This is a genomic window from Roseivirga sp. E12 (assembly GCF_017592825.1).
Lineage (GTDB): Bacteria > Bacteroidota > Bacteroidia > Cytophagales > Cyclobacteriaceae > Roseivirga.
In genome coordinates this window covers 1-57671 of the sequence record NZ_JAGFMD010000012.1, presented here as the reverse complement: position 1 = coordinate 57671, position 57671 = coordinate 1, and the positions used below count along the sequence as shown (strand labels likewise).

46 protein-coding genes and 2 tRNA genes (1 of these 48 running past the window's edge) are annotated in these 57671 nt (G+C 40.5%); 35 read left to right on the top strand and 13 right to left on the bottom strand.

The genetic code is table 11. From position 1 onward, the window contains the following. The 3 genes from J4E76_RS19845 to J4E76_RS19835 all read left to right on the top strand — a co-directional run. Nucleotides 1-59, top strand: partial view of a hypothetical protein gene (locus J4E76_RS19845; protein WP_208506544.1) — the final stretch only. It extends 430 nt beyond the left edge of the window; only the last 59 of its 489 coding nucleotides appear in the window; the start codon falls outside the window, past its left edge; the stop codon is at nt 57-59. 175 nt (nt 60-234) lie between these two features. Continuing rightward, on the top strand, nt 235-543 hold the full coding sequence (locus J4E76_RS19840; RefSeq protein ID WP_208506543.1) for a DUF6660 family protein: 309 nt from the start codon (nt 235-237) through the stop codon (nt 541-543). Between the two features lie 46 nt (nt 544-589). Next, a complete protein-coding gene (locus J4E76_RS19835) occupies nt 590-2770 on the top strand; it encodes a TonB-dependent receptor domain-containing protein (protein ID WP_208506542.1) in 2181 nt (726 codons plus the stop codon). On the opposite strand, the gene J4E76_RS19830 is transcribed toward J4E76_RS19835, so the two are convergent. Beyond that, on the bottom strand, nt 2767-3228 hold the full coding sequence (locus J4E76_RS19830; protein ID WP_208506541.1) for a GNAT family N-acetyltransferase: 462 nt from the start codon (nt 3226-3228) through the stop codon (nt 2767-2769). The two genes, J4E76_RS19835 and J4E76_RS19830, sit on opposite strands and share 4 nt — an antisense overlap. 137 nt (nt 3229-3365) lie before the next feature. On the opposite strand from J4E76_RS19830, the gene J4E76_RS19825 reads away from it, so the two are divergent. The 4 genes from J4E76_RS19825 (at nt 3366) to J4E76_RS19810 (ending at nt 9784) form a co-directional block, all read left to right on the top strand. Beyond that, complete coding sequence (locus J4E76_RS19825) at nt 3366-3929, top strand: hypothetical protein (protein ID WP_208506540.1); 564 nt, start codon at nt 3366-3368, stop codon at nt 3927-3929. A 250-nt stretch (nt 3930-4179) separates the two neighbouring features. Beyond that, nucleotides 4180-4506, top strand: a complete 327-nt coding sequence (locus tag J4E76_RS19820; protein WP_208506539.1) for a PadR family transcriptional regulator — start codon at nt 4180-4182, stop codon at nt 4504-4506. Continuing rightward, nucleotides 4506-7139, top strand: a complete 2634-nt coding sequence (locus J4E76_RS19815) for an ABC transporter permease (protein ID WP_208506538.1) — start codon at nt 4506-4508, stop codon at nt 7137-7139. Before J4E76_RS19820 ends, J4E76_RS19815 begins: the two co-directional genes overlap by 1 nt. After that, on the top strand, nt 7136-9784 hold the full coding sequence (locus J4E76_RS19810) for an ABC transporter permease (RefSeq protein WP_208506537.1): 2649 nt from the start codon (nt 7136-7138) through the stop codon (nt 9782-9784). Before J4E76_RS19815 ends, J4E76_RS19810 begins: the two co-directional genes overlap by 4 nt. A gap of 34 nt (nt 9785-9818) precedes the next feature. Here J4E76_RS19810 and J4E76_RS19805 read toward each other — a convergent pair whose 3' ends face one another. From J4E76_RS19805 to J4E76_RS19795, 3 genes are all read right to left on the bottom strand, one after another. Beyond that, entirely contained in the window at nt 9819-11177 is a 1359-nt protein-coding gene (locus J4E76_RS19805) for an amidohydrolase family protein (protein ID WP_208506536.1), read from the bottom strand. A gap of 197 nt (nt 11178-11374) precedes the next feature. After that, a complete protein-coding gene (ggt, locus tag J4E76_RS19800) occupies nt 11375-13060 on the bottom strand; it encodes a gamma-glutamyltransferase (protein WP_208506535.1) in 1686 nt (561 codons plus the stop codon). Nucleotides 13061-13071: 11 nt separating this feature from the next. Continuing rightward, entirely contained in the window at nt 13072-13755 is a 684-nt protein-coding gene (locus tag J4E76_RS19795; protein WP_208506534.1) for a LiaI-LiaF-like domain-containing protein, read from the bottom strand. A 126-nt stretch (nt 13756-13881) separates the two neighbouring features. Between J4E76_RS19795 and J4E76_RS19790 the strand changes: the two genes are divergently transcribed. The 6 genes from J4E76_RS19790 (at nt 13882) to J4E76_RS19765 (ending at nt 20617) form a co-directional block, all read left to right on the top strand. Next, nucleotides 13882-13965, top strand: a tRNA-Leu gene (locus tag J4E76_RS19790). A 310-nt stretch (nt 13966-14275) separates the two neighbouring features. Beyond that, entirely contained in the window at nt 14276-17218 is a 2943-nt protein-coding gene (locus J4E76_RS19785) for a hypothetical protein (protein ID WP_208506533.1), read from the top strand. Between the two features lie 7 nt (nt 17219-17225). Next, nucleotides 17226-18062 (top strand): molecular chaperone, encoded by an 837-nt coding sequence (locus J4E76_RS19780; protein WP_208506532.1) that lies wholly within the window; start codon nt 17226-17228, stop codon nt 18060-18062. 154 nt (nt 18063-18216) lie between these two features. After that, on the top strand, nt 18217-18822 hold the full coding sequence (locus tag J4E76_RS19775; protein ID WP_208506531.1) for a hypothetical protein: 606 nt from the start codon (nt 18217-18219) through the stop codon (nt 18820-18822). 127 nt (nt 18823-18949) lie between these two features. Continuing rightward, nucleotides 18950-19507 (top strand): hypothetical protein, encoded by a 558-nt coding sequence (locus J4E76_RS19770; protein WP_208506530.1) that lies wholly within the window; start codon nt 18950-18952, stop codon nt 19505-19507. 57 nt (nt 19508-19564) lie between these two features. Further along, nucleotides 19565-20617 (top strand): M42 family metallopeptidase, encoded by a 1053-nt coding sequence (locus J4E76_RS19765; protein ID WP_208506529.1) that lies wholly within the window; start codon nt 19565-19567, stop codon nt 20615-20617. On the opposite strand, the gene crcB is transcribed toward J4E76_RS19765, so the two are convergent. The 4 genes from crcB to J4E76_RS19745 all read right to left on the bottom strand — a co-directional run bounded on the left by crcB (nt 20614) and on the right by J4E76_RS19745 (nt 24581). After that, the gene (gene crcB, locus J4E76_RS19760; protein ID WP_208506528.1) at nt 20614-20988 is read right to left on the bottom strand and encodes a fluoride efflux transporter CrcB; all 375 of its coding nucleotides are present in this window, start codon (nt 20986-20988) and stop codon (nt 20614-20616) included. The genes J4E76_RS19765 and crcB overlap by 4 nt on opposite strands. Beyond that, entirely contained in the window at nt 20988-21431 is a 444-nt protein-coding gene (locus J4E76_RS19755; RefSeq protein ID WP_208506527.1) for a hypothetical protein, read from the bottom strand. Before J4E76_RS19755 ends, crcB begins: the two co-directional genes overlap by 1 nt. Further along, a complete protein-coding gene (locus J4E76_RS20970) occupies nt 21428-21952 on the bottom strand; it encodes an ACP phosphodiesterase (RefSeq protein WP_370592827.1) in 525 nt (174 codons plus the stop codon). Before J4E76_RS20970 ends, J4E76_RS19755 begins: the two co-directional genes overlap by 4 nt. Before the next feature lie 124 nt (nt 21953-22076). Continuing rightward, a complete protein-coding gene (locus tag J4E76_RS19745; protein WP_208506526.1) occupies nt 22077-24581 on the bottom strand; it encodes a DUF5916 domain-containing protein in 2505 nt (834 codons plus the stop codon). A 281-nt stretch (nt 24582-24862) separates the two neighbouring features. On the opposite strand from J4E76_RS19745, the gene J4E76_RS19740 reads away from it, so the two are divergent. After that, nucleotides 24863-25549 (top strand): bifunctional 2-polyprenyl-6-hydroxyphenol methylase/3-demethylubiquinol 3-O-methyltransferase UbiG, encoded by a 687-nt coding sequence (locus J4E76_RS19740; protein WP_208506525.1) that lies wholly within the window; start codon nt 24863-24865, stop codon nt 25547-25549. A 44-nt stretch (nt 25550-25593) separates the two neighbouring features. Beyond that, a complete protein-coding gene (locus J4E76_RS19735) occupies nt 25594-26877 on the top strand; it encodes an amidohydrolase family protein (RefSeq protein WP_208506524.1) in 1284 nt (427 codons plus the stop codon). 16 nt (nt 26878-26893) lie between these two features. Here the strand turns inward: J4E76_RS19735 and J4E76_RS19730 are convergent, their stop codons facing one another. Further along, nucleotides 26894-27412: a DUF4924 family protein gene (locus J4E76_RS19730; protein ID WP_208506523.1), complete on the bottom strand. Its 519-nt coding sequence runs from the start codon at nt 27410-27412 to the stop codon at nt 26894-26896. Between the two features lie 75 nt (nt 27413-27487). On the opposite strand from J4E76_RS19730, the gene lepA reads away from it, so the two are divergent. The 15 genes from lepA (at nt 27488) to J4E76_RS19655 (ending at nt 47722) form a co-directional block, all read left to right on the top strand. After that, nucleotides 27488-29275 carry a translation elongation factor 4 gene (lepA, locus tag J4E76_RS19725; protein ID WP_208506522.1) on the top strand — a complete coding sequence of 596 codons (1788 nt, stop codon included), beginning with the start codon at nt 27488-27490 and terminating at the stop codon, nt 29273-29275. A gap of 1 nt (nt 29276) precedes the next feature. Continuing rightward, nucleotides 29277-30158, top strand: a complete 882-nt coding sequence (locus tag J4E76_RS19720) for a bifunctional 5,10-methylenetetrahydrofolate dehydrogenase/5,10-methenyltetrahydrofolate cyclohydrolase (RefSeq protein WP_208506521.1) — start codon at nt 29277-29279, stop codon at nt 30156-30158. A gap of 39 nt (nt 30159-30197) precedes the next feature. Beyond that, nucleotides 30198-30809 carry a 7-carboxy-7-deazaguanine synthase QueE gene (locus J4E76_RS19715; protein ID WP_236017561.1) on the top strand — a complete coding sequence of 204 codons (612 nt, stop codon included), beginning with the start codon at nt 30198-30200 and terminating at the stop codon, nt 30807-30809. Between the two features lie 2 nt (nt 30810-30811). Then, nucleotides 30812-32686, top strand: coding sequence for an OmpA family protein (locus J4E76_RS19710; protein WP_208506520.1), 1875 nt, complete (start codon nt 30812-30814; stop codon nt 32684-32686). 312 nt (nt 32687-32998) lie between these two features. Beyond that, nucleotides 32999-36070 carry a SusC/RagA family TonB-linked outer membrane protein gene (locus tag J4E76_RS19705; RefSeq protein WP_208506519.1) on the top strand — a complete coding sequence of 1024 codons (3072 nt, stop codon included), beginning with the start codon at nt 32999-33001 and terminating at the stop codon, nt 36068-36070. A gap of 31 nt (nt 36071-36101) precedes the next feature. Then, a complete protein-coding gene (locus J4E76_RS19700; protein WP_208506518.1) occupies nt 36102-37589 on the top strand; it encodes a RagB/SusD family nutrient uptake outer membrane protein in 1488 nt (495 codons plus the stop codon). Nucleotides 37590-37679: 90 nt separating this feature from the next. Then, nucleotides 37680-40973, top strand: a complete 3294-nt coding sequence (locus J4E76_RS19695) for a VCBS repeat-containing protein (protein ID WP_208506517.1) — start codon at nt 37680-37682, stop codon at nt 40971-40973. A gap of 77 nt (nt 40974-41050) precedes the next feature. After that, nucleotides 41051-42016: an ADP-glyceromanno-heptose 6-epimerase gene (rfaD, locus tag J4E76_RS19690; RefSeq protein ID WP_208506516.1), complete on the top strand. Its 966-nt coding sequence runs from the start codon at nt 41051-41053 to the stop codon at nt 42014-42016. Nucleotides 42017-42019: 3 nt separating this feature from the next. Next, the gene (locus J4E76_RS19685) at nt 42020-42457 is read left to right on the top strand and encodes a hypothetical protein (RefSeq protein ID WP_208506515.1); all 438 of its coding nucleotides are present in this window, start codon (nt 42020-42022) and stop codon (nt 42455-42457) included. Next, entirely contained in the window at nt 42450-42980 is a 531-nt protein-coding gene (locus J4E76_RS19680; RefSeq protein ID WP_208506514.1) for a hypothetical protein, read from the top strand. The genes J4E76_RS19685 and J4E76_RS19680 overlap by 8 nt, the downstream gene beginning before the upstream one ends. After that, nucleotides 42980-44845: a hypothetical protein gene (locus J4E76_RS19675; RefSeq protein WP_208506513.1), complete on the top strand. Its 1866-nt coding sequence runs from the start codon at nt 42980-42982 to the stop codon at nt 44843-44845. Before J4E76_RS19680 ends, J4E76_RS19675 begins: the two co-directional genes overlap by 1 nt. 4 nt (nt 44846-44849) lie before the next feature. Beyond that, entirely contained in the window at nt 44850-44999 is a 150-nt protein-coding gene (locus tag J4E76_RS19670) for a DUF5989 family protein (protein WP_170827510.1), read from the top strand. A 7-nt stretch (nt 45000-45006) separates the two neighbouring features. After that, nucleotides 45007-46830 (top strand): carbamoyltransferase N-terminal domain-containing protein, encoded by a 1824-nt coding sequence (locus tag J4E76_RS19665; RefSeq protein ID WP_208506512.1) that lies wholly within the window; start codon nt 45007-45009, stop codon nt 46828-46830. Next, entirely contained in the window at nt 46827-47219 is a 393-nt protein-coding gene (locus J4E76_RS19660) for an SxtJ family membrane protein (RefSeq protein ID WP_208506511.1), read from the top strand. The genes J4E76_RS19665 and J4E76_RS19660 overlap by 4 nt, the downstream gene beginning before the upstream one ends. Before the next feature lie 83 nt (nt 47220-47302). Continuing rightward, nucleotides 47303-47722 (top strand): 6-carboxytetrahydropterin synthase, encoded by a 420-nt coding sequence (locus tag J4E76_RS19655; RefSeq protein WP_208506510.1) that lies wholly within the window; start codon nt 47303-47305, stop codon nt 47720-47722. Between the two features lie 18 nt (nt 47723-47740). Here J4E76_RS19655 and clpX read toward each other — a convergent pair whose 3' ends face one another. The 4 genes from clpX to J4E76_RS19635 form a co-directional block, all read right to left on the bottom strand. Next, nucleotides 47741-48967: an ATP-dependent Clp protease ATP-binding subunit ClpX gene (gene clpX, locus J4E76_RS19650; RefSeq protein WP_208506589.1), complete on the bottom strand. Its 1227-nt coding sequence runs from the start codon at nt 48965-48967 to the stop codon at nt 47741-47743. Nucleotides 48968-48974: 7 nt separating this feature from the next. Continuing rightward, nucleotides 48975-49643, bottom strand: coding sequence for a ClpP family protease (locus J4E76_RS19645; RefSeq protein ID WP_208506509.1), 669 nt, complete (start codon nt 49641-49643; stop codon nt 48975-48977). A 93-nt stretch (nt 49644-49736) separates the two neighbouring features. Further along, nucleotides 49737-51068 carry a trigger factor gene (gene tig, locus J4E76_RS19640; RefSeq protein ID WP_208506508.1) on the bottom strand — a complete coding sequence of 444 codons (1332 nt, stop codon included), beginning with the start codon at nt 51066-51068 and terminating at the stop codon, nt 49737-49739. Between the two features lie 65 nt (nt 51069-51133). Then, a tRNA-Leu gene (locus J4E76_RS19635) sits at nt 51134-51215 on the bottom strand. A gap of 111 nt (nt 51216-51326) precedes the next feature. Between J4E76_RS19635 and J4E76_RS19630 the strand changes: the two genes are divergently transcribed. The 5 genes from J4E76_RS19630 (at nt 51327) to J4E76_RS19610 (ending at nt 57326) form a co-directional block, all read left to right on the top strand. Further along, complete coding sequence (locus J4E76_RS19630) at nt 51327-53555, top strand: bifunctional (p)ppGpp synthetase/guanosine-3',5'-bis(diphosphate) 3'-pyrophosphohydrolase (RefSeq protein ID WP_208506507.1); 2229 nt, start codon at nt 51327-51329, stop codon at nt 53553-53555. 47 nt (nt 53556-53602) lie between these two features. Further along, complete coding sequence (locus J4E76_RS19625) at nt 53603-54073, top strand: Fur family transcriptional regulator (RefSeq protein WP_208506506.1); 471 nt, start codon at nt 53603-53605, stop codon at nt 54071-54073. A 1-nt stretch (nt 54074) separates the two neighbouring features. Then, nucleotides 54075-54416 (top strand): STAS domain-containing protein, encoded by a 342-nt coding sequence (locus J4E76_RS19620; RefSeq protein ID WP_208506505.1) that lies wholly within the window; start codon nt 54075-54077, stop codon nt 54414-54416. 34 nt (nt 54417-54450) lie between these two features. Further along, nucleotides 54451-55719, top strand: a complete 1269-nt coding sequence (locus J4E76_RS19615; protein WP_208506504.1) for an adenylosuccinate synthase — start codon at nt 54451-54453, stop codon at nt 55717-55719. Between the two features lie 206 nt (nt 55720-55925). After that, nucleotides 55926-57326: a RagB/SusD family nutrient uptake outer membrane protein gene (locus J4E76_RS19610; protein ID WP_208506503.1), complete on the top strand. Its 1401-nt coding sequence runs from the start codon at nt 55926-55928 to the stop codon at nt 57324-57326. The last annotated feature ends 345 nt before the right edge of the window (nt 57327-57671 follow it).

Sequence of the window (57671 nt, the reverse complement as noted above, 5' to 3'; positions counted from 1 at the left end):
ATGTGAAAAGAAATGGAACATACAGTCAATTTGGTGAGGCTGTTTACTCCAAAAAATGATGCCATTCCATAAGAAATTCTTAGATTAGAAAATCTCGTCAGTTTACTGATGAGTCGTGTGTGTTTGTGTGACCACCTGGGGTAACCTGGGTGGTTTCCATTTTTTATGAGCAATGTGGAATGATTCCCGGTACTTGATGCCCTGTTGCAAGTGTTTTGAACTTATCTTTGCTTCATGCAACGCATAGCTGCTATTCTTTCAATTTTCATACTGCTGATGAGCATGGCACCATGTGCCGATGCCTGGAAGGATTCAGGCTGCGAATCTGAAGGGATTTGTGAATCTTCAAATGAGGCAAACGAAGCAGACGATTCGGATGATTGTTTGCCTTTCTGCTCATGTATGTGTTGCACCGCAATAACCACGATTGCATTGCAATCATTCGAGTTTCAAAAAATAGTTATCACAACGGATGATTTGAAATTGGAAGAAATCGCATATAATCCACCAGCCATTGACATTTGGCAACCGCCCAAGATCTAATTCGCACTCCTTCAGAATTAGTATCCATTTTTAAAACAAAGCTTAAATGCATATCCGAATATTAGTCTCAGCACTTTTGTGCTTGAGCATGACTCATGGTGTATTGGGTCAACAAATAGTAAAATTCAAAATTTTAGACAAAGAAACGAATGAGCCCTTGGCTGGTGCCACGGCTAGTACGAGTCCAACCGATGGTGACATTGCCGATGAGAACGGTATAGCCACATTGCGTGTGGCGAGTGGTTTAGCGGAAGTGAAAGTGACCTTTTCCTTTGTTGGTTATGGTGCTCAATCTAGAGTCATCAAACTACCACTTACCAATCCAGAACCTGTTTTGATCCTTATGGAGATGGAAGAGGAAGAGATGGAAGAGGTGATTGTAACAACTACTCGTAACTCTCGGAGTATTGAAGATATTCCTACCAGAATTGAATTCCTAGGCACCGAAGAACTGGAAGAAAAGGCAGTAATGCGATCCGATAATATCGCCATGCTATTGCGTGAAAGCACGGGGATTCAAATGCAGGTAACATCGCCAAGTTCGGCCAATCAGAGTATTAGAATTCAAGGGCTTGACGGTCGATATACCCAATTGCTAAAAGATGGTTTTCCTTTGTTTGGAGGGTTTTCTGGTGGTCTAAGCATTATGCAGATTCCACCTTTGGATCTAAAACAGGTAGAGGTGATTAAAGGGAGTAACTCAACACTTTATGGAGGAGGCGCCATTGCAGGGCTAGTAAACCTTGTGAGTATTCAACCCGAGGAAAAGTCACGTCTGAAGATCATGCTGGATCAGACTTCTGCTGGTGGAACTACCCTGAATACTTTTTCGGCTCGCAGAGGAGATAAGTTTGGCTATAGCTTCTTTGCATCAGGGAACAGGCAGAACGCTTATGATCCCAACTCAGATAACTTTTCTGAAATACCTGATGTTCGGAGCCTTACGCTAAACCCTACATTCTTTTATTATCCATCAAGCAATAGCAAATTGAGGTTGTCACTGAATGGCACCTTTGAGGATCGCCTAGGTGGAAACCTCAATGCCATTGATGCCGAAAGCCCAAGCAATACCGAGTACCTTCAGGAGAATTCGACTAGACGCTTATCTTACCAAGCCACTTATAGCAGTCGATGGGGTGACAATAAGGAGTTGGTTATCAAAAACAGTCTCTTACATTTTGATAGGAGTATCAACCAATTCAATTATGCCTTCGATGGAGAGCAGTGGTCTACTTTTAGTGAGGCTACCTATTCATTTGGCGATGAAATGAGTAGCTGGGTTTTGGGACTCAATGTTTACTCAGATAAATTCAAGGAAGGTGAGTTGGTCAGTACAGATAGAAGCTATAGCCAGGTTACGGGAGGACTGTTTGCACAACAAGTATCCAAATTATCCGATCGTTTCTCTATTGAAACGGGCTTCCGATTAGACAGAAATAATGATTATGGATGGTTTGCCCTACCAAGAGTAGCACTCTTCTATAAACCGAATACCAGTTTTACCTATCGGCTAAGTGGAGGCTTGGGTTATAAAACACCGACCATCTTTACCGAAGACACCGAACGTTTATCATTCAGAGGGCTTAATGTCTTCAACCTAGAGAATTTGGATGCAGAACGATCTTATGGTGGTAATTTTGATATCAATTATCGGACAGAAATTGGCAATGACTGGACTTTCAGTTTGAATCAGCTTTTCTTTTATACGCGATTGAACGATCCACTGGTACTGGCTGAAAATCCTGCTGACAATTTCTTTTTTGAAAATGCGAGTGGGCCAGTGAGCTCTAGGGGAATTGAATCAAATATGAAGCTGACCTACAAAGACTTCAAGTTCTTTTTCAACTACGCGCTGATTGACACGCGCCTTGAATATGAAAACCTGAATGATCAAAAGCCGCTAACGGCTAAACATAACATTGGTACCGTTTTGGTTTACGAGGAAGAAGGGAAGTGGAGACTTGGCTTAGAGGCTTACTATACCAGTCAGCAATTGAGGAACGATCTTTCCGAAACGGACGATTTCTGGATTGTCGGCTTCATGGCCCTTAGGAAATTCAAGAAAGTGAGTGTTTACTTGAACTTTGAAAATTTTACAGACACACGTCAATCTAGGTTTGAGAATATCAACCTAGGCTCAAGTATGACTCCAGAGACATTGGATGTTTGGGCTCCTTTGGAAGGAATAGTTGTCAATGGTGGTTTGATTCTAGAACTCGGGCATTAAGTATTTAAATGAAGGACCATCTTAATGTCGCATTGGGATGTTCCTTCATTACATGACTGATCCTCGACAAACCCAAGCTTTTGGTAGAGGGAAATAGCTGGCTTCAGTTTACTACTCGACTCTAGGTATAGGTTCTCAAGGCCGAGGTTTTTGGCTTGTTCTATTATACGGAGTGACAGCTTTCGGCCTAGCCCATGGCCTCGATGAGATTTCAAAATACCTAGTTTACATAGCTCCCACCTGTTGTCAGACTTCTTGATTAAGGCACATGTACCAATGGCTCTGTTGTCCTCAATTGCCATATAGATATAACCACCTTTTTTGATGATAGAGCCCTCAGGATCATTCAAAATAGAGATGTCAGGCTCTTTCAGGTGCATATATTCATTGATCCACTCTTCACCAATTTTTTTGAAGTCATTGGCATACTTAAGTTTGAAATCAACAATCTCAATCATAGTTAAATATGGTAGAAATGGAAGACTCATCCAATACATAGTTCTTTCTCCCTCTCCTCAATCAGAGGACTCTGTGATAGCCCCCTCAATCAGAGTCTCTCGTAGAGGACTCTGATGATTAATGATTAAATTCAATTATGAGCACACACAGGTTACATGAGGCCAAGCATACTGTGTTTTTCATTACGTTCACATGCTTTAAATGGCTTCCTCTGATTGATTTAGCAAAGGCTTATAGTGCTTTCGGGAAGTGGTTTGATTACCTGTACTCCCAGAAGGCGAGCGTTTTGGGCTACGTTATTATGCCAAACCATTTTCATGGATTGATTTTCGTTGACGAAGAGTGCAAGAAAAACTTAAATCAATTAGTGGCGAATGGAAAGAGATTTCTTGCTTATGATATTGTAAAGCGGTTGCACGAACATGATAACCACCGTTTGTTAAAAGAGTTAACTCAAGGGGTAGGAAGTAAAGAAAGGGCAAAGGGTAAGAAGCATCAGGTGTTCATTCCCTCATTTGAAGCAAAGGAGTGCTTTAGCAGAGAGATGCTGGAGACAAAACTCGATTATATGCACCACAACCCTGTGAGTGGAAAATGGAATTTGGTTGATGATTGGGTCGAATACCCTTATTCTAGTGCAGCTTTTTATGAGTTGAACAGAGTCAATGCCCAGCTCACTCATTATATGGATGTGATTTAAGTTGCAGATCAGAGTCCTCTGCGAGAGACTCTGATTAAGAAAGTTACCACACACTATCAGAGTCCTTTGCAAGAGACTCTGATTAGGAATACTCGAGGACCCTGGAGACTAATCCCTCAATCCAACACTCAGAGTCTCTCTAAGAGGACTCTGATAAATGAAACAGAAGACTAAACCAATCCATAAGTTCTACAAATGTTGTAATAATCATTTTGATTTTCTTTATTTGTTCTACAATAGTTGTAGAAATATGAATCAAAATTTGGGGAACCTAGAAGAAACCGTTCTTCTTATTGTAGCAGTAATGCCAGATGAGGCCTATGGATACACCGTTTCTGAGGCCTATAAACAGTATATGAATAATCGTATCTCGATATCGGCTGTGCATACCGTTTTGAAAAGGTTAGAGAAGAAAGGTCTCATTGAATCAAAAATGGGAGGGGCTACTGCCGAACGTGGCGGTCGGAGAAAAAGAATTTTTGAAGTGACTAAAGTCGGTCTTTCAACATTAGAGTACATCCAGTCAAACAGAATGAAGCTTTGGGATATGATGCCCAAACTTAACTTTTCTGCTTAATGTCTAGTGGAGAGAGGGAAAAATTGCCTCCAAAATGGGCCAATCAATTCTTAGAGTGGTATTGTGACGATGGCTTGATAGATGAGATTCAAGGTGACCTTTTTGAGGCTTATTACTATAGAAAACAAGAAGTAGGGTGGCGGAAAGCCAAATGGTGGTTCGTTTGGGACGTTTTAAAATTTTGCCGACCCTCCTCATTTAAAAAGAAGTCAAATAACCCAAATAGCGTTTCTATGCTTAAGAACAACATCAAAATTGCACTAAGGATTATCTCACGAAAGAAATGGGCGTCCTTCATCAATATTATTAGTCTAACATTAGGTATTACTGCCGTAACGTTGATTTCCTTTTTCGTGGCAGATGAATTCTCATTTGATGACTTTCACGAGAAGAACGACTCCATATACCGGCTTGTGACCGACAGATACTTGCCAGATGGCAGTTATGATTATACTGACGCTAGTCAACCGCTTCCGCTAGCTGAACAATTGGTCGCAGACTTTTCGGAAATAGATGCTGTTTCTAGGGTATCAAAAGGCAAAAGGTATTTGAGAAGTGATGGAAATACCCAAGAGGAAAATGTGCTCTTGGTGGATTCTTCATTTTTTAAGACGTTCAGTTTCCCACTTCTACTTGGGAATGAAAATACAGCAATGGAGTTTTCGGAGAGTGTCGTGGTTAGCGAAGATCTTGCGATGAGATATTTTCAATCCATTGACGTCTTAGGTAAGATCATAGAAATCCGGCATGATGAGATTTTTAAAAAATATCAAATCACTGGCGTGGTTGCTAATGTTCCATCTAACTCGAGTTTTCAGTTTGACGTGGTCATGAACTACGACCAAACGAGTTATTATAGTTGGGCGAGTAATAGTTGGGGTGTTAGGATAGATGAGATATATGTAGAACTATCAGACAATGTGAATGTTGCCACGCTTAATGACAAGGTTAAGGATTACTGGAAAAAATATCTGACCAGAGAAGCAGAAGAAAGCAAAACCTATAAAGGCGACTATCAGAATTATTGGTTGCAGCCATTGAGTGATGTGCATATGGCTTCGGATGTTGGTAGCACATTCTCTACTAGCGACCCTATGAATTCATATATCTTATCCGGTATAGCCGCGATAATCTTACTTATCGGTTGTGCCAATTTTACGATCCTCTCTATTGGACGAGCTACCATGAGGGGAAAAGAAGTAGCGGTAAGAAAAGTAGTAGGCGCTAAGAAACCACAATTGATCATTCAGTTTTGGGTTGAGGCAATTACTATGAGTTTTCTAGCGATGGCTTTAAGTGTTGGCCTGGTGTTTCTTTTGCTTCCTGCATTCAACACCTTGGCAGAAAAGAGCTTTGTCGCAAATGATCTCTTAAACACTAGACTGCTTATTACTTTACCCCTCATTGCCCTAATTACTGGCTTGGGGGCTGGAACCTATCCTGCATTGATATTATCTGGGGTAAAGGTCCTGGACTTCTTCAAAAAGAAAATGAAGCTAGGAGGTGCAAATCTATTTACTAAAAGCCTCATTACTACTCAATTCAGTCTTTCGGTTATGCTTCTCCTTGGAGCAATAATCGTATTTCAACAGATCGATTTTTTCAAGGGCCAAGACCTAGGGTATGATAATACAAATGTGATTGTCCTTGAGAATACCATGAAGGCTGAGCCTGAAAGGATGAAGGTATTTGAGAATGTATTGGCTGGAAACCCTAAGATAGACAGTTGGACAGGCATGAGCTCATCTTTTGGAAGGGGCGGTTTTTCATCTGTTTATGAGAAACCTGACGGGACTGAATTTAATTATTCAGTATTCTTTGTAGAACCCTCATTCTTTGATGTTTTAGGCATTGATATACTAGCGGGTCGAAACTTCAACGAATTATCAAGTGCCGATAGTAATAGCATCATCGTCAATGAAACCTTTCTAGAGAAGGTTGCTGGAGATTTTCAACTTGAAGACAATCTAACGGACTTTAAAAACATGGGCTTGACCAATCCGAAAATCATAGGGGTGGCAAATGATTTTCATTTTCAGTCTTTAGCCAACCAGCTTAAACCAGTGGTTTTGCTATTATCTAGTTCGAAAAAGTCTTTTTACAACTTTCTGATAAAAACCAATGGAGCTCCAGACTCAGAATTACTTCAGTTTTTAGAAGAGTCTTGGTACGAGGTAGCGCCAGATTCTCCTTATAGTTATGCTTTTATGAATGAGGATATTGAAGGGCAGTATCAAGCAGAAATGCGTTGGTTTACCATTGTGAAATATGCCACAATTTGGGCCTTAGGACTGGCCATACTGGGACTTTTAGGAATAGTGGGTATGTCAATTACAGGTAGATTGAAAGAATTAAGTATCAGAAAGGTACTTGGTGCAGACACCTTACAGCTATATTATATCCTGTCTAGACAATTCTTTGTGCTGTTGGTAATTGCGGCAATGATTGGAATTCCAACCACCGTTTATTTTGCCAATGGATGGTTAGAGAATTTTGCTTATCACATAGAATTGAACCCCTTAGTATTTAGTGGAGTCCTCACCTTAATCTTATTATTGATTATGGTGATTATCTATTTAGGGGCTTCTCGTGTTCTAAAAAGTAATCCTATTGATAGCTTGAGAATGGAATGAAAAGAAACGAACCACCATATTGGGTTAACCGCTTTTTACAATGGTACTGTGCGAACAGTCTCCTGGATGAAATTCAAGGAGACTTGCTGGAAGCATTTTACTATAGACAGTCAGAAGTAGGTGTCACCAAAGCCAAATGGTGGTTTGCTTGGGATGTGGTTCGGTTTTTCAGGCCCTCATCATTTGGCAAAAGGTCATATAACTCAAATCAAATCGCTATGCTTAAAAATTACATGCTCGTTAGCCTTAGAAATTTTAGAAAACAAAAAGGCTATAGTTTCATCAATTTATCAGGACTCATTGTGGGCATTACAGCCTGTCTGCTTATCAGTGTTCACGTGCTGGAGGAAGTAACTTATGATAATTTTCACCCTAAAGCAGCAGATACATATCGAGTGGTCATGGATATGTATGGACAAGGGGAATTAAAAACGAAAAGCGCACCTGTCTATGCCGCTGTATCTCCGAACTTACTTACTGACTTACCGGAGGTGGAGATGTCTACAAGGATTTTGCCTTTTGGAGGTGGAGTTTATAGCGTTAGGGAAGAGGATGGTACCCTGATAAGGTACAATGAAGACAAGGCGGTATTAGCAGATGAGAACTTCTTTGATATGTTCGGCTTCAAGCTTATTGATGGCGATCGCCAGAATGTCTTGTCCCAGTCAAGTCAGATTGTAGTGTCTGAATCTACGGCAAAGAGGTACTTCGGAAACGCTAACCCAATTGGACAATCAATCTTTTGGCGTGGTACAACTGAATTGAAGGTTTCAGGTGTATTCGAAGATTTTCCTGAGAATTCGCATATGCAATTTGAGCTCATTACCTCATTGAGTACTTGGGATGGTTATGAAGATTTTATTGGTAATTGGGGCTGGTACGATTTCTACACTTTTGTGAAAGTTGCTGATGGTGTTAGTCAAGATGGTTTGGATGCTAAACTGGCGACTTATTTAGATGGTAAAAAGGCCGACTTCTTCGAACAACGAGGTGTTCGGGAAGAAATGTGGTCGCAACAAATTGGAGATATCCATTTGGGTTCGGTTGGGCTCAGTTGGGATATGGGACAGAACGGTGGCGGACAGCAGATTTATTTTCTAGTTGTCATAGCAGGTCTAATACTAATTATTGCATGGGTCAACTACATCAATCTAGCAACTGCTCGGGCCATCAAGCGCGCGAAAGAAGTGGGTGTTCGAAAGGTCATCGGGGCAGGCGAGTCTAATCTCTTGATTCAATTCTTAGTTGAGTCTTTTCTGTATAACCTCTTTGCTGTTTTGGCCTCGCTCTTTTTGGTTTGGTTGCTCAGACCAGTGATCAATAGTGCCATGGATATTAGCTTAGAGCAATCCCTTTTGTTTGGCCCCATGATATTAGGCGGCCTTTTGGCTCTAATACTAGTCGGAACGATATGTTCAGGCCTTTACCCTGCGCTTGTACTTACCTCCTTTAATCCGGTGACAGTGCTCAAAGGTGGTTTGGGCAGCGGCAAGAAGAAATTTGGCTTTAGACAAATACTAGTGGTGTTTCAATTCACTGCTTCAATCACCTTGATTCTAGGCACTTTTTTGGTCATCAAGCAACTCAATTATATGCGTAGCTATGATTTGGGTATTGACATTGACCAAACATTGGTTTTACAAGCACCTTCGTCTGGAACAAGCAATGATGACCTTCAAAACAGAGTTCAGGTCTTCAGAAACGAGCTTGAGCAAATGCCGGAATTGGATGGGTTTACAATGTCTAGCAGTGTCCCTGGTATCGAGAATTTTGCGATAAGCGGCTTTAATTCTAAGTATTACCCAGAGGAATTCAGGGATTGTTATAGAGTCGGTATTGACGATGAATTCGTTAAGCTATTTGAGGTGGAACTGATTGCCGGAAGATCTTTTTCGAAAGATATGCTTACTGATACAGCAGCGGTGGTATTAAACGCGATTGCTGTAAAGCATTTAGGTTTTGCTAGCCCTGAAGAAGCGCTAGGAGAGAAGATCAATCCAAACCGTCCCAATGAAGCAACTATTGTGGGTGTGGTAGGCAATTATCACCAAGCAACAGTGAAGGATGACCTAGACCCCGTTATTTTCTTCTACAATCGCAGGCGTCAAGCAGCATACTATGCTGCCAAAATCAGCTCGAGTGATTATGCAGGTGTCCTTTCTAAAGTTGAAAGTGCCTGGGATGAGATTTATCCTGACAATCCCTTTGACTTTTTCTTTTTAGATGAGCAGTTTGATCGCCAGTATAAGGCTGATCAGCAATTCAATACAGTGTTTATAGGTTTTGCGGGCCTTGCAATCTTTGTGGCTTGCCTTGGGCTCTTCGGATTGGTTTCATTCACTACCGAACAAGCGAAAAAAGAAATTGGCATCAGAAAGGTTTTAGGCGCTTCAGCCAAAAAGCTCGTTTTGTTGCTCGCAAAAGACTATGCTAAACTGATACTCGCTTCGATTATTCTGGCTTTTCCACTTGGGTATTACCTAATGCAAGAATGGCTTAAGAGCTTTGCTTATCAAACCAATATTGGTGTCGAAATATTTGTCTTAGGTGGATTGGTGATTTCTATTGTGGCCTTTGTTACAGTAAGCTTCAAGTCATTTAATGCAGCCAATGGAAACCCTGTGAATGCTTTGAGAGATGAATAAGAATAGGGACGGATACTTTTTTAGAAAAGGCATATTAGTTCTTATACTGCTCCGCGATTTTCGCTAACCTCTGAGTTATTTGTTCGGCCGAAAGCCATTGGCCTCTGACCATCACCCCAGATTGTTGACGCAGATTAGCAATGTTGTCAAAGGGGTTTTGGTTCACTAGAATCAAGTCAGCATCAGCCCCAGTAACTATTGTTCCATATTTTCCTTGATCATTAAAGAATTGGGCAGGGTTTACAGTTCCTGCATACAAGGCTTCGTATGGCGTCAAACCGCTTCTTACCATGGCGTCAAGTTCCCGATGGATCGAGAAACCTGGTACATTAAACACTTGTGGCGCATCTGATCCTAGAAGGATTTTCACACCAGATTCGTGCATTTCTTTTATAATATCTCTTCTGATTTGATTGAACTTCAAGGCTTGGTCTCCTTTATAATTTGGAGCTCCAATAATGCCTTTCTTAGTCCGAACCCAGTTGTCTAAGGTTCTGGGGTTCATATATTTCATCTCCTCATTTTTTGCAATGATCTCTGGATCTTCTGGACCAATCCATCGTTCCATCATAGCTTGGGTTGGCACTATCCAAACATCATTTTCTAAAGTGAGCTTGACAAGTTGACTGCTGATGTCTGTGTCCACGATATCAGTGAAATTGACACCGAAAAAGCCATTTGCATTTGGATTGACTCGAATTGAAGATGGTACCATGCCTTCGATATAGCCATCCACATGATCTATGGAAGCATACTTTGCCTCAAGGGCTCTTCTTACACCTACTCCCGTGCTTACGTGCCCAGCGAAAGGAATTCCCACCTCATTGGCTGTAGCCACTACCGCATCAAAATTCTCTCGGGTTAGACCCGGATGCATTTTTAAGAAATCATAACCAGCTTCTTTTTGTGCCCTAACTTTTGTTTGTGCTTCTTCAACACTCCTCACAGAATTGCCATTGATTGAAGGCCCGGAAGTATAAATCCTTGGACCGAGAATTTCACCAGAGAGGACCTTATCCCTAAGCTCAATGTGGTAAGGTTGGCCTAGCATTCCCCGTATGGTTGTGATACCATTAGACAGATATAGAAAGAGGGTTTCTTGTAGTAAATCCATGTCTCTATTGCCTGGGATATGGGCATGCATCTCGGCCAAGCCTGGCATTAAGTATTTGCCTGTGCCATCGACAACGGTATCTGTTTGGTCTGTCGAAATATCGTCTGAACTACCGATGGTAATGATTTTCCCTTCTTTGATTAAGACAGTTTGGTTGGGTAGAACTGTCTCTGACTCCATTGTAATTAGGTTCACATGGGTGAAGGCGAAGTCGGCTTCTTGCGCTTTGGTGCATGAAATGCTGAGGCAGACTAGGGTTAAAAAGTAGAGGTTTTTCATAATGATTAGATTGTAGTCTAATCAAGATAGTAATCTTGGAGAGTATTTGGGAGTCCTTTTATTTGATTGGGTTTGAATCATAAATACTGATAACTCAATCAACCGCTATCAGAGTCTCTCGCAGAGGACTCTGAATTAGGGATGAGTTTTGATTAACCTTTTATCAGAGTCCCTTTTAGGAGACTAGCATCTTTGAGTTAATACCCAGCTGCCTGACCATCTTTCCTAGACTCTGAAGCACCATAGTAAACCTTGTTTTTATCGTCCCACATAATGGCTTGATAACCGCCATAACTGCCCACATTCCAAGACATCTTGTGCCCCATCAAGACTAGCTTTCGGATTACTTCATAGTCAATGCCGCTTTCTAGTTGCAAGGTTCCTCCACTGGTCATGACTTCTCCTGTAGGCTGGGAAGATCCCGTGTGTAGAATTCGTGGAGCATCACCTGCTTCCTGTAAGTTCATTCCGAAGTCAATCAGGTTAATCACGATTTGCGTATGACCTTGAGGTTGCGTTGCTCCACCCATCAGGCCAAAGCTTACCCATGGTTTGCCGTCTTTTGTTATAAAGGCTGGAATGATTGTATGGAAAGGTCTTTTATGGGGCTCATAAACATTCGCGTGTCCTTCTTCCAGAGAGAATAATTCTCCACGATCTTGTAGAATAAAACCGAGGCCTGGAGGTGTCATTCCTGAGCCCATTCCTCTGTAGTTACTTTGAATAAGGGAAACCATATTTCCATCTTTATCAGCCACAGTCATATAGATGGTGTCGCCATCCTTTAATTGACCAGCTGGAACCGATCGTGCTGCTTGGTTAGGATTGATGAGTTTTCTTCGCTCTACTGCATAGTCTTCTGAGATCAACCAATCGATAGGGGTCTTGTAGAAGTCCATATCGGCATAGAACTTGGCTCTATCTTCAAAAGCGAGTTTTTTAGCTTCCGTAAAAGTGTGAATGTATTCGGCACTACCGAAACCCATAGATTTCAGGTCGTAGCCCTCTAATATTTTGAGTTGCTGTAAGGCAGCAATTCCCTGGCCATTAGGGGGAAGCTCCCAAACATCGTACCCGCGATAGTTAACTGATACAGGTTCTACCCATTCAGAAGTATGATCCGCTAGATCTTTTTCGGATAGGAAGCCACCAAGCTGTTCCATATAGTCAGCAATGGTCTTGGCAACTGCTCCTTTATAAAATGCATCGCGACCGCCTTTGGCAATTTTGTTAAGAGTGTTTGCTAAAGCTGGGTTTTTGAAGACCTCGCCTTTTTTCGGAGTGCTGCCATTGGGCATGTAGACTTCCTTGAAACCTGGAAATCTTTTGAGGTTATCGGCACCCTTTTCCATGTACCAAGCGATCAGTTCACTGACAGGAAAGCCATTATTAGCGTAGTCGATGGCAGGTTGCAAAATTTCCTGCATATCCATAGAGCCAAACTTTCCATGTAATTCAAACCATCCGTCTACTGCACCTGGAACAGAGACAGGGAGCGGTCCATGTGAAGGGATTTTTTCGTAACCGTTACTTTTAAAGTAGTCTAGTGTAAGACTATAGGGGGAACGTCCAGAGGCATTTAGTCCGTGAAGTTTTTGTGTCTGAGCATCCCAGACTATAGCAAAGAGGTCTCCGCCAATTCCATTTCCAGTGGGTTCTACAAGTCCAAGTACTGCATTGGCGGCAATTGCCGCATCAATGGCATTACCGCCTTTCTTAAGAACATCTAATGCCACTTGTGTAGCTAATGGCTGACTGGTAGCCGCCATGCCATGTTGAGCAATGACTTCTGACCTAGTCGCGAACTTACGTCCGGTGATTCTGTCCTGTGCTTCGGCATTAAATGCTAAAGTCAAAAGTAAGATGCCTAAGAACTTCTTCATGGTAGGTACTATTAGTTATTGATTTCTGCCCCTCCAAAGACAACCAATCCCCGGATGTAAAGCTTTTCGGTATTTTCACCATTATCTTTTAATACGCGCTTATCCGTCATGGCTCCGAATATGCTAGTCACCTTCAGTTCCACATTCCAATCCTGAGGAACTCTAATTTTGGATCCGCCAAAGAGATAGAATATCTCGATGTTTGCTGAGTCAGAAGATAGTTTTGAGGTGGTCAGGTCAATGTTCGATCCACCAAAAATGGCAGTGAGGTTTCCCCCTCTAAAATTTCGGCTTGTAATTACTTTGTCGCCTCCGCTGAAAATTGCCGTATCGTCAATCAAATCTTTTTCTTCTTCATTCCCCAAATTCATATCAGAAGTGGTTGGTGTTTTTCTTCTAATAATGGTAATACCAACAATGATGAATACTAGAGGCCATAGATCCCAGATAGATATATTTATGTAGAACCAATCATCGATTACGAGTATGAAGCCTAGAGCAAGAAGTATTCCTCCCACTCGTTTGTTTTCATCAGCCAAAATTAGGAACAGGCCAATCAGCATGAGTATATTCTCCCATTGGAAGATGTAACGTCTTACATGCCACGGAATAATATTGAAGTTACTCATCGCGAAGACCAATCCGATGGTGACAAAAATGATTCCGAGTAGTGTTGTCTTGTTGAGTTTATTCATTTGAGTGTCGTAAAATTTAAATCTAGAAAACTGTTTGACCCTAAACAAAGATGAATTGATTAAAGGTGAGTGTTTGTTATTTGAAATAGCTCAATTCTTCTTTACTTTTGCCAACCTCAATTTCATGCGCACGTGGTGGAATTGGTAGACACGCCACCTTGAGGGGGTGGTGCATTAACTTGCGTGGAGGTTCGACTCCTCTCGTGCGCACTAGAGCTCCTGATCAGGAGCTCTTTTCATTTGCAGTGCCCGCTAATTTCTCAAGTATCTCATAGAAGTCAAAAGTTTGGCCAGAAGCCTGATTACAGACTAATATTTTGTCCTTTCAAGAGTTTGCAGAACGATTATTGCATCAAGATTCATCTTTTTATACATGTAAAATTTTGTCTCTTGCATAAGCTTTTGACTCAAATGTCTGGAAAAAGTGCTTGGAGCAACGGAAATAGCTGTTTACAAATTGTGTGAAATCGTTAGTTATTACATATATTTGAAATACCTAACATCAAAGGACTAACTTATTTTGACTACGCGTCTTCCCAGCCTCTGGAGATTTCTCTCCGTGACTGTGATTGGTGCATTAATTGGATTTCTCACCATTTCACAGGTGAACGCCCAATCTAATGTGCTCAACACTGGCTTTAGACTCGACTTTTTAAAGTCGAGCGAGACTGCGTCTGTTGATGATGAAGTGGTCAGCAACGTAGTGAAAGCTGTCAATAATACTTCCAAACCCATTCGTTTTAGTGTCGACTTGGCATCCCCACAGGGATGGAGAGTGATTAATGATGTTAATAAACTTCATACCGTTGCTGCTAAGGATTCAATGTTTATACCTATAAGGTTAGTGCCTTCTAGGGAAACGGCAGGGAATGTAAACTACTTTATAAGTGCTACAGCCTATTCAGAGTTTGGTAATGCACTAGCCTCAACCCCTTGGACTCTTGAGATAAAGAAGATTTCGGCATGGAAGCTCTCTGTAAGTGATCGTCAGGTGGTATTCCCTAATGATTCTGATAGTTCCAGCGTTAGAGTCAGGTTACAGAATAATGGTAATGCCGTTGAAGATCTACGTGTAACCTTTACACCTGATGTCAAGCTCCAAGTATTGGATGAGAATGGTAGTGCATTCAGAGACAACACTACTTTAGTTACCCTTCCGGTTGGTATAGATACTTCCTTTGTTGTAAAGGTTAAGGTGTTAGACCGAAAGGAAAAGGGATACTTCTTTACTGATCGACCTGATGATCAAAACAGTAATCTGGATGAAAAGCGGTTGTTTAGACTTCAGATTCAGGCTGCAAATCCAGAAAACAAGAAACAAGTTAAAGGTAGAAGGGTAGACTTTGTCAAGTTAAGTGAGTCAGTCAAGTTTGATAATGACAAAGGAAGCTCAATCATTCCGCTCACTGTAGAGCTTAATTCCTACAACCTCCTTTCTAACTTTACCAATTTTACCCTGGACTTCAAAGGAGAGGCCGACTTGGGTAGACAGCGTCATGTACGATATAACTATCAGTCCATCATAACAAGTAATGTTATCTCTGGTACTGATTTCTTACCATCTAATAGATTCATTCAATATGCTTCACCTAAGCTTTTGGTAGCTGCTGGTAATATAGGAGAGAATATGGGACTCCTATTAAATGGTGAGGGTGTTAAAGCTCAGGCCAGACTAGGAAAATTTGAAGTGGGTGCTATATATGTTGGTAATTCTAACCGAAGTGGCAGGTTATCAGCAAATAACCTACAGTTCTATGGGGCACGTCTTGGTTATAGAGTAAAGAGGAACTCAAACATTGAGGTTCAAATGGTTAACCGGAAAGATGAATTTAATTTCAAAGATGGTGACCTCTACCGATTGAAAATTGACCATAGAATTTCTAAGTATCACAACATTGGTATTGCAGCGGGTATCAGTAATGAAACGGATACTTTCGATCCTGATAGTGTCTTCGAGGTCTCAGGGTACGGAGCAGAATTACGTTACGGTGGTCGCGTAGGCAAGCTGAATGTAGCGATGACAGGTAATTATAGTTCAGGATCGTTTTTAGCCCTTCAACGCGGTACTAAGTCAGGTAATGTCAATTTAAGGTATACCCTAAAGGGCAATCGTTCGGTAAGCTTAAGAGCAGCAATTAATGAATCTAGACCTATATCTTTTATTAGAGGCTTTAGGTTTGACAATGATTTAAGAAAGAGAAACATCTACGAACTTCAGTATGAATGGAGAACAGATTACGGGACTGTTAGATTATTTCCGAGATATTCTGATGAGCAGCTGCTAGGCTTGCGTATTCAGAATTCAGGTGCTGGTTTGAGTTATTCTTCTGGAGGGAAGCGCAGAGATTTTAGATTGTTTTCAAAATTCTTTGCTGGGTTCTCGAAAGTTCCAGGTCACGAAGATATCGATCCTTATTTGGTGGCTCAATGGGAGAATCGTTTGAAGTATAAAAACCTGAATGCCGTAGTAAGATATAACTATGGGCCTGCCTCAATAACGGATAACTTCAGAATAGTGAATGACGGATTGAACCCTCAATCTGTATTTATCTCTGCATTTGCCACAATGTATTTCAGGAAAATTGGCCTTTCTATTCGCCCAAGATTTAATTCGTCTTACGAATCTGTACTTGCTAGATGGAGGGTTACAGCTTCTCAAGATCTGTCTTACTATGCCAAGAGCGGATATACCTTCACACTAGGAACCGAGTTGCTAATGATTAACCAGGGAGAGAGCCCATTGACTTCCCTTAATGCGCAACAAGGTATAGATGGTGTTCTGACCACTTTCAAGCAGTCTAATTTCTTCTTGAGGATTGGTGTCAAAAAGGACTTTGCGTTTAGAAGACCAGGAGTGAAGAGTTACAAGATCAAGGTAGCCGTGTTTAAGGATCTGGATGGAAATGGCATTAGAGACAGCGGTGAAGACTTTGTTCAGAATGTATTAATAAAAGTAAATGGTAAATCAGCCATAACCGGAGCGACCGGTTCTGCACTATTCGAAAACCTTAATATGGGAAGCTATAGTATAGAGTCGCAAGTATTGGGAGATTCGGAGGGTTGGTTTAATCCTGATGACACACCATTAGTATTGGCAAAGGATGAAACCGTTTTTATCCCTTTGACTAGAGGAGTGCAAATAAATGGTAAAGTAATTGTACAGAAGGCTACGTACTCTGCTTTAGTAGAAGAGGTAGACTTAGATGAGATTAGAATCTCTGCAGTTGGCGAAGATGAAAGGGTTTATTCAGGGCTCACAGATTCGTCAGGTGAATTCAGGATTTTCGTTCCATTTGGAAAGTATAGTATCAGAGCTAGTGGGGCAGGGATAGACAAGAGATTGCAGTTTGCTCAGGATAATTACGCTTTGGAAATCAATAACTCGAATGCCAATTATCAATTGACATTCTATTTGATAGAAAAGAATCGAAGAATAAATATTAAAAAGTTTGATAATAATTAATTCAAGTATGTCAAGGTCTAATGTTTTATTGAATGTGGTGAGAAGTTTAGGGTTCATGCTACTCGTAATGTTAAGTACAGGTATAGATGCTTTCGGGCAAAAGATATCTACTTCTCCTACGCGAATTAACTTCAAGGTTGCTCCTGGTGCTTCGGCTAGAGGAAGGATAACTGTTACAAACAGTTCGAATGAAATGCAAGGGTTTCAAATAAACTTCGGTGATTTTAAAGCCACACTTCAAGGTAAGAGTGAGTTTATGGCAAAAGGAGAAGTCAGCCGTAGTTGTGCTGACTGGCTTAGTGCGACACCTTCTGTATTCCAATTAGGTCCAGGTGAATCTCAGGATGTAACTATCCTTATGGATGTACCAGCAGATTCATCGGCATTGCTAGCGAGGTGGGCGGTTGCCTATGTAAGGTTGGCACCTCCGGAAATAGAAGGTAAGGATGGAGAGACCTTAACGGTTAGAGTAAATCAATCTTATCGATTTGGAGTGTATGTATTCCAAACACCACCAATGGTTACCGAGTCAAAAGGAGAAATACTTTCGCTCGACTATACCGAAGACTTATTTACAATTGAGATGAAGAATGCAGGAGAGACCTTCTTGCGATGTAACTCATATATAGAATTGACCAGTCTGAGTACAGGGCAGACAGAACGAATAACAACAAAAGGATTTACAATGCTACCTGCGGGAATCCGTAATACCATCTTTTCTATTCCAGACCGAATCAAACCAGGGCGCTACTCCGTGCTGGCTGTGATGGACTATGGTAATAGGGAAGAAGTTGAGGCAGCAGAAATGGAAATACTAGTACCACAAAAAGGAAATCAACATTAATAACAATAAATGGCAATTGATCGAATGAAGCTTATTTACTTGATTATAAGGCAGTCAGAGAAAAAAAGAACAGTTTTTTTTGCTGAATGTTTTTATATATGAAAATAAGTCCATATATTCACATGTCGAAACTTTTAACCTAAACATTATTATTATGAAAAATGTATTTAAACTTAGGATGTTAGCAGTAGTTGCTGTTGCTTCCTTCACATTAAGCTCAAGCGCATTTGCTCAGCTTCCTACAGACAACGAGAACGTTTACGTTTCTTTGGAGCTTCAAGGTGTTCTTGATTTGACTTTATTGACGGATCCTAACGTGGATTTCATCTTCAGTACTATTCCTCAGTATGTGGATGGTATTACTAAGACGAACGTAACTGAATTGAGAGTTGAGTCTACTGTACCTTGGGATTTACACGTAAATGCTGAGACAGCGACTTGGGAACAATTCACTACTTACTCTTTAGCTGGTAGCCCTTCTGTTCCTTCAAGTATTATTGGAATCAGAGCTATTGATGCTGCTGGTAACTCTTTAATTGGTAGTGGATTTACTGCACTAACTGGTACTGACAACCTTGCTATTATTGGTGACGGTGGTATCGTTGATGCGGGTGACACTCCAGGTGCAGCAGGTACTTACCTGACTTCTCCTAACACTCACCAGTTCAGAGTTGACTACAGACTTTCTCCTGGATTAGATACTTATCAGGCCGGATACTACGGAATGAATCTTATCTATACTTTGGCAGAAGATCTTTAAGATTTAGAATAGAATATTTAATAAAATAACTTTTACTAATACGTAGTAAATAAGTTAGTTCGATTTATGTTGATTGGTAAAAGGGGTAACATTATTGTTACCTCTTTTTATTTTTATAACTTTAAACATGCTGCGACCAATTATGTTATTAACGGTCTTGCATATAGCAGTTTCATTTGGCATCTCCGCGCAGACATTAAATCTGGAGATTACCAAAGGAACTGATCTGTCCTTCACCTTTAATACTATTCGCCAATACACGAGTGGAGTAGTTCTGGGTAATGCGACAGAATTCACCATAGACACAACTGTTGACTGGGACTTATATGTAGGTACTGAAACGTTTACTGTAGGCCAATGGGACTTAATTGAGACCTACTCTAGTGCGGGTACTAACGCTATTCCGGTAAGTATTCTCGAGATACGTGCTGATAGCCCTGGTCGTACCTCGCAGCAATCTGCCTTTTTTCCACTTCAAGACATTGCCACTCCAACCTATCTTATCGGCTCAAACGCAAATGATATTTCCATTGGCACCGGTGTAGGTACCAATGACCCAGGTGATCCGATAGCCGATCCCTTTACCCATAAATTTCGCGTGAGTTATAAGCTCACACCAGGCATAAATTATGCACCAGGTATATACAGCCTTACGGTTGTCTTTACTGTGGCTGAAGATTTATAGTACTCATTTCTTCTTGATTCACATTCCTTCTATATTCGTGGCATAACCTCTTTAGCTATGAGTATTAATGTTTCTCGCTTAAAATCTATCTGTGAAATTGCTGGGGCGCCAGGCTTTGAAAAGCGCGTTCGTGACCTTGTCATTCAGGAGGTAAGTGCCTTGGTGGATGAAGTGTCTGTGGATAACATGGGTAATGTTGTCACGATCAAGAGAGGGTCTAATAACCCAAAGGGTAAGAAAGTCATGGTAGCCGCTCACATGGATGAAATTGGCTTCATCGTCACCCACATTGACGATAATGGCTTTGTACGTTTTCATACCCTTGGTGGCTTTGACCCCAAGACCTTAACGGCTCAGCGTGTGATCATTCACGGAAAAGAGGATGTTATTGGTGTAATGGGTAGTAAACCAATCCACGTGATGACTGCTGAGGAGCGAACTAAAGTGACAAAGACATCGGATTACTTTATTGATCTTGGAATGTCAAAAGAAGAGGTCGAAAAGATAGTCTCAATTGGCGATCCAATTACGCGAGAGCGAGAGTTAATAGAAATGGGCGATTGTGTTAACTGCAAGTCTATTGACAACCGTGTATCAGTATTTATATTGATCGAAGCCTTAAGGGCCATGAAGAACCAACCTTATGATGTCTACGGTGTGTTTACCGTGCAGGAAGAGGTAGGCTTGAGAGGGGCGAATGTTTCAGCACATACAATCAACCCAGATTTTGGTTTTGGTCTAGACACTACAATTGCCTTTGATCTTCCCGGAGCTCAACCTCATGAGATGGTCACTGAACTAGGAAAAGGAGCAGCGATTAAGATTATGGATGCTTCGACCATCTGTGACTATCGCATGGTAGCTTATATGAAGCAGATTGCAGACCAAAAGAAAATCAAATGGCAGCCTGAAATATTAACAGCAGGAGGCACCGATACTGCTAGTGTACAACGCATGGGTAAGGATGGTGCTATTTCTGGTGCGGTTTCTATCCCTACACGACATTTACATCAAGTGATTGAAATGGCACATAAGGAGGACATTAAGGGCGCAGTAGATTTGTTGGTAGCTAGTTTGGAAAATCTTGATCGGTATGACTGGTCTCACTAAGCCTTGGTGAGCCTATAACCGAAGTAAGCAGCTAATAACCCTATGATCACGCTCAGTCCAATGTAGAGAATGGCCTGAATGGGTTTACTCGAGATAAAGAGCGCGTTACCTTGATGTGCAAAAGTTGAAAAGGTGGTAAACCCGCCACAAAACCCTGATATCAACAGAAGGTTCATGGAAGTATTGATAAGCCTCTCTTGCTCGGCATAGCCTGCCAGTAGGCCTAGCAGAAGACAGCCAATAATATTCACGACAAACGTTCCGTATGGCTCAAAATTCTCAATTTGCTTGTGCAGTGTCTCCTGAAGTAAATACCGCAATGCGCTACCTACTCCACCACCAACACCCACTATAATTAAGTTCTTAAGCATTATTCTTTCACTTCTTTTTTCGGGGCTTTCCGCTTGATGTATTTATAAACCTTATCGTAGTCGCTGTTTTCTTGATTACTTAGTTTCACATAGCCCTTATTCACGAAAACCAGCTTTAATTGCCTGAATTCGGTTTTATTTGTCATTACTGTAGTTTCTTGCCAGGCACCTAGATTACCAATTTCCTGCACCGTTTTGAAAAAACGGAAAGGGTAGTAAATATGTACCTGATCATGACTAATCTTTATGACTTTGTAACCAAAAAGAAGTTTTGACAGAAGGATTGTGGTTGTCAATACGAGGATTCCAAATACAATATATCGCCACGTACCAACAGGATCGCTCAATATTTGCCTAAGAAAGTAAAGGGAGCCAAACCCACATACGATAGTGAAAACAACTAGCGAGAATATTGTGGTCCTTTTGGGCTTTGAAATAATCATTGAGACGAATTAATTAAATCTTCTCTGAATTGAGAAATATGCTTAACAATCTCTATAAAAAAGGCAGCAAATTCATCCTGAAGGGCATCATGGTGTTCATAAAGTTCTTGAATGGCCATTTCGAGTTTTGATTCAAACTTGGTTCTTCGAGAGAGGCCCCGTAAGGACCTATGAATACCTTCGGGTTTAGCATAATTGAGCAGCCAATTTCCTTTAATCATATAGGGAAGCATATTTTGCCCTTTTGGTGGAATAACCTCCCAGTGCTTTTGCATGACTTCGTAACTCGATTGGGCAAAATCTTTCAGGGATACCTCTGAGTATTGATTAAAGTTTTTAGCTAGAAAATGGTCATAGTACATGTCTACAATTACACCTGAATAGTGTCTATACTTATCTCTCAGCTTGTCCTTACTTAATGCCACAATGGGATGTGTGTCGGTGTAGTTATCAATTTCGCGATGCAGGAGAACCCCTTTTGCAATCATTGGTGCGAGACTCTCAAACTGTTTGCCTTTCACGAAGTCTCCGATGAAATTGCCAACCTTGATTTGTTCGTTGTCGCCTGAAAGATATAAATGAGCTAAGTAATTGATGTCAATGGTTTTGACTAAAGGTATTAAGCTATGAAGCCATTACCAATGCTTACTTCCTAAAGATATTTTTGACATTCAGGTAGTCTATGAAGTAAACAAGTCTAATTGTGATGGTATCGAAGTTGGGAGCACCAATAGTGTTGTCAAAGTTTTCAAAGAAGCCTAGTTGAGTATTAAGGTCATTTGTTCCAATTGAACGTTTCCAAATGGCCCGAATTTCACTACCAGGTAGGAACTGCCAGTTATACTCCATATCGATATTGAAAACATTGAAGTTACGATTGTGTAGAGGATCATTAGTAACCTCATCCAGACCCGTGTAATTCGAATCAATGATTTCATCATCTTCAGTCAGCTCCAAGAAGTCACGGTATTCAACACGGTCCCAGTTATGTCTGAGCCTGAAGGTTACTCCCATTCTGTTACTGAATATGTAGCGTGCCTCGGTAGTATTAGTCAGCGTCCTTCTATCGCGGATACCGAAAATGACGTTTTCTAAGTCTCCTGTACCATCATTGAAAAAACGAGTTACGTAACCTCTGTTATTGTCTCTTCTGAGAACATCAACTCTTTGACTGATTTCAGCACGCTCTCCAATCCTAATTCTTGCCGTAAGGTTGAAAGATGTTTCTGTCATATTCCAATCTGGCCTTTTGGTCACGCGGTAACGGCCATTAGCACTAAATTGCTTTCTTCCATCTGACCGGAAGGACATACTGTAACGCTGACTATTTGGTCTTTTAAATACATACCCACTGGTTCTAGCCTCAAAGAAGTCGTTGCTTGTTCTTGGGCTACCACCCACTTCAGCAGTAAGCCACCAAAAGTTTTTGAACTGTCCATTCGCATTAATATTAAAGCCCATATCAGTGAAGGTATTGGGCTCATACAGTTGATTATAGTTGATATTACTGCGGATTGTCCAACTATTGAAAATTCCTTGAGGACTGAACTGGTTGTAAGAAACTTGTCCACCATGCTCTACTCTATTTGCTCTTCTTAAAAATCCAAGGTCGTTGATGTCGTAAGTGTCAGACTCGACACTCCTCCTCATGTTGAATTGAAAATTTCCCCTTGTCTTTGCTAGGCTAACGTTGTATTTAAACCCGGTTTTATTATCACTAGTGGCTGCTTCTACATCGTGTGATATCACCTGACTATAGCCATAGAAACCAGCCAATCTCCAAGAAAGCGTTTTGTCTCGCAGGTTCAAATTGACACCTGTTACATTCGCGTCATCGGCATCCCTGCCTCTCCAAACATTTGTATTGGTTAAGGTTACACTAGAGTTGTTTTTTAGGTTTTGATCTAAAACCAAAACATTAAAGTTTGTCAATGGATCACCTACAACTTCTCTGATTTCCCCAGTTTCCGTATTCTCTACCTCAACTAAGGTTTCTTTCGAAATCGCATTGAAGAAACCAATGCCCAAACCACCATTAGTTCGTCCAGTAATTTTGCTCGCATTCAACAGTTGAGCTGCTAGGGGTCGTGACTTGATGATTTCATCCTCACCAAGGCTTTCACTTAAATGTCCAAAGGCTGTGCCTACTCGTCTTGAAAAGAAGAGGCCAGCCTTATTAAACAGTTCAAAGCCTTCAGTGAAAAACTGTCTTTGCTCATCAAATCTTACCTCAAAAGGCGAAAGATTTAGTACTTGATTGTCAGACCGCACTCCACTGAAATCTGGGATAAGTGTCATATCCAATGAAAAAGCATCATTGATACCGTATTTGATATCTAAACCACCATTGAGTTGAGGTGTAACAAAACCAGTTTCTGTGGAACGACTTAATACCGTAGATATGTAAGGGTAGAAGAAGAGTCTGGTTGGTGTTTCTATCCCTTCCAGTTTGTTTACTTCTCCTGCCTGATTTAAGAAGCCATTAATCTCTGGGTCTATTGGATTCCAGAATGAGTCCTCATTAAGGAAGGTGGATTTCCTGAAGAAGTTAATACCCCAGTCTTGAACATCGTTAGATTTGAATCTTAAGACTGCGTATGGAATTTTGTATTCAACTGTCCAGTAATCTTCAAAAACCTTGGTTTCCGATAACCATACAGCATTCCAGTCATTATCATTTCTCCAAATGCGTTCATTACCACCATTTGAATATTGAGCATCGTATTGTACGCCAGCAACAGTAACAAAAAGGCCAACACCATTGAGACCGGCATTAAACGGGTCAATGACTACACCGAAATAGTCTGAGTTACCAATGTTATCTCTATTAGTGAGTAGGTTAAAGACTTGATCTTTTTTCTCGTAAAGTTTTGCTGAGATATAGATGGCTTCATCATCATAGACAAACCTTACTTCTGACTTTCTACCAGAAGCAACTCCTGGAGACGGGCGTCTTTGAACAAAATCCGTAAGTACTGGAGCACAGCCCCAAGAAGCTTCATCGAAAATTCCATCCACCTTGATTTTGTCAACAGCGCGAACAGCCTCGAAAGATTTTTTTTGAATTTGCGAGTCCTGACCAAGGACTGACAGTGAGCAGCATAACGCTACCAGTATGAGAATACTATTTTGAACCGACCTCTTTACCATACCAATGTATCAACAGACAAAGGTGTCATTTGTTAATGGGCTCATGAATGGAAATTATCTTAAATGACCGTTTTTTGGTGTGAGCGGTAGCCAATTGATAAGTGATTGTAAATAAGATATTTATGTTCTTTTTCCAAGTGTCTTTGTAAAGACAATTATTACCTGCGGTTCAATCATAAAACAGTCTTTGATTCTGTAAAATGAAAGTTGAGCGGAACATTATTTTGGAGCGATTATTCACTTCATTTTGATATACCAAATGATCTCTTCTTTTTTGAAATATGAATCCATATGGCACAGCCTTATCTGAGTTTATCGAGAAAGATGAAGTACCACCACTTGTACTTCATAATTCCTACGGAGAACCAGAAGAAATGCCTTTGTGGTATTTTTTTCGTGAGTATGACGAAATGCCCGACTTGGAAAAAATGGCTTTGTCGGTTTGTGAGGGCAATGTTCTTGACATTGGGGCCGGTACAGGTTGTCACGCCATTTGTCTACAACAGTTGGGCTATAGCGTTACGGCAATTGATACAAACCAGCAGGCTGTCGACATCATGAAGAACTCAAAGGTCAAAGATGCCAGGCAGATTGATTATTTTGAGATTAAGAGTGATGAATTTGACACGCTATTTTGCTTGATGAATGGTATAGGTTTCATAGGTAAAAAGAGTCGACTTAAACCATTCTTAAAGCAAGCAGACAAACTCCTCAAGCCTGATGGTCAGATAATACTAGATAGCAGCGATGTAAAGTACTTGTTTGAAAATGAAGACTTACCCACCGATAGGTACTATGGAGAAGTCAGCTTTCAGTATGAGTATAAAGGAAAAAAAAGTGAGTGGTTTGATTGGGTGTATCTTGACAAGGACACTCTGGCCATAGAAGCTGATGCTTTGGGTTGGTATGTCTACTTTCTGCATTCTGATGAGAACGGCCAATACTTGGCCAGACTTATCAGGAAATAGCTTTGCTTTTTTTAATATCTTGACCCAAAATAAACTTTACTACTATGCTTAAGCGATCCCTCGGTATCATTGCCTTACTCGTTTGTTTCTCATCTTTAAGTTTCGCTCAGCGGACAATCCTTCATTGTGGCCGTCTAATTGATGGAAAAACTGAGAATGCTCGTTCCCAAGTCTCAGTAATTATTGAGGGGAATAAGATAGTGGCCATAGAAAGTGGTTTCACCCGAGGAAGATCAAATGACACTGTCATTGACCTCAAACAACAAACCGTTTTACCAGGGTTGATGGATATGCATGTTCATATAGAGTCTCAAAATAGCCCGGCAAGACGGGTTGAGTCCTATACATTAAATCCCGCAGATGTAGCTTACAATGCTCAAGTCTATGCTGAGAGAACATTGATGGCAGGTTTTACTACCGTAAGAGATTTAGGGGGCAGTGGAGTGAATGTGTCTTTAAAAAAGGCGATTAATGCGGGTAAGGTCAAAGGGCCAAGGATATATACTGCAGAGAAAACCATCGCTACTACTGGAGGACATGGAGATCCAACGAATGGAGGTAAGGTTACCCTTTTGGGAGACCCAGGCCCAAAAGAAGGGGTGATCAATAGTGAAGCTGATGCTAGGAAAGCCATCAGACAGCGCTATAAGAATGGTGCGGATGTGATTAAGATTACCGCTACTGGTGGGGTATTATCTGTTGCCAAGGATGGGCAAGGCCCGCAGTTTCAGATGGATGAACTTAAAGGCATTGTAGAAACGGCTAAAGAGTATGGTTTTGTTACGGCTGCGCATGCTCATGGAGATGAAGGGATGTATCGGGCAGTATTGGCAGGCATCAATTCCATCGAGCATGGTACGTTTATGTCTCAACGCACGATGGATTTAATGATCGAAAAAGGTACTTACTATGTTCCGACCATTTCGGCAGGAAAATTTGTTGTCGAGAAGGCACAAATTCCCGGCTATTTTCCGGCAGTAGTTGTACCAAAAGCCTTAGAAGTGGGTCCTAAAATTCAAGGTACATTTGCTGAGGCATACAAGAGAGGTGTAAAGATTGCTTTTGGAACGGACGCTGGTGTTTTTCCTCATGGCGAAAACGGTAAAGAGTTTATCTATATGGTGGAGGCAGGGATGTCACCTATGGAGGCTATCAAATCAGCTACCATGACTGCCTCTGAATTATTGAGAATAGATGATCAATACGGAAGCATAGAGGCAGGAAAAATGGCTGATATCGTTGCTGTAGAAGGCAATCCTCTTACAGATATCTCGAATATGACTAAGGTCAAATTCGTAATGAAGAACGGAGTGGTTTATAAAGACTAGTTTTTTGATCCATTTATTACGAATAGTGCTGGCTTAAATAAGAAAGTACATTCCCAAATTGCTCTACCTGAGTCATAATTTCATCAGGTATTTCTCTGCCGTTCATTCGCGCAATCAAAAGCCCAAACACGCCATTTAAACAGGCTTGAATAGGGTTTGTAACCAAACCATCTGAGGCAATAATGTTTTCTCTAATGGCTGGTCTTGCCATGTTGAAAATGGCTTGGTAGTCTTCATTTTCGACCAAAAACTTAAGGCTTAGGTCTGACAGTTTCTGAATTTCATCTTGTACATAGGATAGGTGACCTTCTTTTTCTAGTTGCTCTGAGGTCATATCAGTGATGACTTTGCTGTACCAATTGAGTATTTCTTCCTTAGTTTCCGGAGACATTTTATTGTCGGGGATATTACCAAAAACGTGCACCTTGATCTTGTCGATATCGAATTCAAAGTTTCGAATTAATAATTCGGTTTGGTACATGTAGATGATATACTCAGAGATGTTCTCTTGCTTTTTCTTGTCTGCCAATAACATAGCCACAAAATTAAAGGTTATCCCTTCAAAGCAAATGATCCACTTTTTTCTATTTTTGCAGTTCTTTAAGAAAGCATGGAGAGAATACGGAATTTCTGCATAATCGCACACATTGACCACGGTAAGAGTACCTTGGCAGACAGACTGTTACAGCAAACAGGAACGGTGAGTGAGCGTGACATGCAAAATCAGTTGTTGGATGATATGGATCTTGAGCGCGAGCGTGGTATTACCATCAAGTCTCATGCGATCCAAATGAATTATAAATACAAGGGGGAGGAGTATACGCTTAATCTTATTGACACTCCTGGTCACGTAGACTTTTCCTATGAGGTCTCACGGTCCATTGCTGCTTGTGAGGGCGCTTTGCTGATAGTAGATGCATCTCAAGGTGTTGAGGCTCAGACTATTTCTAATCTTTATTTGGCGCTAGAACATGACCTTGAAATCATACCCGTACTGAATAAAATTGACCTTCCAGGGGCAATGCCGGAAGAAATGACCGATCAGGTTGTGGAGCTTTTAGGCTGTGAACCAGAAGATGTAATTCACGCAAGTGGAAAAGAAGGCCTTGGAATTGAAGATATTCTGAAGGCAATTATTGAAAAAGTGCCAGCACCGAAAGGAGATCCTAGTAAGCCGCTTCAGGCTATGATTTTTGATTCTGTTTTCAATTCATATCGAGGAATTGAAGTAATCTTCAGAGTGTTCAATGGATCGATCAAAAAGGGAGACAGCATCAAGTTCGTCAATACTGGTAAGACATATAATGCCGATGAAATTGGCATTTTGAGATTAAATCAAGATCCTCAGCAAGAAATAAGTGCGGGAAATGTTGGTTACCTGATTTCGGGAATTAAGGTAGCCAAAGAAGTAAAAGTTGGTGATACCATCACCCATGTAGAAAACCCAACCCAAGAGCTTATTAAGGGTTTTGAGGACGTAAAACCAATGGTTTTTGCAGGGATTTACCCTGTTGAAACTTCAGAGTTTGAAGAGCTTCGAGCCTCTATGGAGAAACTTCAGTTGAATGACGCTTCACTGGTTTGGGAGCCCGAAACTTCAGCTGCCTTGGGCTTCGGTTTTAGATGTGGATTCTTAGGAATGTTACACCTTGAAATCGTTCAAGAAAGATTAGAGCGTGAGTTCGATATGACTGTGATTACAACAGTCCCTTCGGTACAATTTCACGCCATTATGACCGATGGTTCACTGCAATTAGTGAACGCTCCATCCGAGCTTCCTGAGGCCAATGTTACGCAGTATTTGGAAGAACCATTTATACGTGCTCAAATCATTTCAAAAGCTGAATATGTAGGGCCAATTATCAGCCTTTGTATTGACAAAAGAGGGCAGATTTCAAATCAAGTTTACTTGACATCTGATAGGGTAGAATTAACCTTCGAGATGCCTCTGGCAGAGATCGTTTTTGACTTCTTTGATAAGCTTAAAACTATCTCTCGAGGATACGCCTCATTGGACTATGAATTGATAGGTTTTCGCCAGTCAAATTTGGTAAAATTAGACATTCAGCTCAATGGTGAAAAAGTGGATGCTTTGTCTGCAATTGTTCACCGTGATAAGGCCTATGATTGGGGTAAAAGACTCTGCGAAAAGTTGAAAGAACTTTTGCCAAGACAGATGTTTGAAATAGCCATTCAGGCTTCTATTGGCACAAAAATTATAGCAAGAGAGACGGTGAAAGCACTTAGAAAGAACGTTTTGGCTAAGTGTTATGGAGGCGATATTTCTCGTAAGCGTAAGCTACTTGAGAAACAGAAAAAAGGTAAGAAAAGAATGCGCCAAGTAGGTAATGTGGAGATCCCACAAGAGGCCTTCATGGCAGTGTTAAAATTGGACTAATATGGCATATCAACTTCTAGATGGAAAGGCAACTGCTCAATCGATCAAAGATGAACTTTCAGGCAAGGTTGCTGGGATCAAAAATAATGGAGGAAAAGTACCTCATTTGGCTGCTGTTTTGGTAGGCGAAGACGGTGCTAGTAAGACCTATGTTAATGCTAAGGTAAAGGCCTGCGAACAGATAGGTTTTGGTTCCACTTTAATCCATCTTCCAGAAGAGACTTCTGAGGAAGAAGTAATGGCCACAGTTGATAGACTTAATAATGATCCAGAGATTGATGGATTTATAGTTCAGGTACCTTTGCCGAACCAGATTGACGAACATAAAGTAGTAGAGGCAATTTTACCGGAGAAAGATGTTGATGGTTTTCATCCTTCCAATCTTGGCAAGATGTTGCTTGATCTTCCAACATTGCTGCCGGCAACTCCAAAGGGTATGATGCTCTTGATGGAGCGTAATGGCATAGAGACTTCAGGCAAGCATTGTGTGGTTATCGGAAGAAGTCACACTGTTGGGACACCTATTAGTGTGTTGATGTCGAGAAATTCTAATCCTGGAAATGCAACGGTAACACTTTGTCATAGTAGGACGCAGAACTTGAAGGAGATTTGTGCTCAGGCAGATATATTGATTGTTGCCATCGGAAGAGAAGGTTTTGTGACAGCAGACATGGTTAAGGAAGGAGCTATTGTGATTGATGTTGGAATTCATCGAGTACCTTCTGATAAGACAAAATCTGGCTTCAAACTAAAAGGCGATGTCAGATTTGACGAGGTGGCACCAAAGTGTAGTTATATAACGCCTGTTCCGGGAGGTGTTGGTCCTATGACCATTGCATCACTATTGTGGAATACTTACTTGGCCAATCAAAAGTTGGTCTAAACGATTAGCAGTTTCAACACCTGCTTTAAAAAATTGATTATGACAAAGGAACTCAATTCGCTTCCGGTTATGGAAGCTTTCTATACTATTCAGGGAGAAGGTCACTTCTCAGGTAATTCGGCCTATTTCATAAGACTTGGCGGATGTGATGTCGGTTGCGTTTGGTGCGATGTGAAGGATTCGTGGAATGCGGACCAATGGCCGAGAGAATCTGTAAAGGAGATTGTAGATAAAGCTAAGGCTCATCCTACACGTTTAGTCGTTGTTACAGGAGGGGAGCCTCTGATGTATGATTTGACCGAACTTACTAGCGCTTTAAAAGCAAATGGTTTACAAACCAATATTGAAACTTCGGGGGCACATCCTTTGAGTGGCGATTGGAACTGGGTTTGTTTTTCCCCTAAGAAATTTATGAAGCCTAGAGATGAGTTTTATCAATCGGCTGACGAACTGAAAGTAGTAGTCTACAATAAGAGTGATTTCAAGTGGGCCGAAGAGCATGCCACCAAGGTAAATCCCGATTGTTTGTTATACCTGCAACCAGAGTGGGACAAGTCGGAAACTATGCTTCCTGAAATAATAGATTACGTAAAAGACAACCCTCAATGGAAAATTTCGCTACAAACACATAAGTTTATGCAGATTCCCTAGTGTTGAGAACCTTTGTAGTAACCTTATTATTAGTACTCAGTCAAAGTTTATTGGCTCAAGACCTTCATTCCAAAAAAAAGAAGGCCATAGAAAGCTTTAACCAAGCCAAGGAGCTCAGCACAATTGGTAACCTATTCAAATCCGAAGAATTATTAAGGGATGCACTCAAAAGAGATAAGAGTTTCGATGAAGCGATTTTACTCTTGCATCAGATTTATCTGAGACGAGATGACTATCCTCAATCGGTAGATGTGTTTGGAAAATACCAGAAGGAGTTAGAGCCTGCTTTTAGAAACCGTATTCTTTCCGATCAAGCCAATTATCAATATGAATTGGGGGAATATCAAGAGGCGAGTGCGATGCTATCCTCAATAGAAGGAGAGGTTTATGGTTTGCCCAAGCGCATAACTCAAATGCTGACTCAATCTGTGGAGTTCTCTCTTCAGCAGGTGTCCAACCCCCAGACTGTTGACTTCGAAGAATTGCCTCAACCTATTAATGAGTTTGAGAGACAATACTTTCCCTCTATCACTTTATCCGATCAGCTCGTCTTTACTGTTAGAGAGAACAATGGCAAAGGTGACGAGAATTTATTCAGTAGTTCTTACGCCAATGGCAACTGGTCAAAGCCGGAGTCTATCTCTTCGAAAATCAATTCAGATAGAAACGAAGGGGCAGCATCAATATCCTTAGATGGATCAACTCTGGTTTTTACTGCATGTAATGTCCCGGGAAATGTAGGCAGTTGCGATCTATATATAAGTTATTTCAATGCTGATGAGTGGATAGAGCCAGAATTATTACCAAAAGAAGTTAATAGTCCCTTTTGGGATTCTCAGCCCTCGTTAAGTAGAGATGGTTCCGAACTATATTTTGTGAGTAGGCGAGATGGTGGTTTTGGTGCTGCTGATATATGGCGCAGTTCTAGGACCAAAGATGGATGGAGTGTTGCTGAAAATTTGGGGGCAGAAATCAATACCCCTTATGACGATCTATCACCTTATATATATGCTGACGGGAAAACGCTCTTTTTCGCTTCCAAGGGCCGAATGGGTTTAGGAGGGTTAGATCTATTCGTTTCTACTAATAGCAATGCAGAATGGCAAGAACCTGAGAACCTTGGATATCCTATCAATAATGCCTTCGATCAGGTTGGATATGGTATTAGTCCACAAGGCTGGGCCTACTACAGCTCCTCGAAAGAAAATGGAAGGATCACACTAAAAAGATTTAGGGTGCCGGAAGAAGTAATCCCAAAAAAGAAAATCAGTCTGCTTGACGCGCGTGTGATTGACGAGGAAACAAAGGAATTGATAAAGGCTAGTGTATCAGTCCAAGGTGGGCCCGGACATATTGGTAGTTCTACTATCGTTGCCAGTACTGGGCTGGGTAGGTTCAGGGTTTTGGAAACAACGAACTCAGCACTTCTAAAAGTAGAGGCCTCGAATTATTTATCTAGAGAATTGACGCTTCAGGAATTAAAAGAATTACCGAAGAATGAGGTTCCTCTCAAGCCGATAAAGGCTGATCAGTTGATCGAGTTTGGTGTGGTAAATTTTGACTTTGGTAGTGCTGAAATTAAACCATCGAGTTACCCCGTTCTGGAGGGAGCTGTGATGACAATTTTGAACAACCAGAAGCTTCAAATTGAGATAGGAGGTCATACAGATGCTATCGGAGAGGGTGTGGACAATATGACCTTATCTGAAGAAAGAGCGAAGTCAGTTTATCGATATTTAATCGAAAAAGGCGTTGCCAAAGAAAATTTGGTGTTTCGTGGATATGGAGAAGATCGTCCCTTGAACCACGGAAATACCGAAACAGAGCGTAATCAGAACAGACGTATAGAGTTTAAAGTCATTGGATTCTTAAAATAATCTAATTATCTGACTTAATATTACCTTAACATTGGGCTTTTACGAGATTTCGATAAAAAAGTTGGTGCTTACACTTGCATTTAATAGGCTTTTCACACTACGGATTTCCTCAAAAATGGTTTACCCTTACTTAACCAAACAAAATTCTTAAATACATAGAAAAACCGTTTATACACGGGAAATAGGCCGTTCAGAGATGTTCTCAGCTGATCAAATTTATTTGGCAATTGTTATTAATTGATGACATTTTATTTTATGTTTGGCTTTCTAAACAAATTAATTATTCATCAATTAAACTAAAACGAAAGCAAAATGAAGAGAATTTTACTGACTTGTGTCATGCTCGTGTTTGCGGTTTTAACAACCTCAGCGCTAGCCCAGAACAGGACAGTATCTGGTAAAGTGACTGGTTCAGACGATGGACTGCCACTTCCTCAGGTATCTATCTTTTTGAAGGGTACTACACAAGGTACTCCTACTAATGCTGACGGAACTTATTCAATAAGTGTTCCTTCCAGTGGTGGTACTTTAGTGTACCGATTCCTAGGTTATGTTACTCAAGAAATTGCGATTGGTAACCAATCTGTGATTAACGTATCTCTAGTGCCAGATGCTACTTCACTCGGTGAAGTGGTTGTAACGGGTGTTGCTGCTGCAACTCCAGAGAAAAAACTTGCATTCTCTGTAAGTAAAGTAGACAAAGAACTACTTCAACAAGTACCTCAAGCCAATGCTGCTAATGCCATTAATGGTAAAGTTGCTGGTGTTAGGTTCAGAAGAGGTAACGGTGGTATTCTTGCTGGTGCTACTCTCCAAATTCGTGGAGCTAGCCAGTTGAGAACATCAAATGCTCCTCTTATCGTTGTTGATGGTATCCTTATTGAAGGATCTTTGCAGGATATCAACATGCAAGATGTTGAGAACATCGAAGTATTGAAAGGTGCATCTGCTGCTTCTCTCTACGGGTCTCGTGCAGCGAATGGTGTGATTTCTATCCAAACTAATTCTGGGGCAAAAGCTGGAGCAGTTCCGACTATTAGATTCAGAAATGAGTTTGGAGCTGAGTTCTTGTATTCGTCTAGAGCTCCAGAGAAGACTGGTTCTCATCACTTCGCTACAAACCCTGATGGTTCGATAGTTACGGCTAACGATCCTAATGGATTTAACTTGGGTCAAGATGATCCGGATTTACTTCAAGATAACGCGTTCCCAGGTGGAACGGTAGATCACCTTGATCAGTTCTTTAAAGGAACTAATTACTGGACTTCTTATCTTCAAGTAACTTCAAACTACGGTTCTGGTAACATTGCTGCTTCGTTTGAAAATACTTCTACAGGAGGTCTTTTACCACTTGTTGATGGAGATAGTCGTCAAAACTTAAGAGTGAACTTGGATCAGGATATCACTGACAAGTTGAAACTTTCTGTTCGTACGCTTTATGGTATTAGAAACAGAGATTTAAGTTGGCAAGGTGGATTAGGTACTAGAGGTGCTTTAAGAAACTTGTTCATGATGGATCCTTCAGCTGATTTGACTGAGGATAACATTGATGGTACTCCATACAGATGGAACGTTAACAAATTCTCAAACTCTGAGTCTAACCCACTTTATACTCTAAGTAGACTTACTAGAGATTTCCGTCAAACTCGATTCTTAACGAACTTGAGATTGAACTACGAGATCGCTGAAGGTTTGAATGTTGAGTATTCTGCTTCAATTGATAAATTGGACAACCATACATTCACTTACTTACCAAAAGGACACTTAGATATTTCTGCTGGTAACAACCCTACTTTGGGTCAGAGAGCTGATGCATTTACAGATCAGACTGCAATCATTTCGACTACAACATTATCATATGTTAAGTCATTCAATGATTGGAATGTAAGGTCTAGAGCGTTCTATCAGTATGAGGATAACCAGCGTGAAACTTGGGGCCTAAGTGCTCAAGATCAACAAGCAACTGGTATCTTGACGTATAACAACTTCCTTACTACGAACCCATTAACTTCTGGTGAGACTCAAATTACTGCACATAACTTTGCAGCAGCACTTTCAGGTGACTACCAAAACAAATATATCGCTGACCTTATCGTAAGATATGAAGGTGTGTCTTTGTTTGGTGCTGATCAGAGATGGCAGACGTTCTTTAGAGGTTCTTTCAACTACAGAATTTCTGAAGATGTAGATATCCCTGGTTTCCAAGAGCTTTCTATTAGAGGTTCTTACGGTACTTCAGGTAACAGACCTAACTTTGCTGATCAGTATGAGCAATTTGGTGTAACTGCAGGTGCGATTAGTGCTAATGGTACTCTAGGTAACTCTGAATTGAAGAACTCTGTAACAACTGAGTATGAAATCTCTCTTAGAGCTGATTTCCTAGATAAGTTCTCTGCATTGTTGTCTTACTCTAATTCGACAACTGAGGATCAGATCTTGACTGTGCCAATTTCTGGTGCTGCGTCAGGTGGATTCAGTCAGAGAATTGCAAACGCAGGTACTGTAGAAGGTAACTCGATTGAGTTGACATTAGATTACGAAGCAATCAAAACTGACAAAGTTGGATTGACTTTCGGTTTAGTATTTGACAGATACCAAGGTGAGATTACTGAGTTCGACAGAAGAGACCAAGTTGTTGGTTTGAACATCTGGAGAGAAGGATCTAAAATTGGTGACATTTACGGTGAGCAATATGCTCGTTCTCTTAGTGAGTTAACTGTTGATGGTGCTGGTAACGTATTGAATGATCCATTCAGACAAGACGGTGTAATCGGTGATTACTCTATTAACGCTGACGGATTTGTAGTACATACTGCTTCTATTGGAACTAACCAAGAGTCTGTTTTGAGAAAGACTGATGACAATGGTGTTGTATTGAATGACATTTTGTTAGGTAATGCTACTCCTGATTTCAACTTAGGTCTGAATACTACTTTCAGATACAAGGACCTTAGTGTTTTCATGTTGTGGACGCACCAGAGCGGTGGATTGATTTACAACCAGAGTAACCAGTGGTTATCTCGTGATTTGTTACACCCAATGTTTGATCAAGCTGGTATTGCTGATGGTTCTAAGAAAACTACTGCATACTACTTGTCAATCTATAACGTTAACAGATCTAACGATTTCTACTTAGAGGATGCTACTAATACAAGACTTGCTGAGCTTGCTATTAACTATAACATTAACAAGAATGCTCTTGATAGAATGGGATTAGGTAATGTATTCAAGGCAGCTAAACTTTCAATTATTGGTAGAAACCTTCTAATCTTAAGTGATTACACAGGTTTCGATCCTGAAGTTGGAAACTTGCAGCGTCCTGTAGATAACTTTACTTACCCACTAGTAAGAACATTCACTGGATCTATCGACTTGACTTTCTAAGTTTTACGACAAAACAGAAAAAAATAGAAACATGAAAAAATATAAATTATTTATTCTAGCAGCAGCTTTCGCGACCTTTGTAATGGGTTGTGAAGACTTGGAGGTGGAGAACCTCAATGCTCCAGATAGGGCTACATTATTAGCTAACCCTGCCGAGTATCCTGCGAGTATCAACGGTGCTTATACATCGTTTTGGAGAGCGATTCAGTTGAGTCAGCCAAACATGCCAATAAGTGTTATGGCACAGGGATCTTCAATGTCTTGGGGTAACTGGGGAGCAAGAGATATGGGTACTATCCCTAGAGCTGCTCTACAAAACAACTTGACATACGGTAACAGAGGTACTTGGAGAAATCCTTGGAATGGCCTTTACGCTACTTTAGGTCCAATCAATAGTATTTTGACTATTCTTGCTGATGATCCAACAATCGTAGTTCCTGATGGAACGGGTGCTGACATCACTCAACAAGTAATTGCAAACGCTAAAGCCGTTCAAGGTTTAGCTTTAGGGTATTTATCTCTATTGTTTGACCAAGCTTATATCGTGGATGAGAATTCTGATCCTTCAGCGTTAACTTTCAGCCCTTATGGTGCTGTTAATGATGCTGCTATCGCTAAACTTGAGGAGTCAATTGGAATGTTCTCTGGATCTTCTCTTGTAATGGACGGATGGTTTGGATTGAGTTTCACAGGTGATGATGCTGCGAATATTCTTCGCGCTTTTGTTGCTAAGTTTGAAATGACTCAGGCTAGAAATGCCGGTGAAGCTGCTTCTGTAGATTGGAATAGAGTTCTTACCAATGCTACTAGCGCTACTGTAGGATTATCTCCTGTGGGTGATGCTGGTAACAACTGGTGGCATAGAAAACTTATCCAAGGCCAAGATGGTGGATGGATGAGAGTAAGCCAGAAGGTTATCAAAATGATGAACCCTTCTAAGCCTGAGGCTGAGGTTCCTTACCCATGGCCTGATGGAGTTAATAGTTTCCCAGAAATTACAACTCCTGATGATAACCGTATAACAACAGACTATTCTTATAGTGCTAGTGTTGATTTCTCAGCAGCAAGAGGTTACTACTTCTTCTCTAACTACGACTACAGTAGATATGAGTCTTACAGAGCTGGTTTCACGGATCCTATGGATTTCTTGACAACTTCTGAGAATGACTTGATGCGCGCTGAAGCTCTTATCAGAACTGGTGGAGACAAAGCTGTAGCTGCTACTATAATCAATAACACACGTGTAACACGTGGTGGTTTGGCTCCACTTACTGGTGCAGAAAGTGATGCTGATTTATTGAATGCTATTACTTACGAGAGAGTTGTTGAGTTTACTTGGCATGGATCATGTAACGTATGGTTCTTTAGAAGAATGGTAACTCCAGCAGGTAACACTGATGCGGCTAACCTTTACTACCTAGAGCCTGCAACAGCTAGACACATGCCAGTGCCTGCTGATGAGCTTTCAATCTTCGGATTACCTTTCTATACTTTTGGTGGTAACCAACCAGAGCAATAGAAATCATATAATATAATTTTAAAACCGTCCCGAAAGGGACGGTTTTCTTTTTTTAGACTAATTGGTCAATTTTGATATTCAACCTGAATTATGAATAGGCTACAGCTCCTACTTTTTAGCTTACTAATCTTTTTGGCTGCCTCATGTAAGAATGAAGGCTCCAAGGAATCTCGCTTTGCTTTAGTTAACTCCAACTCTGGGTTCTCCTTTAAGAATACCATTACTGAAAGCAATGAATTGAATGCTTACCACTTCTTATATATTTATAATGGATCTGGTGTTGGTATAGGTGACTTTAACAATGACGGACTACAAGATGTCTTTATGGCTGGTAATATGGTGACCAGTAAGTTATTCTTGAATAAAGGCGAGTTGAAGTTCGAAGACATTACCGAAAAGTCAGGTCTCAACACGGAGGTTTGGGTTCATGGTGTGAGTGTAGTCGATATTAATGAGGATGGTCACGATGACATATACTTGAGTATTGGTGGCTTGGAAGAAGGCAGAGACACGAGAAATAAGCTCTTTATCAATAATGGAGATTTAACTTTTACTGAATCGGCTGAGCATTATGGATTGGCTGATCCAAATTTGACTACGCACAGCAGTTTTTTTGATTATGATAATGACGGAGACTTAGATGTTTTCCTCATTAACTATGAGAATAACCCTGAAAAGGATCCCAATGTGATTCGGCCCAAATCTTCCAACGGGAAATCAAAGAGTAATGATAGGCTCTATAGAAATGACAATGGAAAATTCATTGATGTTTCCCTCGAGGCAGGAATTATACACGAAGGTTACGGGCTAGGTATCAATGTTCATGATTTTAATCAAGATGGTTGGCTAGACCTTTATGTCAGCAATGACTTCGTATTTGATGACAACCTATATATCAATAACCAGGACGGTACTTTCACTGACAAGCTGGGAGATTACTTTTCGCATACAAGCAATTTTGGTATGGGCATTGATATGGCAGACCTTAACAATGACGCCCTTCTGGATATTGTGCAGGTTGATATGTTACCTGAAGACAATAGAAGACAAAAAAAATTATTGAGTGGACTCAATTATGACAGACAACAAATTCTAATTGAAAGAGGCTATACATCTCAGTATATGCGTAATTCACTTCAGTTAAATACAAAGTCGGGAAAGTTCAAAGAGATTGGAACCTATGCCGGAATACATACAACAGATTGGAGTTGGAGTCCACTTGTTGTAGACCTAGATAATGATGGGTTGAGAGATATTTTCATAACTAATGGATATGTTAAAGATGTGACAGATATTGACTTTAGAGACTATATAGTCAATGAAACGCAAAAGGGACAAGGAAAATCTCAGTCGGAAGTAGTAGCAACTGCTCTGGATAATCTCAAAGGAGAGAAAATACCCAACTATGCCTTTACAAATACAGGTAACCTACAATTTGAGAATATCACTTCCCAATGGGGTCTTGATGCACCGAGTTTTTCTACAGGCGCTGCCTATGCAGATTTGGACAACGATGGTGATTTAGAAGTTATTACAAACAACCTCAATCAAGAGTCATTTTTATATGAGAACAGGACGAACGAATTAGATAGCACATCATTCTTAAGAGTAAGGCTCACCGTTGATGGAAATACGACCAAAGCATTGGGCTCTAAAGTTGTTGTAACGGCCGGAGAGCATACTTATGCTGCTGAGATTGGTATTAACCGAGGTTTTCAGTCTTCAGTAGAACCAGTGGCTCATTTTGGTATGGGAACTACTACCATAGTGGATAGCCTAAAAGTCATTTGGTCTGATAATACTTCAGAGACGTTTGTGAATGTAAGGACAAATCAAGTTCTCAGCATTGAGAAGTCGGACAATAGCAAATCAGAGCCTGGTCGTGGGCCCTCTATGTCTCACTTTGAGTCACGAAATTTCGATTATGCACACATGGAATCAAACTTTGTTGATTTTAAAAGAGAGGCTTTACTTCCTCATAAGTTGTCGACCGAAGGGCCAGCAACAGTCACGGGTGATGTTAACAATGATGGATTAAACGACCTGTTTATAGCCGGTGCAGCTGGTTCTCCATCCTATCTCTATCTTCAACAGCGCGGAGGAGGGTTTAAAAAGGTTCTCTTGGAAGCAAGTGTTTCTTCTGAAGATACGGACGCCCTGTTTTTCGATGTAGACAATGACGGAGACAAAGACCTCTATGTAGCCAGTGGAAGCAACGAATTCCCAGAGAACGATGCACGTTATCAGGACAGACTTTATATTAATCAGGGCAATGGTGAGCTCGTACTGAATGAAAATAGATTGCCTGAAGCTCATTTCAGTAGCGCAAAAGTAGTAGCCAATGATTTTGACCAAGACGGTGATATAGATCTTTTCGTTGCGGGAAGACTCACACCTAGTAAATACCCACTTCCAGGGACCAGTCAATTGCTGGAAAATGACAACGGAAAGTTCAGAGATGTGATTCAGGAAAAAGGCCTGGCACTCCAAAAGCTTGGTATGCTAAAAGATGCCTTATGGGCTGATTTAAATGGGGATGGCCAGGAGGAACTAGTTGTAACCGGTGAATATATGTCCATTGATGTATTTGGGTGGAAAGATAATGTATTGCAGCCATGGGGTGCAAAGAATGGACTAGCTGAATATAAGGGATGGTGGAACACCTTAAAAATTGTGGACATTGATAATGATGGAGACTCAGACATTCTGGCGGGAAATCTCGGACTCAACAGTAGGTATAAGGCCAGTTCGAGTAAGCCGCTATCGGTATATGCTTATGACTATGATCAAAACGGACGATTGGATCCAGTAATCGGGTACTATGTGAATGATAAAGAATATTTAATCCACGACCTGACTACCTTGGCTACACAAATCAGTCTTATTAGAAAGAAGTTCACTTCCAATATAAGTTATGCTGAAGCTGAGAAGAAAGATATTTTCGATCAAGCCGCTTATGATCAGGCATATACACTACGAGCTAACCATTTTAAAACGTCACTTTTCATAAATGATGGTGTTGGTAATTTTGAACTTAAGGAACTTCCTTTCCAAGCCCAGTTTTCATCTGTGCATGCCATTGAAATTTTAGATGTCGATGGTGACAATATGTTGGATGTGATTCTTGGAGGTAACACTTCGGCACCTGAGGTATTCTCAGGTAATCAAGACGCACAAGCTTCTCTATTACTTCTTGGACAGGGCAATGGGAATTTTGAAGTTGTAGATGATTTAAGTTCAGGCTTGATCTTTGAAGGGGATGTGACATCCCTTCAGAAAATTGAAATTAATGGGCAGCCACATCTGTTTGTGTTTAGGAACAATGATCAAGCGCTATCATTTGCACTAAATGGCAATAGTAATCTTCTGAGCTCTCAACAATAAGTATTGAGCTTTTGATTTCTGAAAAACAGACGTTTTTATTTCAATAAGTTATATTTGCTTTCAAATCCACTAAAGAAATGATTGTTGTTACAGGTGCTGTTGGCTTTATTGGAAGTTGCCTCATAGAGAGACTGAATTCTGACGGATACAATGATATTGTTGCTGTCGACTTGTTTGATAACGAAGCAAAAAACGCCAACCTTCTTAGTAAGAAAATTCTGAAGCAAGTAAGTCGGGAGTCCTTCATCGATTGGCTAGATGAGAATGGCAACAAAGTGGAATTCATTTTCCATCTGGGGGCTAGGACTGATACAGCTGAATTTGATAAAGAACTATTAAATCGTCTAAATACGGATTATACTAAAAACGTTTGGAAGAAGTGTATCACATACCAAATCCCACTAGTTTACGCCTCTTCTGCAGCGACTTATGGTGATGGAGCGCATGGCTACAATGATGCGCATGATCAACCGTTTCAGCTAGAGCCATTGAATCCATATGGAGTATCTAAAAACGAATTCGACAAATGGGCTTTGAAAGAAGAAACACAACCCTTCTTTTGGGCAGGTTTGAAATTCTTCAATGTTTACGGACCTAACGAATACCATAAGGGAAGAATGGCATCAGTGGTGTTTCATGCATACAACCAGATTAAGAAAACGAGTAGCATGAGACTTTTTAGGTCACATAATCCAGATTTCAAGAATGGAGAACAAATGCGGGATTTTGTTTATGTCAAAGACGTAGTGGATGTTTGCTGCTTCTTAATGCACCACAGACAAAATTCTGGCATTTATAATTTAGGCAGTGGAGAAGCTCGAACGTTTTTGGATCTGACTCGGGCTGTTTTCAAAGCAATCGATGTGAAGGAAAACATTGGTTTTATCGATACACCAGAAGATATCAGAGAGAAGTACCAATACTTCACAGAGGCAGATATGAATAAGTTAAAGTCTATTGGCTATGATCGACCTTTTACTTCTCTAGAAGACGGCATCAATGATTATGTAGGAAATTATCTTACGAAAGATTTAAAATATTAAGAGATGAGAGTAATATTGACACTTTTGTTATTATGTTCATTTACTTTAGTTCAGGCACAGAGTAACAAGAAAACCGAAGCGGACAGCGTAGTCTTTTTTTATGCGAGTATGAAAATGAGGAGTGGGCTAAATGTGGTATCACCAATTGATTCGGTGTCCCTACCTAAAAAGGGCATTAAGCAAGAGCTCTTTAAGCTCAATGCAAACAATAGACTGAGATTTGTGAAATTTGCTCAGAAAGAATTGGGTGATCCCACACTCAGTGCAAAGATTAATAACAGAACAAATATATTAGAGGCTAATGGAGATTTGAGACAACTTAAGTCAGATCTCGACAAGTATCTATCACAAAATAAAGGCAACGTATATAACCTATTGAATTATGTCTTTGCCAAACCCAACGCTGAAAAGGCCTTAAAAAAGGAAACACGATATGAATAAGAAATTAATTGTAGCATTTGTGGTATGTCTATTTGTTGCTACCGCATGTGGTCAAAGAGCAAAGTACGTTGAGTCTGATGTTATAGAAATCCTAGTCTGGGGAGATATTGACCCAGGAGAATGGATAGAAATTGATGGACTCAAACTTGTTCATGCAAAGAATGATACTCTTAGTGGTTGTCAGATAGATTATTTCCATGATTATGTAACTGTGAATGATGGAAATACGTCAGATGATCACTTTTTTCTACCCAGTACCACATATTATGTTTGCGTAGACGAAGGTAAGTTTACCGAGTCACGAATCAGTCCAGGAGATGTTACTCAGAACATGCTTTCGGCAATGAATGATTTTGCCAAAATTGAAGGAGCTTCTTTGCAACTACCATATAAAAACGGCACTAATCTTTATGAAATGTCTCAAGGCAAAATGAGGATTACTCGAACTGATGGTAAACCAATCAGGATATCTACGAGCGCAAATTATAAGGCTCAAATTGGTAAAGCCACTAAGTCTAGTTAATGAGTAAATCTAAGAAGAGAGTATTTACTATCATCTCCCTTCTTGTACCTATACTCTTCTTTGTCTTACTAGAGTTGGTGCTAAGACTGGCGAACTATGGGGAAGAATATCCTCTCTTCATTGATGATACCGTTGATGGCAACTACCTAATACTGAATCCCGAAGTTTCAAAGAGATATTTTCCGGTAGAAGAGTTTGCTACCAAGGGTCAATATGATCTCTTTTTGAAAGAGAAAACTGAAAAAACCTTGAGGGTAGTGGTACAAGGGGCCTCTACCTCTGCTGGCTTTCCTTACCAGCACGGTGGGTCTTTCCCTAGGCTGCTTGAACAACGTCTTCAGTACAACTATCCCGACTATCAAGTAGAGGTAATAAATACCAGTTTAGCAGCCACCAATAGTTTCACAATATTGGACTTTGTAGATGAAATTATTGAGCAGAGTCCTGACATCATTATCATATATAGCGGACACAATGAATATTATGGAGCCCTAGGAGTAGGTTCGAGTCAGTCAATTGGCAAGACGGCAGCGGTTACAAACACCTACTTGAAACTCAAAAATGTGAGACTAGTTCAATTAATTAGAAACTGGGTTAGAAAGGCTTACATTCCATCTGAAGACCCTAACAAGGAGTCGTTAATGGGCAAGATGGTTCAGAATACAAGTATAGAATTTGAATCAGCAGTTTATCAGGCTGGACTAGATCAATATGAATTCAATATGTCTCGTGTCCTTGCTAAGTACAAGGAAGAAGGCATACCAGTGTTTATAAGTAGTCTGGTGAGCAACTTAAAGGACTTTGAACCATTTGAGAGTGGTACGAGCGAGCATGCTTCTGGGCTATTTAAAGCAGGAAGAAAAGCCTTGGAAACCGGAGATGTTCCAGAGGCGAAAGCCAAGCTTATAGAGGCTAGGGACAATGATTTACTTAAGTTTAGAGCCCCATCTGGAATTGAAGATTTAATCGGTCTGTTGGCCCAAGAACATGGAGCAGTACTTGTCGATTCTCGAAAGAAATTTGAATCCGAGAGTAGCTTTGGAATCATTGGAAATGAGCTTTTGCTAGAGCACGTTCATGTAAATCTTTCGGGTGCCAGACTCTTTGCAGACACCTTTTTCGAATCCTTAAAAGTCTATTTAGATCAGAATGGATGGGCATCACCTGTAGATTCAAACGAAGAATTCGAGTATGTCATCTCCGAGGTAGATAGCCTTTTCGGAATCAAACTTGTTAAAAAATTGATGAACAATTGGCCATTTACAGATCAAGTTGTTACGGAGGAGCAGGTTGAAAACCCTACAGAGATTGATTTTCTTGTTAATGGGCAAATACCATGGGTACAAGCTATGAATGAGGCTTACTTGAGGCAGCTTAATGAAAACCCTGAAGAAGCTTTGAAAACAGCCAAAGTATTGGTTCAGGAATATCCTGATCAAATTGAGCCTATCGTTATGGTGGCTGATGCCTTTATGAAAATGGGAGCTTCAGCAGAGACTGAAGAGTTTATAAGTACCTTGCCCAAGGACAAATTAAATATAGAATTAAAGAAGATCAGGCTGACAAACCTTATCAATTGGGAAAAGTTTGAGCATGGCATAGCAGTGGCACAAGAAGTGTTTGCTCAAGAGCGAATTCCTCAGAATGAGTTTACCGTTCGTGCCTTGACAGACATCTCAAAAGTTGATTTGAATAATTTAGAAGGGACTGATATCAAGACCAATCCCAATAAATACATTAGTGCTTTGGGTGCATTGCTGTATATTAAGAAGTTAGAATCGGCTAAGAAGCTAAATGCAGTTTTGCTTGAGTTAATCCCTCAAAATGAGCAACTTAAGACTATAAATAAGAATTTTCTACTTTGATAATATGAATAACCTTAGAGAACTACTACGATTTATGGCTGCTAGGAAGCGTCTTTGGTTAGCACCAATTATTATCATATTACTATTGCTAGGGGTGTTGATAGTCTTTGTAGAAGGATCTGCTATTGCACCATTCATCTATAGCATGTTCTAAGACCTTTATGAGTAATCAATACATTCTTGGAGTTTCAGCATTCTATCACGACTCAGCAGCTTGCCTTCTTTTGAATGGTAAACTTGTCGCAGCTGCCCAAGAAGAACGATTTACTCGCAAAAAACATGATTCTTCATTTCCTGAAAATGCCATTAGGTTTTGCTTGGATTATGCTCAAGTTGACCTGAATCAGGTCCATACAGTAGCGTTTTATGAGAAACCACTACTGAAATTTGAAAGAGTCCTCGAAAATTTTCTTGCGATAGCCCCTAAAGGAATTCCTGCATTCGTCAAGTATATGCCAGCATGGCTAAAAGAAAAAGTATTTTTCCGAAAGCACTTGAATGACAAACTTAATGCATTGGATTTAGGAGACACAAAGGATTTGAAAGTCACTTTCAGTGAGCATCATCTGTCTCATGCTGCCTGGGCTTATTTTACCTCCCCATTTAAAGAAAGTGCCGTACTGACAATTGATGGTGTTGGAGAATGGACCACTACCGCTATCTATAAGGCCAAGGGCAAAGAGATTGAATCAATACAGGAACAGAGTTATCCTCATTCGTTGGGTCTTTTGTATTCTGCATTTACTCAGTTCTTAGGTTTCAGGGTCAATGATGGCGAGTACAAAATGATGGGTTTGGCACCATATGGAAACCGAGAATCCGAGATCTATAAAAATGGTAGAAAAGAGATAGAGTCCACCTTGGTGAAGGTCTTTGAGGATGGATCAATTAGGCTCAACCTGAAATACTTTAGATTCCTTGAAGGAAAACGAATGACAGCTTCTAGACTTTGGGGTGAGTTATTCAATATGCCTGAAAGATTGGAACAAGATGAACTAACTCAGAGTCACTGCGACTTTGCCTTAGCAGCCCAGGACTTTACAGAGCATGTTATTTTGTTGCTCGCAAAAGAGGCAAAAGAGGTGACTGGGCTCAGCAATTTGTGTATAGCCGGTGGAGTGGGTTACAACTGTGCAGCAAACGGAGTACTGATTAAAGAAGCAATTTTCGATAACATTCATATACCACCTGCAGTAGGAGATTCTGGGAGCGCAGTGGGAGCCGCGTTGCTGACCAACGCTTTGGATGATGAGTCTTTTGAAAAAGGAGACGAACCTTTAAAAAATAGCATTTCGTTTTTGGGGCCTCAATCCACTAATGTTCAGATTAGGGCGCACCTTGAGTCGAAAGGTCAAGAGTTTAACACTATTGATAACCTTGATGCATTATGCAATAGAACTTGTGATCTCCTAAATCAGGGAGCTGTCGTGGGATGGATGCAAGGTCGTATGGAGTTTGGTGCACGGGCATTGGGTGCGCGAAGCATTTTAGGTGATCCAAGAAGGCCAGAAATGCAACACGTCATAAATCAAAAAATCAAATTTCGCGAATCTTTCAGGCCGTTTGCTGTAATACTGCTCGAAGAGGATTTAGAAGACTTCTTTTGCCTAAAAGAGCCCTCGCCATATATGGCTATCATTACTGAGATTGTGCCGGGTCTCCAAAAGCCAAAACCAGATAACTATGAGACATTATCTATTAGAGAAAAATGCGACTGGGTAAATTCTGACTTCCCAGGAATTAGTCATGTTGATTACTCATGTAGGGTTCAAACAGTTGATGAAAATACCAATAACCGACTTTGGCAACTCTTAAAAACCTATAAGCAGAAAACGGGCTTTTCTTTGCTGATAAATACAAGCTTCAATGTTAAAGATCAGCCAATAGTTTGTACACACCAAGAGGCATATGACTGTTTTATGAACACGAATATGGATGCACTGGTGATGGAGGACAATTTAATTCTTAAACCCACTGAGGCATGAGTAAAAAGCTCGATACTAAGAAGTCGCAAGCGATAGTCCTCGGTTTGGTGACCGGGCTTCTTGTCATTTATTTTTATCTAACAACATATAAAGACAAGGATGCTGATGTTTTACTCATCATCACAATGTCAATTGCCGTTGTGTCTGCGCTTTTTGGGAAAGCAGCTTATTATATCGCCTGGTTATGGATGAAGTTTGGACTCCTTTTAGGTAAGATTAACGGCACGCTCCTTTTGACCTTAGTTTATCTCTTGGTTGTTACTCCGATCGCATGGTTAAAGAAACTCTCAGGATCAAATTCAAACTTCAAGACTAGCTCAGAAGGCGATTCTGCTTTCGTTAAAAGGAACAAGACTTTTAGCAAGGATGATATTCAGTTACCATGGTAAACTGAGTTATGATTATTTCTAGTCGATCATTATAATAACGAGTTTCAGATTTTAATATATTTGCAGGCTAATTGTCAACAGGCATGGTTTACGTCAGTAGAAAGGAACATTTTAACGCAGCGCATAAACTGTACAACCCCGACTGGTCTTTAGAAAAGAATCTGGAGGTTTTTGGACCCTGTGCTAATGCCAATTGGCATGGACATAACTTCGAACTGATTACTACGGTCAAGGGTAAGCCCGATCCAGATACCGGTTTTGTTGTCGATTTAAAGGCACTTTCTATACTGATCAATACTGAAGTGATTGATAAGCTAGATCATAAAAACTTAAACTTGGACGTGGACTTCATGGAAGGAAAAATGGCGAGTTGTGAGATTCTAGTGATGGAAATCTGGAGAATACTAGCACCTAAAGTCAAAGAGCTTGCAAATGATGGTGAGCTGCATTCCTTGAAGTTATATGAAACGCCACGTAATTTTGTGGAGTACTTAGGAGAGTAAAAGCATAAAAAAAGTGGCCTAAGCCACTTTTAATTTTTTGAACTTCGATTTCTCGAACTTCTCTTGGGCATAAGCCCCATCTATTTCTAAAACTTTTGTAACGTCATCGGAAGGTAATTCAAACATAGCGTCTGTCATGATTGCTTCACAAATCGATCGCAAACCTCGAGCTCCCAGTTTAAATTCTAATGCTTTTGTCACAATGTAGTCAAGTGCATCATCGCTAAAGATCAGCTCCTTATCCTCCATTTCGAAAAGCTTGATATACTGTTTAGTCAGTGCATTCTTAGGTTCGGTAAGAATACTCTTCAGTATTTCAGTATCAAGCGGATTCAGATGCGTAACAATTGGCAATCGACCAATAAGTTCAGGAATTAGACCATAGTCTTTCAAGTCCTGTGCATTAATATATTGATGCAAATTATCTCTGTCAATGTCATGAGCTTCATCACTAGTAGCTGCAAAACCCAATGGCTGAGTATTAAGCCTGTTTGCTATATGACGCGCTATACCGTCAAAGGCGCCACCGCAAATGAAAAGAATGTTGTCCGTATTAACGGAGATCATCTTTTGATCAGGGTGCTTTCTTCCACCTTGGGGTGGTACATTAACTGAAGTTCCTTCTAAAAGCTTCAATAAAGCCTGTTGAACACCCTCACCACTCACATCTCGTGTTATGGATGGGTTATCCGACTTGCGCGCAATCTTATCGATTTCATCAATATAGATAATACCCCTTTCGGCTGACTCAACGTCATAATTCGCTGCCTGAAGTAGTCTTGTCAAAATGCTCTCTACATCCTCGCCAACATAACCTGCTTCCGTCAACACAGTCGCATCCGCAATACAGAATGGGATTTGTAAGATTTTAGCTAAGGTTTTGGCGATATAGGTTTTACCAGTACCGGTTTCGCCAACCATAATGATATTGGACTTTTCAATCACAATATCATCCGCTTCAGACTTCTGAATAAGCCGCTTGTAGTGATTGTAAACAGCTACTGAAATAACCTTTTTGGCCTCATCCTGACCAACTACATACTGGTCGAGATATTTCTTCATATCAATCGGCTTAATGAGATTGAATTTTGGAGAGTCTTCAGACGTTTTAGTCTTTAACTCCTCAGATAAAATCTGATTTGCCTGAGTAATACAGTGATTGCAGATGTGGGCATGAATGCCGGAGATCATCAGATCTACATCTTTCTTGTTACGCCCACAGAATGAGCAAGTCACCTCGGCCATATTGGTTTTATTTTCTTTCAAGTACCTCGTCTATTAGACCGTAAGACTTTGCCTCGGCAGATCTCATCCAATAATCCCGGTCAGAATCATTTTCGATTTTATCATATTTCTGCCCAGTATGATGTGCAAGAATATCGTAAAGATCTTTTCTTAACTCTTGCATTTGCTTAAGCGTAATCTCCATATCGCGAGACTGGCCCTGCATACCACCACTTGGTTGGTGAATCATTATTCGTGAATGCTTCAACGCAGCTCTTTTGTTTGCTGCACCACCAGCCAGGAGTACCGCACCCATAGAAGCAGCCATACCAGTACAGATAGTGGCCACGTCAGGCTTTACAAACTGCATTGTATCATACATACCCAGGCCAGCGTAAACTGATCCTCCAGGACTGTTGATATACATTACAATATCTCTATTAGGATCTACAGACTCTAAGAACAACAGCTGTGCTGTGATAATGTTGGCGATATTATCGTCAACACCCATTCCTAGAAAGATAATCCTATCCATAATCAATCTCGAAAACACATCGATCTCCGCAAAACGCGTAGGCCTTTCCTCGATCACTGATCGAGTCATGTTTTCAATATGATTTGTATAATCATCTATAGCCGAACCACTAACCCCTTGGTTGTGTATGGCGTATTTTCTAAATTCTTTACCGTCAATCATTAGTTTTTTAAACCTTAATCCAACAAAATTAAAAAAAAAGCCCTCTTGGGAAAGGACTTTTTGTTAACAGATTAAATAGGATAGAAGTTCGGACTATGCCCCAACTATTTCCTTGAACTTGTCAAGGCTCACTTTTTTCGCCTTGATTTCGATGTTTTCTTTAACGAAACCTAAGACTTTATCTTGCTGAACCTGCTCGGCCATTTTCATGTAATTCTGACCATTTTCACCCTGTAGATAGTTCTCAACAAATGAATCCATCTGATCTCCTAACTGACCCAGACCTGATCCCATAAACTGAGCTTCAATCATTTTCTGAGTAGCTGCTTTGATGTCATCATGCTCAGGTTTGATCTCATTGTCTTTCGCCACTTGGCCAGAGATAAGATTCCATCTCAGCTGGTCAGCATAAATATCATACTCTTTAGCGATGTCAGCGTCTGTTACTTTGCCTTCTCCTGAGAGTTTCAGCCAATCTTTCAAAAACGCATCTGGAAGACTGATTTTAGTCTTTTTGATCAATTCGTCTTGGATTGTCTTGTTTAACCAAGCGTCAGTTTCACGGACATAATTCTGACCTACAGTATCAATGATCTTGGCTTTGAATTCATCTTCAGATTTAACAACATCAGGACCGAATGTTTTGTCAAACAATTCTTGGTCGATATCTGCTAATTCTTTTCTGTTGACGTTTTTCACCTCAAAGTCGAATTTCAAGTCCATACCTTCAAGCTCATCGGCAGTCTTACCAATTAGTGCAGCTTGCTTGGCTGTATCTTTATAAAGCTTTGCTAGGTCAACTTTAATAGAATCTCCCTTTTTCTTACCAACAAATTTCTTTGCGTTGGCGGCAGTCAGTTCGCTTGGGTCAAGGGTAGTGTCGTGCGATAAGTCACTGTCAGCCTGGGTGAATGTTCCAAAAAGAATATCACCAGCTTCGCTTACCTCAGGATTAGTCATTTTACCAAACTGAGTTCTGACGTTGTCCATAGTCTCGGCAACTACTTTATCATCAACCTCAATTTCGTAAGAAGTCACTTTTACCTTCTTGTCTAATGCAACGCTAAAATCGTCCACCAAACCAATGTTATACTCGAATTCGAAGTCTACCTGGTTTTCCCAGTCAGTCGAATCGATGTTTTGTTGATTAGGAAGAGGCTCGCCCAATATCTTCAACTCATTGTCTCTGATATAATCTTGAATGGCATGACCAACAATGTGGTTGATTTCCTCTATCAAGATAGACTTACCATACATCTTTTGAATTACGCCTTGAGGCACCTTACCCGGCCTAAAGCCTTTGATCTGAGCCTTCTTGCTGTAATCTTTGATTTTTTCGCTTACTTTCGATTGATAATCACCCTCGTTTAATTTAACTTTAATAGAGGCTAAATTCGAATCCTTTTTGTCTAACGTGATATCCAATGTTTTACAGTTTTATGTCAACATAAATAAAAACCCTCAAATCTTTCGACTGAGGGTTCTTTCGGTGCGGATGGAGGGACTCGAACCCCCATGCCCTGAGGCGCTAGATCCTAAGTCTAGTGCGTCTACCAATTTCGCCACATCCGCAGGCACTTTGAAAATGGACTGCAAAGGTAAAAGATTTACTTTTTAAATCAACAAGACAATCGCGAAAATTTTTACTAAATATTCACACAAATTCCTCCCTAACTTTGTAGCATGATCGCGGTCGATATAGAAGAAGAAAGAAAGGAGATAATCAGGAGATATCGGAAGCTTTTGAGAAAGGCTAAGCCGTTTCTGAAAGATGATGATGCCAAGCTTATAAAGAAGGCATTCAATACCTCGGTTGAAGCGCACAAGGAAATGCGCAGAAAGTCAGGGGAGCCATATATTTATCATCCCTTAGCAGTAGCACAAATATGCGTTGAAGAGATCGGGCTTGGAACTACTTCTATAGTGGCAGCCCTGCTGCATGATGTAGTAGAAGACACGGAAATTGAACTCGATCAAATTGAAGAGGACTTCGGCCCGAAGGTGGCCAAAATCATTGATGGCCTTACCAAAATCTCTGGAGTATTTGACCATGGAAGCTCACAACAGGCTGAGAACTTTAGAAAAATGCTCCTCACCCTTTCTGAAGATGTTAGGGTAATTTTAGTAAAACTTGCCGATCGCTTGCATAACATGCGAACCCTCGGTAGCATGCCGAGGCATAAGCAACTAAAGATCATATCCGAGACTATCTATCTATATGCACCTCTAGCTCATCGGTTGGGCTTGTATGCGATTAAATCAGAGCTGGAAGATCTTTGGCTGAAATATTCTGAGCCAGATATCTATCAAGAAATTGTCTCGAAGATTGCCGAAAATAAGGCTTCGAGAACTCGCTTCATCAAAAACTTCATGAGCCCTATTTTAGATGAAGTAATCAAAACTGGGCTCAAGTTCGAAGTTAAGGGTAGGCCTAAATCGATCCATTCGATATGGAATAAGATGAAAAAACAGGATATACCTTTTGAAGAGGTATATGACTTGTTTGCAGTCAGGATAATTGTGGACACACCTCATGATCATGAAAAAGCTGCCTGCTGGCAAGTATATTCTATTGTAACAGACTTTTACACCCCGAACCCCGATCGATTGAGAGATTGGGTGAGTACACCAAAGGCGAATGGTTATGAATCGTTGCACACCACAGTAATGAGCCGCACAGGTAAATGGGTAGAAGTGCAGATCCGTACGAAGCGGATGGATGAAATTGCTGAGAAAGGCTATGCGGCCCATTGGAAGTATAAAGATGGTATGGTCAGTTCACATGAATCTGGACTCGAGTTATGGGTAGAGAAGGTTCGAGAAATGCTCGAAGGCAACGATACCAACGCCATTGAGTTTGTCGATGACTTCCGTGCAAATCTTTTTAATGAGGAAGTTTTTGTGTTTACTCCTAAAGGAGATTTAAAAATTCTGCCAAGCGGATCTACATCACTCGATTTTGCTTTCGACATTCACACTGAGGTGGGAGCTAAGTGTCTAGGAGCAAAAGTTAATAACCGGCTCGTTCCGCTTAACTACGAACTGAGAAATGGTGATCAGATTGAAATACTGACGTCCTCTAAACAGAGACCAAATGAAGATTGGCTGAGATTTGTAGTCACCTCAAAAGCTAAGTCGAAAATAAAAGATACTCTTAAGGAGGCTAAAAAGCAGGCAGCCTTGGATGGTAAGGAAATTATTCAGCGTAAGCTGAAACAAATGAAAATTCCTTTCGATGGCGATGTTGCCAATCAACTAAGGGCTTATTTCGATGAGAAGACGGTTACGGATTTCTACTACAAAGTAGGGAAAGGAATAATCGACCCATCTCGAATCAAGAATTTCAAAGACTTCAAAACCGAGAAGCAGAAATCAACCAGAACCAAGACAAAGTCATTTGAATATTCAGATGATTTCTCAAAGATGAAATCGTCCGAGACGGACATATTGCTCATCGGAGATGATATGGATGTTTTGGATTATAAGTTTGCTAAGTGCTGTAGTCCGATCCCCGGAGATGATGTTTTTGGGTTTGTAACCGTAAACGAGGGGATAAAAATTCATAGAACCACATGCCCGAATGCTCCTAAGCTTCTATCTAATCATGGTAATAGAATAGTAAAGGCGAAATGGCAGTCTGAGCAGCAAAACGCTTTCTTGGCAGGACTTAGAATTATTGGTACCGACAGAGTGGGTCTGATGCGGGATGTGACTGATATTATTTCGAACGAATTGAAAGTGAATATGCGCTCAATAAGTATCGACACTGAGACTGGTATTTTTGATGGCCAAATCCGTTTGTATATCAATAATACAAGTCACTTGGATGAACTAATCACCAAGCTCGAAAAAGTTCAAGGTGTGATGCGTGTAACTCGTTTTGAATCAGTAGAGGAGAAAGGGAATTCTTGATTCCTTTAATGACAAAGAGTCTTATATTTGCAGCCTAACTAATACGCATGTCGCTCAATACAAAGGTATTTGATGAAGTAAAGGAAATTTTCACAGCTTATTTAGAAAATAAGACCCTGCGAAAGACACCTGAGCGGTTTGCAATCCTAGAAGAAATTTACTCCAGAGATGGTCATTTTGATGTGGAATCGCTCTACATCAGTATGAAGAATAAGAATTATCGGGTTTCGAGGGCCACAGTATATAACACCCTTGATCTTTTGGTTGAATGTGACTTGGTCACCAAACATCAGTTTGGTAAGAACATGGCGCAGTATGAGAAGTCATACGGTTTCAAACAACATGATCATATCTTAATGGTAGACTCGTCAGAAGTAGTTGAATTCTGCGATCCGAGGATACAGAATATTAAGAACACACTCGAAGAGATGTTTGATATAGAGATTATGCATCATACCCTTTACTTCTTTGCAAAGAAAAAATCGGGTGATTCCGGAGATAACAAGAAAATAGGTTGACATGGATTTTACCTCAAAAGATCAAGATGGAGTATTCATTCTCACGTTAAATGGAAATTTGATAGGAGAAGAAGTAGGCTCGGGAATACTTGAAGCAGCTAATGAAGCTGTGAATAAAGGAATGGTTCTGTGTCTAATAGATATTGAAAATGTCAAATACATAAACAGTAGCGGAATTGGGGTCCTGATTACCCTTTTGACCAAGTTTAGAAATCACGAAGGGGAGGTAGTAATTGTCAAACCTTCAGAACATGTGAATAAGCTTTTGATTATCACTAAGCTTACCGCAATATTCAAAATCGCTGACTCGGTTGAAGAGGCGATCAAAGAACTTAAATCATAATCCACGTGCTTCGCACGCTAATAGAAAATCATAGATGAAAGTAGACGTACTCTTAGGTTTACAATGGGGAGATGAAGGCAAAGGAAAAGTAGTTGACTACCTAGCCCCTAAGTACAATGTTGTAGCCAGATTTCAAGGAGGACCAAATGCTGGTCATACATTAGAGTTTGACGGACATAAGCATGTACTTCACCAAATACCATCTGGGATTTTCAGAGAGAATATTAAGAACATCATTGGAAATGGTGTGGTGCTCGACCCTGTAGTTTTCAAAAAGGAAATTGAAGGGTTAGCCAAATTCGAGATCAACTTAAAGGCAAATCTTTTCATTTCTAAAAAGACTCAGCTGATCCTCCCAAGTCACAAGTTGCTAGATGCAGCTTATGAGCAGTCTAAAGGAAAGAATAAAATCGGATCGACTCTCAAAGGAATTGGACCATCATACCAAGACAAAATTGCACGAAATGGCTTAAGAGTTGGTGATATTCTTGCGCCAGGTTTTGAAGAGCGCTATCGAAATTTGGTAAGCAAGCACGAAAATACACTCAAGCACTATGAGTTTGAATATGATTTGGCGGCAGCCGAAGCTCCTTTCTTCGAGGCTATAGAGTTTTTAAGAGAGTTTAATCTTGTCAACTCTGAGTACCTAATTAATAAGAGTATCCAATCATCTGATACCGTTCTGGCCGAAGGTGCCCAAGGTTCGTTATTAGATATCGATTTTGGTAGCTACCCTTATGTGACTAGTTCCAATACTATGACAGCTGGTGCTTGCACTGGTCTGGGAGTGGCTCCACAAAATATCGGAGAGGTCTTCGGAATTTTCAAGGCCTATTGCACAAGAGTAGGCGGAGGTCCATTCCCGACTGAATTATTTGACGCAACCGGTGAGGCTATTCAAAAAGAAGGAAACGAGTTTGGTGCTACTACAGGTAGGGCTAGAAGATGTGGTTGGTTAGATCTGCCAGCACTTAAGTACGCCATTATGATCAATGGCGTTACACAGCTTTTCATGATGAAGGCTGACGTTCTTTCCATACTCGATGAAATCAAAATTTGTACCGCCTACAAGCTTTCTGATGGTACTATTACTGAGGAGATGCCATTCCAATTGCTAGATGAAGAAGTAAAACCAATCTACGAGACACTGCCAGGATGGAAAGACGATATCACTGGTGTAAGAAGCATGGATGATATGCCGGCAGCTTTAGAATCTTATATCAAGTACATTGAAGAGGCAACTGGTGTGCCAATCAAGATTGTCTCGGTGGGCCCTGACAGAACTCAGACAGTCATTAACTAGCTGCTGGAAGTAACAATAGTGCTGTATTTATAAACATAAGACTGTCACTTTTTGCTATCAATTCGTTTCATAACAACATGCTTTATGGGGTTATGAAGGGTACCAAAACACGACAGATCAGTTTTCTGCCAAGTTCGACAATCGCAATCGGGGTTCTTTCAGTCCTTCTTTGTTTTCAATCTTGCAATAAGAAGGGTTCGGATAACTTGAATGTCAATATAAATTCTGAGAGGTTCTCTAACCCTAGAGAATATTCCAGCATAGTAGACTCTACATATGTAACGTTTTGGAAAGCACTGCAACACAATCAGCCCAATATGCCAATGAGTGTAATGGCACAAGGCATCGGATCGGGATGGGGTAATTGGGGAATGCATGAGATGGGATATAATCCTAAAAGAGCTTTAAATAATTCGCCAAACTATATCTATTCAGAAACAATTACCACCGCTTGGAATGGACTTTATGAAGTGTTGGGCACTATGAATGATTTTCTAAGTGTCATGCAAACCAACCAAGCACAGATAATTGATGAACTGGGGGCAGAAGCTAAAGATGAATTGATAGCTAACGCCAAGGGCCTTCAAGGGCTCTCTTTAGGATATCTATCATTGCTTTATGATCAGGCATATATTGTCGATGAGAATTCAGATCCTTCATCTAGTAATTTTAGCACCTATGAAGAAGTGAATGATGCTGCAGGCTTAAAACTTGCAGAGGCCATTGGGTTGTTTCAGGGTTCTGACGTGGAAATTACTGGATGGAACGGTTTGGTGTATGTTGGAGATAATGCGGCAGACTTGTTGAAGGCCTTCATGGCGAAGTTTGAGGTACTACAAGCTCGAAACCTAGATGAACTGCAAAATATAGATTGGTCAAGTGTATTGGCTAACACCACAAATGATATTTTAGATTTGGCCCCTATTGGCAATGACAAGGAAGAATGGTGGCATCGAATGCTGATTCAAGGCCAAGACCCTAATTGGGTAAGGATGCATCAGAAAATCATTAAAATGATGAATCCAAATAAGCCAGATAGTGAAGTTCCGTATCCTTATCCGGGTGGTATATTCAACATGCCAGAAATTAACGACCCTGAAGATATAAGAGTGAATACTGATTTTACCTATAAGTTTTTACTCAATCCAGGTCGTTTGGCTTATCTGTTGTCAAGTAACTATATATACAATAGATATAGTGACTACCGCACTACTTTGACCGGGCCAATGAATTTTTTTACAGCAAGTGAAGTGTCCCTGCTTAGGGCAGAGGCTATTTTGAAAACTGGAGGTGATAGGTCAGTTGCTGCTTCTATTATTAATAACACCAGAGTACTAAGAGGAGGGCTTCAGCCTTTGACCGGAGCTGAGAATCTAGAAGTCCTTTTACAGGCGATCAGTTACGAGCGATTTGTCGAGTTCACTTTTCATGCTGCCTGTAATGTTTGGTTTTACAGACGTATAATTACCCCTCCCGGTAATCAGGATAGTTTGAACGTCTACTACTTAGAGCCAAATTCTGCAAGACATTTCCCTGTTCCAGGTTTTGAACTTAATTTCAATAATCTTCCCATATATACTTTCGGAGGTGCCGAACCAGAACAATAGTCGTCTTGATATGTACGACAAGTGACAATTCCAATTGTCCATACTGGTTATCAGACATTTAGAAAATTCTTTATTTTTCTCATTGTAGGAAGTACCATAATCTAATAAATCCTATTACCTTTGTCGTCCCTTCAGCAGGAAGGGTTCTTAAGGATTGACAGGGTAGAGAATTTCTAAAAATTTATTTCGAATAAATAGACTAGTAATTCAAATATAATTTTTACCTTTGCAGCCGCTTCGGGGATGAGAATTCTTGGGGTTATGAAAAGGGAGCATCAAAAGTGGTGTTTTTCTAGATTGGGAGAAGGGGTTTTAGGGCCTTTGATTTCAACGTTTACTGCGAGG

Coding starts and splice junctions, on each gene's coding strand:
- J4E76_RS19840 (WP_208506543.1), top strand. CDS start 235: ATGCAACGCATAGCTGCTATTCTTTCAATTTTCATACTGCTGATGAGC.
- J4E76_RS19835 (WP_208506542.1), top strand. CDS start 590: ATGCATATCCGAATATTAGTCTCAGCACTTTTGTGCTTGAGCATGACT.
- J4E76_RS19830 (WP_208506541.1), bottom strand. CDS start 3,228: ATGATTGAGATTGTTGATTTCAAACTTAAGTATGCCAATGACTTCAAA.
- J4E76_RS19825 (WP_208506540.1), top strand. CDS start 3,366: ATGAGCACACACAGGTTACATGAGGCCAAGCATACTGTGTTTTTCATT.
- J4E76_RS19820 (WP_208506539.1), top strand. CDS start 4,180: ATGAATCAAAATTTGGGGAACCTAGAAGAAACCGTTCTTCTTATTGTA.
- J4E76_RS19815 (WP_208506538.1), top strand. CDS start 4,506: ATGTCTAGTGGAGAGAGGGAAAAATTGCCTCCAAAATGGGCCAATCAA.
- J4E76_RS19810 (WP_208506537.1), top strand. CDS start 7,136: ATGAAAAGAAACGAACCACCATATTGGGTTAACCGCTTTTTACAATGG.
- J4E76_RS19805 (WP_208506536.1), bottom strand. CDS start 11,177: ATGAAAAACCTCTACTTTTTAACCCTAGTCTGCCTCAGCATTTCATGC.
- ggt (WP_208506535.1), bottom strand. CDS start 13,060: ATGAAGAAGTTCTTAGGCATCTTACTTTTGACTTTAGCATTTAATGCC.
- J4E76_RS19795 (WP_208506534.1), bottom strand. CDS start 13,755: ATGAATAAACTCAACAAGACAACACTACTCGGAATCATTTTTGTCACC.
- J4E76_RS19780 (WP_208506532.1), top strand. CDS start 17,226: ATGTCAAGGTCTAATGTTTTATTGAATGTGGTGAGAAGTTTAGGGTTC.
- J4E76_RS19775 (WP_208506531.1), top strand. CDS start 18,217: ATGAAAAATGTATTTAAACTTAGGATGTTAGCAGTAGTTGCTGTTGCT.
- J4E76_RS19770 (WP_208506530.1), top strand. CDS start 18,950: ATGCTGCGACCAATTATGTTATTAACGGTCTTGCATATAGCAGTTTCA.
- J4E76_RS19765 (WP_208506529.1), top strand. CDS start 19,565: ATGAGTATTAATGTTTCTCGCTTAAAATCTATCTGTGAAATTGCTGGG.
- crcB (WP_208506528.1), bottom strand. CDS start 20,988: ATGCTTAAGAACTTAATTATAGTGGGTGTTGGTGGTGGAGTAGGTAGC.
- J4E76_RS19755 (WP_208506527.1), bottom strand. CDS start 21,431: ATGATTATTTCAAAGCCCAAAAGGACCACAATATTCTCGCTAGTTGTT.
- J4E76_RS19745 (WP_208506526.1), bottom strand. CDS start 24,581: ATGGTAAAGAGGTCGGTTCAAAATAGTATTCTCATACTGGTAGCGTTA.
- J4E76_RS19740 (WP_208506525.1), top strand. CDS start 24,863: ATGAATCCATATGGCACAGCCTTATCTGAGTTTATCGAGAAAGATGAA.
- J4E76_RS19735 (WP_208506524.1), top strand. CDS start 25,594: ATGCTTAAGCGATCCCTCGGTATCATTGCCTTACTCGTTTGTTTCTCA.
- J4E76_RS19730 (WP_208506523.1), bottom strand. CDS start 27,412: ATGTTATTGGCAGACAAGAAAAAGCAAGAGAACATCTCTGAGTATATC.
- lepA (WP_208506522.1), top strand. CDS start 27,488: ATGGAGAGAATACGGAATTTCTGCATAATCGCACACATTGACCACGGT.
- J4E76_RS19720 (WP_208506521.1), top strand. CDS start 29,277: ATGGCATATCAACTTCTAGATGGAAAGGCAACTGCTCAATCGATCAAA.
- J4E76_RS19715 (WP_236017561.1), top strand. CDS start 30,198: ATGACAAAGGAACTCAATTCGCTTCCGGTTATGGAAGCTTTCTATACT.
- J4E76_RS19705 (WP_208506519.1), top strand. CDS start 32,999: ATGAAGAGAATTTTACTGACTTGTGTCATGCTCGTGTTTGCGGTTTTA.
- J4E76_RS19700 (WP_208506518.1), top strand. CDS start 36,102: ATGAAAAAATATAAATTATTTATTCTAGCAGCAGCTTTCGCGACCTTT.
- J4E76_RS19695 (WP_208506517.1), top strand. CDS start 37,680: ATGAATAGGCTACAGCTCCTACTTTTTAGCTTACTAATCTTTTTGGCT.
- rfaD (WP_208506516.1), top strand. CDS start 41,051: ATGATTGTTGTTACAGGTGCTGTTGGCTTTATTGGAAGTTGCCTCATA.
- J4E76_RS19685 (WP_208506515.1), top strand. CDS start 42,020: ATGAGAGTAATATTGACACTTTTGTTATTATGTTCATTTACTTTAGTT.
- J4E76_RS19680 (WP_208506514.1), top strand. CDS start 42,450: ATGAATAAGAAATTAATTGTAGCATTTGTGGTATGTCTATTTGTTGCT.
- J4E76_RS19675 (WP_208506513.1), top strand. CDS start 42,980: ATGAGTAAATCTAAGAAGAGAGTATTTACTATCATCTCCCTTCTTGTA.
- J4E76_RS19670 (WP_170827510.1), top strand. CDS start 44,850: ATGAATAACCTTAGAGAACTACTACGATTTATGGCTGCTAGGAAGCGT.
- J4E76_RS19665 (WP_208506512.1), top strand. CDS start 45,007: ATGAGTAATCAATACATTCTTGGAGTTTCAGCATTCTATCACGACTCA.
- J4E76_RS19660 (WP_208506511.1), top strand. CDS start 46,827: ATGAGTAAAAAGCTCGATACTAAGAAGTCGCAAGCGATAGTCCTCGGT.
- J4E76_RS19655 (WP_208506510.1), top strand. CDS start 47,303: ATGGTTTACGTCAGTAGAAAGGAACATTTTAACGCAGCGCATAAACTG.
- clpX (WP_208506589.1), bottom strand. CDS start 48,967: ATGGCCGAGGTGACTTGCTCATTCTGTGGGCGTAACAAGAAAGATGTA.
- J4E76_RS19645 (WP_208506509.1), bottom strand. CDS start 49,643: ATGATTGACGGTAAAGAATTTAGAAAATACGCCATACACAACCAAGGG.
- J4E76_RS19630 (WP_208506507.1), top strand. CDS start 51,327: ATGATCGCGGTCGATATAGAAGAAGAAAGAAAGGAGATAATCAGGAGA.
- J4E76_RS19625 (WP_208506506.1), top strand. CDS start 53,603: ATGTCGCTCAATACAAAGGTATTTGATGAAGTAAAGGAAATTTTCACA.
- J4E76_RS19620 (WP_208506505.1), top strand. CDS start 54,075: ATGGATTTTACCTCAAAAGATCAAGATGGAGTATTCATTCTCACGTTA.
- J4E76_RS19615 (WP_208506504.1), top strand. CDS start 54,451: ATGAAAGTAGACGTACTCTTAGGTTTACAATGGGGAGATGAAGGCAAA.